Origin of the sequence: Planotetraspora sp. A-T 1434 (genome assembly GCF_025420585.1) — a bacterium.
GTDB lineage: Bacteria > Actinomycetota > Actinomycetes > Streptosporangiales > Streptosporangiaceae > JAOEGB01.
On record NZ_JAOEGB010000018.1, the window covers coordinates 110915 to 167612 of the forward strand.

At 72.5% G+C, this 56698-nt stretch carries 55 protein-coding genes (2 of these 55 cut by a window edge); 24 read left to right on the top strand and 31 right to left on the bottom strand.

Going from position 1 to position 56698, the window contains the following annotated elements; all coding sequences use genetic code 11:
- The 5 genes from N5079_RS23190 to N5079_RS23205 all read left to right on the top strand — a co-directional run.
- Nucleotides 1-7, top strand: the end of a protein-coding gene (locus tag N5079_RS23190; RefSeq protein WP_261586087.1) for an HAD domain-containing protein. Its footprint begins 524 nt before the window's first position; the window shows 7 of its 531 coding nt (coding positions 525-531); the start codon falls outside the window, past its left edge; it ends in the stop codon at nt 5-7.
- A gap of 12 nt (nt 8-19) precedes the next feature.
- A complete protein-coding gene (locus N5079_RS35610) occupies nt 20-133 on the top strand; it encodes a nucleotidyltransferase domain-containing protein (RefSeq protein WP_410007823.1) in 114 nt (37 codons plus the stop codon).
- Nucleotides 127-627, top strand: a complete 501-nt coding sequence (locus tag N5079_RS23195; protein ID WP_261586088.1) for a hypothetical protein — start codon at nt 127-129, stop codon at nt 625-627. The genes N5079_RS35610 and N5079_RS23195 overlap by 7 nt, the downstream gene beginning before the upstream one ends.
- Nucleotides 628-645: 18 nt before the next feature.
- Nucleotides 646-1362, top strand: coding sequence for a histidine phosphatase family protein (locus N5079_RS23200; RefSeq protein ID WP_261586089.1), 717 nt, complete (start codon nt 646-648; stop codon nt 1360-1362).
- Between the two features lie 142 nt (nt 1363-1504).
- Nucleotides 1505-2749, top strand: coding sequence for a cytochrome P450 (locus N5079_RS23205; protein WP_261586090.1), 1245 nt, complete (start codon nt 1505-1507; stop codon nt 2747-2749).
- 3 nt (nt 2750-2752) lie between these two features.
- Here N5079_RS23205 and N5079_RS23210 read toward each other — a convergent pair whose 3' ends face one another.
- From N5079_RS23210 to N5079_RS23220, 3 genes are read right to left on the bottom strand one after another with little or no spacing between them, the layout of a single operon-like run.
- Entirely contained in the window at nt 2753-3538 is a 786-nt protein-coding gene (locus tag N5079_RS23210) for an SDR family NAD(P)-dependent oxidoreductase (RefSeq protein WP_261586091.1), read from the bottom strand.
- Entirely contained in the window at nt 3535-5238 is a 1704-nt protein-coding gene (locus tag N5079_RS23215; protein ID WP_261586092.1) for a hydantoinase B/oxoprolinase family protein, read from the bottom strand. Before N5079_RS23215 ends, N5079_RS23210 begins: the two co-directional genes overlap by 4 nt.
- A complete protein-coding gene (locus tag N5079_RS23220) occupies nt 5235-7349 on the bottom strand; it encodes a hydantoinase/oxoprolinase family protein (RefSeq protein WP_261586093.1) in 2115 nt (704 codons plus the stop codon). Before N5079_RS23220 ends, N5079_RS23215 begins: the two co-directional genes overlap by 4 nt.
- A 122-nt stretch (nt 7350-7471) precedes the next feature.
- Between N5079_RS23220 and N5079_RS23225 the strand changes: the two genes are divergently transcribed.
- Genes N5079_RS23225 through N5079_RS23235 form a run of 3 tightly spaced genes read left to right on the top strand, consistent with a single transcriptional unit; the run spans nt 7472 to nt 10215 of the window.
- Nucleotides 7472-8395, top strand: a complete 924-nt coding sequence (locus tag N5079_RS23225) for a TIGR03621 family F420-dependent LLM class oxidoreductase (protein ID WP_261586094.1) — start codon at nt 7472-7474, stop codon at nt 8393-8395.
- A gap of 18 nt (nt 8396-8413) precedes the next feature.
- Nucleotides 8414-9220 (top strand): phytanoyl-CoA dioxygenase family protein, encoded by an 807-nt coding sequence (locus tag N5079_RS23230; RefSeq protein WP_261586095.1) that lies wholly within the window; start codon nt 8414-8416, stop codon nt 9218-9220.
- Nucleotides 9221-9228: 8 nt separating this feature from the next.
- Nucleotides 9229-10215, top strand: a complete 987-nt coding sequence (locus N5079_RS23235; protein ID WP_261586096.1) for a phosphotriesterase — start codon at nt 9229-9231, stop codon at nt 10213-10215.
- On the opposite strand, the gene N5079_RS23240 is transcribed toward N5079_RS23235, so the two are convergent.
- Complete coding sequence (locus tag N5079_RS23240; protein ID WP_261586097.1) at nt 10209-11072, bottom strand: TIGR03619 family F420-dependent LLM class oxidoreductase; 864 nt, start codon at nt 11070-11072, stop codon at nt 10209-10211. The genes N5079_RS23235 and N5079_RS23240 overlap by 7 nt on opposite strands.
- 51 nt (nt 11073-11123) lie before the next feature.
- Between N5079_RS23240 and N5079_RS23245 the strand changes: the two genes are divergently transcribed.
- The 4 genes from N5079_RS23245 (at nt 11124) to N5079_RS23260 (ending at nt 14920) form a co-directional block, all read left to right on the top strand.
- Complete coding sequence (locus N5079_RS23245) at nt 11124-11900, top strand: hypothetical protein (RefSeq protein WP_261586098.1); 777 nt, start codon at nt 11124-11126, stop codon at nt 11898-11900.
- A 117-nt stretch (nt 11901-12017) separates the two neighbouring features.
- Nucleotides 12018-13307, top strand: a complete 1290-nt coding sequence (locus N5079_RS23250; protein ID WP_261586099.1) for an MFS transporter — start codon at nt 12018-12020, stop codon at nt 13305-13307.
- 557 nt (nt 13308-13864) lie between these two features.
- On the top strand, nt 13865-14299 hold the full coding sequence (locus N5079_RS23255) for a hypothetical protein (protein ID WP_261586100.1): 435 nt from the start codon (nt 13865-13867) through the stop codon (nt 14297-14299).
- A gap of 141 nt (nt 14300-14440) precedes the next feature.
- On the top strand, nt 14441-14920 hold the full coding sequence (locus N5079_RS23260; RefSeq protein WP_261586101.1) for a hypothetical protein: 480 nt from the start codon (nt 14441-14443) through the stop codon (nt 14918-14920).
- Here N5079_RS23260 and N5079_RS23265 read toward each other — a convergent pair.
- Genes N5079_RS23265 through N5079_RS23345 form a run of 17 tightly spaced genes read right to left on the bottom strand, consistent with a single transcriptional unit; the run spans nt 14909 to nt 30497 of the window.
- A complete protein-coding gene (locus tag N5079_RS23265; protein WP_261586102.1) occupies nt 14909-15427 on the bottom strand; it encodes an NADPH-dependent FMN reductase in 519 nt (172 codons plus the stop codon). The two genes, N5079_RS23260 and N5079_RS23265, sit on opposite strands and share 12 nt — an antisense overlap.
- Nucleotides 15424-16500: an LLM class flavin-dependent oxidoreductase gene (locus N5079_RS23270; RefSeq protein WP_261586103.1), complete on the bottom strand. Its 1077-nt coding sequence runs from the start codon at nt 16498-16500 to the stop codon at nt 15424-15426. The genes N5079_RS23265 and N5079_RS23270 overlap by 4 nt, the downstream gene beginning before the upstream one ends.
- A gap of 2 nt (nt 16501-16502) precedes the next feature.
- A complete protein-coding gene (locus tag N5079_RS23275) occupies nt 16503-17747 on the bottom strand; it encodes a cytochrome P450 (RefSeq protein WP_261586104.1) in 1245 nt (414 codons plus the stop codon).
- Nucleotides 17744-19240, bottom strand: a complete 1497-nt coding sequence (locus N5079_RS23280) for an AMP-binding protein (protein ID WP_261586105.1) — start codon at nt 19238-19240, stop codon at nt 17744-17746. Before N5079_RS23280 ends, N5079_RS23275 begins: the two co-directional genes overlap by 4 nt.
- Before the next feature lie 9 nt (nt 19241-19249).
- A complete protein-coding gene (locus N5079_RS23285; protein WP_261586106.1) occupies nt 19250-19960 on the bottom strand; it encodes a class II aldolase/adducin family protein in 711 nt (236 codons plus the stop codon).
- Complete coding sequence (locus tag N5079_RS23290) at nt 19953-20615, bottom strand: 2-hydroxychromene-2-carboxylate isomerase (protein ID WP_261586107.1); 663 nt, start codon at nt 20613-20615, stop codon at nt 19953-19955. Before N5079_RS23290 ends, N5079_RS23285 begins: the two co-directional genes overlap by 8 nt.
- Nucleotides 20612-21466, bottom strand: coding sequence for an acyl-CoA thioesterase (locus tag N5079_RS23295; protein ID WP_261586108.1), 855 nt, complete (start codon nt 21464-21466; stop codon nt 20612-20614). Before N5079_RS23295 ends, N5079_RS23290 begins: the two co-directional genes overlap by 4 nt.
- Nucleotides 21463-22230 (bottom strand): alpha/beta fold hydrolase, encoded by a 768-nt coding sequence (locus N5079_RS23300; protein WP_261586109.1) that lies wholly within the window; start codon nt 22228-22230, stop codon nt 21463-21465. Before N5079_RS23300 ends, N5079_RS23295 begins: the two co-directional genes overlap by 4 nt.
- Nucleotides 22227-23057: a beta-ketoacyl synthase N-terminal-like domain-containing protein gene (locus N5079_RS23305; protein WP_261586110.1), complete on the bottom strand. Its 831-nt coding sequence runs from the start codon at nt 23055-23057 to the stop codon at nt 22227-22229. Before N5079_RS23305 ends, N5079_RS23300 begins: the two co-directional genes overlap by 4 nt.
- The gene (locus N5079_RS23310) at nt 23054-24142 is read right to left on the bottom strand and encodes a beta-ketoacyl synthase N-terminal-like domain-containing protein (protein ID WP_261586111.1); all 1089 of its coding nucleotides are present in this window, start codon (nt 24140-24142) and stop codon (nt 23054-23056) included. The genes N5079_RS23305 and N5079_RS23310 overlap by 4 nt, the downstream gene beginning before the upstream one ends.
- The gene (locus N5079_RS23315) at nt 24139-25116 is read right to left on the bottom strand and encodes a beta-ketoacyl synthase N-terminal-like domain-containing protein (RefSeq protein WP_261586113.1); all 978 of its coding nucleotides are present in this window, start codon (nt 25114-25116) and stop codon (nt 24139-24141) included. The genes N5079_RS23310 and N5079_RS23315 overlap by 4 nt, the downstream gene beginning before the upstream one ends.
- Entirely contained in the window at nt 25113-26330 is a 1218-nt protein-coding gene (locus tag N5079_RS23320) for a beta-ketoacyl-[acyl-carrier-protein] synthase family protein (RefSeq protein ID WP_261586114.1), read from the bottom strand. Before N5079_RS23320 ends, N5079_RS23315 begins: the two co-directional genes overlap by 4 nt.
- Nucleotides 26318-26572, bottom strand: a complete 255-nt coding sequence (locus N5079_RS23325; RefSeq protein ID WP_261586115.1) for an acyl carrier protein — start codon at nt 26570-26572, stop codon at nt 26318-26320. Before N5079_RS23325 ends, N5079_RS23320 begins: the two co-directional genes overlap by 13 nt.
- Nucleotides 26565-27452: a hypothetical protein gene (locus N5079_RS23330; protein ID WP_261586116.1), complete on the bottom strand. Its 888-nt coding sequence runs from the start codon at nt 27450-27452 to the stop codon at nt 26565-26567. The genes N5079_RS23325 and N5079_RS23330 overlap by 8 nt, the downstream gene beginning before the upstream one ends.
- Nucleotides 27449-28189, bottom strand: coding sequence for a 3-oxoacyl-[acyl-carrier-protein] reductase (fabG, locus tag N5079_RS23335; RefSeq protein WP_261586117.1), 741 nt, complete (start codon nt 28187-28189; stop codon nt 27449-27451). Before fabG ends, N5079_RS23330 begins: the two co-directional genes overlap by 4 nt.
- The gene (locus tag N5079_RS23340; RefSeq protein WP_261586118.1) at nt 28186-29376 is read right to left on the bottom strand and encodes a CaiB/BaiF CoA transferase family protein; all 1191 of its coding nucleotides are present in this window, start codon (nt 29374-29376) and stop codon (nt 28186-28188) included. The genes fabG and N5079_RS23340 overlap by 4 nt, the downstream gene beginning before the upstream one ends.
- Nucleotides 29373-30497: a steroid 3-ketoacyl-CoA thiolase gene (locus tag N5079_RS23345; RefSeq protein WP_261586119.1), complete on the bottom strand. Its 1125-nt coding sequence runs from the start codon at nt 30495-30497 to the stop codon at nt 29373-29375. Before N5079_RS23345 ends, N5079_RS23340 begins: the two co-directional genes overlap by 4 nt.
- A gap of 133 nt (nt 30498-30630) precedes the next feature.
- Between N5079_RS23345 and N5079_RS23350 the strand changes: the two genes are divergently transcribed.
- From N5079_RS23350 to N5079_RS23365, 4 genes are read left to right on the top strand one after another with little or no spacing between them, the layout of a single operon-like run.
- Nucleotides 30631-31842 (top strand): cytochrome P450, encoded by a 1212-nt coding sequence (locus N5079_RS23350; RefSeq protein ID WP_261586120.1) that lies wholly within the window; start codon nt 30631-30633, stop codon nt 31840-31842.
- Complete coding sequence (locus N5079_RS23355) at nt 31842-33020, top strand: cytochrome P450 (RefSeq protein WP_261586121.1); 1179 nt, start codon at nt 31842-31844, stop codon at nt 33018-33020. The genes N5079_RS23350 and N5079_RS23355 overlap by 1 nt, the downstream gene beginning before the upstream one ends.
- Nucleotides 33017-33727 carry a 4'-phosphopantetheinyl transferase gene (locus N5079_RS23360; protein WP_261586122.1) on the top strand — a complete coding sequence of 237 codons (711 nt, stop codon included), beginning with the start codon at nt 33017-33019 and terminating at the stop codon, nt 33725-33727. The genes N5079_RS23355 and N5079_RS23360 overlap by 4 nt, the downstream gene beginning before the upstream one ends.
- Nucleotides 33651-35792, top strand: a complete 2142-nt coding sequence (locus N5079_RS23365; protein WP_261586123.1) for a xanthine dehydrogenase family protein molybdopterin-binding subunit — start codon at nt 33651-33653, stop codon at nt 35790-35792. The genes N5079_RS23360 and N5079_RS23365 overlap by 77 nt, the downstream gene beginning before the upstream one ends.
- Here the strand turns inward: N5079_RS23365 and N5079_RS23370 are convergent.
- On the bottom strand, nt 35772-37349 hold the full coding sequence (locus N5079_RS23370; protein WP_261586124.1) for a (2,3-dihydroxybenzoyl)adenylate synthase: 1578 nt from the start codon (nt 37347-37349) through the stop codon (nt 35772-35774). The genes N5079_RS23365 and N5079_RS23370 overlap by 21 nt on opposite strands.
- A gap of 74 nt (nt 37350-37423) precedes the next feature.
- On the opposite strand from N5079_RS23370, the gene N5079_RS23375 reads away from it, so the two are divergent.
- From N5079_RS23375 to N5079_RS23385, 3 genes are read left to right on the top strand one after another with little or no spacing between them, the layout of a single operon-like run.
- Nucleotides 37424-38392 carry an acetylserotonin O-methyltransferase gene (locus N5079_RS23375; RefSeq protein WP_261586125.1) on the top strand — a complete coding sequence of 323 codons (969 nt, stop codon included), beginning with the start codon at nt 37424-37426 and terminating at the stop codon, nt 38390-38392.
- A complete protein-coding gene (locus N5079_RS23380; RefSeq protein WP_261586126.1) occupies nt 38389-39408 on the top strand; it encodes a methyltransferase in 1020 nt (339 codons plus the stop codon). Before N5079_RS23375 ends, N5079_RS23380 begins: the two co-directional genes overlap by 4 nt.
- Nucleotides 39399-39596: a ferredoxin gene (locus N5079_RS23385; protein ID WP_261586127.1), complete on the top strand. Its 198-nt coding sequence runs from the start codon at nt 39399-39401 to the stop codon at nt 39594-39596. The genes N5079_RS23380 and N5079_RS23385 overlap by 10 nt, the downstream gene beginning before the upstream one ends.
- Before the next feature lie 9 nt (nt 39597-39605).
- Here the strand turns inward: N5079_RS23385 and N5079_RS23390 are convergent, their stop codons facing one another.
- On the bottom strand, nt 39606-40754 hold the full coding sequence (locus N5079_RS23390; RefSeq protein WP_261586128.1) for an acyl-CoA dehydrogenase family protein: 1149 nt from the start codon (nt 40752-40754) through the stop codon (nt 39606-39608).
- A gap of 104 nt (nt 40755-40858) precedes the next feature.
- On the opposite strand from N5079_RS23390, the gene N5079_RS23395 reads away from it, so the two are divergent.
- The 3 genes from N5079_RS23395 to N5079_RS23405 are packed head-to-tail and all read left to right on the top strand — an operon-like array spanning nt 40859 to nt 43832.
- Nucleotides 40859-42481: an AMP-binding protein gene (locus tag N5079_RS23395; RefSeq protein ID WP_261586129.1), complete on the top strand. Its 1623-nt coding sequence runs from the start codon at nt 40859-40861 to the stop codon at nt 42479-42481.
- Entirely contained in the window at nt 42478-42771 is a 294-nt protein-coding gene (locus N5079_RS23400; protein ID WP_261586130.1) for an acyl carrier protein, read from the top strand. Before N5079_RS23395 ends, N5079_RS23400 begins: the two co-directional genes overlap by 4 nt.
- On the top strand, nt 42768-43832 hold the full coding sequence (locus tag N5079_RS23405) for a class I SAM-dependent methyltransferase (RefSeq protein WP_261586131.1): 1065 nt from the start codon (nt 42768-42770) through the stop codon (nt 43830-43832). The genes N5079_RS23400 and N5079_RS23405 overlap by 4 nt, the downstream gene beginning before the upstream one ends.
- Here the strand turns inward: N5079_RS23405 and N5079_RS23410 are convergent.
- Nucleotides 43817-45142 carry an LLM class flavin-dependent oxidoreductase gene (locus N5079_RS23410; protein WP_261586132.1) on the bottom strand — a complete coding sequence of 442 codons (1326 nt, stop codon included), beginning with the start codon at nt 45140-45142 and terminating at the stop codon, nt 43817-43819. The two genes, N5079_RS23405 and N5079_RS23410, sit on opposite strands and share 16 nt — an antisense overlap.
- A gap of 75 nt (nt 45143-45217) precedes the next feature.
- Here N5079_RS23410 and N5079_RS23415 point away from each other — a divergent pair, with 75 nt between their 5' ends.
- Both N5079_RS23415 and N5079_RS23420 read left to right on the top strand, forming a co-directional pair.
- A complete protein-coding gene (locus tag N5079_RS23415) occupies nt 45218-46279 on the top strand; it encodes a methyltransferase (protein WP_261586133.1) in 1062 nt (353 codons plus the stop codon).
- A complete protein-coding gene (locus N5079_RS23420) occupies nt 46276-46743 on the top strand; it encodes a VOC family protein (RefSeq protein ID WP_261586134.1) in 468 nt (155 codons plus the stop codon). The genes N5079_RS23415 and N5079_RS23420 overlap by 4 nt, the downstream gene beginning before the upstream one ends.
- Here N5079_RS23420 and N5079_RS23425 read toward each other — a convergent pair.
- The 7 genes in view from N5079_RS23425 to N5079_RS23455 are tightly spaced (at most 3 nt apart) and all read right to left on the bottom strand, a layout consistent with a single transcriptional unit that may run on beyond the window.
- Nucleotides 46732-48405: a carbamoyltransferase gene (locus N5079_RS23425; RefSeq protein ID WP_261586135.1), complete on the bottom strand. Its 1674-nt coding sequence runs from the start codon at nt 48403-48405 to the stop codon at nt 46732-46734. The genes N5079_RS23420 and N5079_RS23425 overlap by 12 nt on opposite strands.
- A 3-nt stretch (nt 48406-48408) precedes the next feature.
- Nucleotides 48409-48927, bottom strand: a complete 519-nt coding sequence (locus N5079_RS23430; RefSeq protein ID WP_261586136.1) for a (2Fe-2S)-binding protein — start codon at nt 48925-48927, stop codon at nt 48409-48411.
- On the bottom strand, nt 48924-49733 hold the full coding sequence (locus N5079_RS23435; protein ID WP_261586137.1) for an FAD binding domain-containing protein: 810 nt from the start codon (nt 49731-49733) through the stop codon (nt 48924-48926). Before N5079_RS23435 ends, N5079_RS23430 begins: the two co-directional genes overlap by 4 nt.
- Entirely contained in the window at nt 49730-50470 is a 741-nt protein-coding gene (locus N5079_RS23440) for a thioesterase II family protein (RefSeq protein WP_261586138.1), read from the bottom strand. The genes N5079_RS23435 and N5079_RS23440 overlap by 4 nt, the downstream gene beginning before the upstream one ends.
- Nucleotides 50467-51612 carry a Gfo/Idh/MocA family oxidoreductase gene (locus N5079_RS23445; RefSeq protein ID WP_261586139.1) on the bottom strand — a complete coding sequence of 382 codons (1146 nt, stop codon included), beginning with the start codon at nt 51610-51612 and terminating at the stop codon, nt 50467-50469. The genes N5079_RS23440 and N5079_RS23445 overlap by 4 nt, the downstream gene beginning before the upstream one ends.
- The gene (locus N5079_RS23450) at nt 51609-52610 is read right to left on the bottom strand and encodes an NAD-dependent dehydratase (RefSeq protein WP_261586140.1); all 1002 of its coding nucleotides are present in this window, start codon (nt 52608-52610) and stop codon (nt 51609-51611) included. Before N5079_RS23450 ends, N5079_RS23445 begins: the two co-directional genes overlap by 4 nt.
- Nucleotides 52607-56698, bottom strand: partial view of a non-ribosomal peptide synthetase gene (locus N5079_RS23455; RefSeq protein ID WP_261586141.1) — the 3' portion only. Its footprint extends 783 nt past the window's final position; only the last 4092 of its 4875 coding nucleotides appear in the window; the start codon falls outside the window, past its right edge; it ends in the stop codon at nt 52607-52609. Before N5079_RS23455 ends, N5079_RS23450 begins: the two co-directional genes overlap by 4 nt.

The window sequence follows — 56698 nt, forward strand, 5'->3', positions numbered from 1 at the left end:
CGGATGACAGGCTCGTGCCGTGTTCGAAGCAGCGGAAGTCCTGCGCGTCCTGACCCTGTTGCGTACGGCGGGCTGCGAGGTCTGGGTCGGTGGCGGCTGGGGAATCGACGCCCTGGTCGGCCGCACATGGTGATCGTGCAGCGGGTCATGGTCCGGTGGACCAAGCGGGGGCGCGGTGCGGGCGAGGCCGCGCGCCGGCGCGAGATCCCCTCGGCGTTGGAGCTGCCGCCGATGCCGGACGGGCCTCTTCTCCTCCATGACGTGCTCGCCGAGGACCGGACCGGATATGCCACCACCAGCGCAAGCAGCGCCCACGCCCTGCCGGGGCGGCTCAACGGGCTGCGGTTCGAGGAAGCGCCGCCGTCGGGGCTCCGAGTCGTCCGGTCTCCGGTGTGGGCCGCGTATCCGGCGACTCGGCACCCGGGGCAGGTGTTCCTCCTCCGTCCGGGAGAGCGGGCCCGTTACCGGGCCAACTTCCGCTTCAGCGGCGCCGGCATCGAGTGGTACTACGAAGAGTGGACCGTCAACATCGCCTGCGCGCCCTGGCGGCGCGACCTCTTCCTCACCGAGGAGTTCGACCACGAGAAGGACGAGCGGGTCTCGCTTTACGGCGGCCCCCGCCGCTGACCCCGCTGGAGGAGCATCGTGACGACCTGCCCGCACCCCGAGCGGTCCGGCCCCGCCGGCCTGCTGTACGCGGTGCGACACGGCCAGAGCACCGGCAACGCCGCCTTCGCCGCCGCCGAGATCGACGGGACGACGGTCATCCCGTCCGACGACATGGCGATCTCCCTGACCGATCTCGGTGAACGGCAGGCAGCCGCCGTGGGCCGGTGGCTGGCCGCACTCGCCGAGGACGAGGCCCCCGACATGGTGTGGTGCTCGCCGTACCTGCGGGCCGGGCAGACCTGGCAGGTCGCCGAGCGGGAGCTCGGCGCCGCGGGCCGGCCGCTGCCCTGCCATCGAGTCGACGGACGGCTCCGCGACCGCGACCGCGGACGGCTCAAGCACCTGCACCCGGCTGTCGTACGGGAGCGGTTTCCCGGCGAACCGGCCAAGGAGGCTCGCGACACCCTGCGCTATCGGCCGCCCGGCGGTGAGTCGTTCCTCGATGTCGCCGGGCGGCTCCGCGGCGTCCTGGCCGACATCGAGGCCGACCACCGGCACCGTCGTGTGCTGATCGTGGCCCACGACGCGGTCGTGCTGTTCTTCCGGCAGATCCTCGAACGGCTCACCGACGCCGACATCCTCGCCATCGCCGGGAACGGCCTGGCGGGCAACGGCTCCATCACCACCTGGCGGCGCGCCCCTGACGGTTACCGGCTCCTGGCCTACGACGACCGTTCCCATCTGCCCGGCTGAGTCATTGATCACCAAGGGCGGTTGAGCGGCGACGCCACTCCCCCGACGAGCGGCAGCGGCAGGGCCACGCATTCGATCACCTCCGTGCCGTGTAGAATCAACCAAGCGTTTGCTTGTGTCCACTGGGCCTGAGGAGGCCGGCGTGACCCTCACCGCCGCTGCGACCGCCGACGACTACGACGTCACATCCGAATGGCACGTCAGCGATCCGTATCCGTTCCTGCGCCGCCTGCGCCGCGAGCGGCCGGTGTTCTACAGCGAGAACCTCGAGGCCTGGGTGCTCACGCGCTATGGCCACGTGCGCGCCGCGCTGGCCGACGACGAGCGCTTCTCCTCCCGCGGCATCCTCACCGCGTCGACCCGGCTGACCGGCGAGGTACGCGAGTTGCTGGGCGGCCGGGGGGCCTTCCTCAGCCGGTTCGTGGCGAACGTCGACCCGCCGGCGCACACCCGGCTGCGGCGGGCGGTGTCGCGGGCCTTCACCCCCCGCGCGGTCTCCGCGCTCGCCGACCAGTACCGCGGGCTCGTCCACGAGTCGGTCGACCAGGTCGTCGCCGACGGCCGGGCCGACTTCGCCGCTCACTTCGCCACGTTCGCGCCGGCACGGCTGATGAGCGTCTTCGTCGGCATCCCGCGGGAGGACGAGCACCAGGTCAAGCAGTGGGTGGAGGACTGGTTCCAGCTCTTCCTCGCCCGGCACGATCCGGCCCGGCAGCCCGCGCTGGCCCGCAGCTTCCTCGACTACCTCGACTATGTGGACGCGCTGATCCGGAGCCGTGCCGCGGAACCGCGCGACGACTTCGCCGGCCTGATGGCCGGGTCCGTGGGCGCGCCTCCGCACGGGCTCGACCACCTCGACGTGGTCGAGCAGATCAGCGCGCTGCTGCTCGGCGGCAACGACACCGTGCCGAACGGCATCGGCAACGCGGCCTACCGGCTGCTCGGGGGCGGGCACTGGGCCGAGATGGCCCGGACGCCGGAGCTCATCCCGAACGCGGTGGAGGAGGCACTGCGCTTCGACGGCGCCGCCACCGGCATCTTCCGGCTCGCCGCGACCGACATCGAGGTGGACGGCGTGACCATACCCGCCGGTTCGTTCGTCTTCGTGAGCCAGGACTCGGCCGGGCACGACGAGACCGTGTTCCCCGATCCGGAGCGGTTCGACATCACCCGCCCCAACGCCGCCCAGCACATGGCCTTCGGCTACGGCATCCACCACTGCGTCGGGGCGGCGCTCACCCGGCTGGAGATGGTGATCGCCGTGGAGGTGCTATCCGCCAGGCTGCCGAGCCTGCGACTCGTGGCCGGCGAACCGATCCGTTACCGGCGCAGCGTCACCGGACGCGGCCTGGCCACGCTACCGGTCGAGTGGGACGAGCGATCCTGACTGTCAGGCGCCGTAGCCGCCGTCGACGTCGAGGGCCTGGCCGCTGATGAAACCGGCCCGGTCGCTGGCGAGGAAGCAGACCGCCTCGGCGACGTCCATGGTGCTGCCGAACCGGCGCAGCGGGATGTTGGCGCGCGTCACTTCGAGCGCCCGCTCGCCGAGCTCGCCTGATTCGATCAGCCGCGCCGCCATCCCGCCGGTCAGCATGCCCGGCCCCACGCAGTTCGCCCGGACCCCGAAGCGTCCCTCCTCGGCGGCGAGGCCGCGCACGAGCGCCTCGACCGCCCCCTTGGGGCCCGCCGACAGGCCGTCCCGGACCGGGAACCGGCGCGTCGCGGCCGTCGTCACGGCGACGACGCTGCCCCGGGTCGCGCGCAGACGCGGGAGCGCGGGCTGCACGAGGTTGAAGAAGGCGACCGCGTCGCCTTCGATCTGCCGGCGGAACTCGGCGGGGCTCACCCCCGAGAGGTGCCTCATCGGCACGTGCGGCCCGGCGGCGTAGACGATCGTGTGGATGCCGCCGTAGGCCGCCGCCACCTCGTGGAGGAAGGCGGCCACAGCGGCGTCGTCGGCGAGGTCGAGCCGCCAGGCCGCCGCCCTGCGTCCGCTCTCCTGGGCGTCCGCGACGACATCGGCGGCCGCGCGGGCGTTGCTCCGGTAGGTGATCGCCAGATCGCTGCCGCGCCGCGCGAGGAGCGAGGCGACCGCGCCGCCGATGCCGCCGCTGGCCCCCGCCACCACGGCGACGCCGGGCCGGTGCCGGAAGTCCTCCGCCAGGTCGCCGCTCACTCGTCGTCGCCGATCACCACGCCGAAGTCCCGCTCGGCCCCGAGCCGGGTCACCCGCCCGTCCGCGACGTCGGCCCGGACGGCTTCGATGTCCCGCTCCTCCGGCCGGCCGAGGCCGCCTCCGCCGGTCGTCTCGACGATGAACGCCTCACCTGCCCGGAAGTGCGCGTTGTTGTTCTTCGCGGGCAGCCGTTCCACGGTGCCGTCCGGCGTCCGGCGGAAGAAGCCGCCGAGGCGTCCGGGGCGGCCGCCGTCCCGGCCGGGCGGGGCGGTCCGCAACCGGTCGCCGCGGGTGGTGACGTCCGCGTCGGCGAGCAGCCGGAACGTCGTGCGGCTGCCCAGCCCGCCACGCCATCGCCCCGGTCCGCCGGAGTCCGGGATGAACTCGACCGCCTCGACCACGAGTGGGCAGCGGGTCTCGACGGGCTCGGTCTGCGGGACGGAGTTGCGGCCGATGCCGAAGTGCACCCCGGTGGCGTCGGGCCCGTCCTTCCCGGCGCGCGCACCCACACCGCCGAAGTCGTAGGCCAGATGGATCCAGTACGGCGCCTGCCGGGCGGCGATGCTGAACGGCTGGAGGATCCCAGACGCGGCGATCGCCCGGTCCGGGGCCGCCTCGGACATCGCCTGCATGATCGCCTCGATCGCCGCGTAGACCGGCAGGAACCGGCCGCCGCACGGGTACGGCGACTGCGCGTTGAGCAGCGAGCCGGCCGGGAGCCGGATGTCGAGCGGGCGGAGCCCTCCGGCGTTCATCGGCAGCGTGGGGTCGAGGAAGCAGCGGATCGCGAAGACGGCGCCCGCGAGCGACTGCGACAGGCTGGAGTTGACCGCCGCCGCGACCTGCGCGTCGGTGCCCTCGAAATCGATCACGGCCGAGCCGCCGGCGACGGTGACGGCCACCCGCACGACCAGCGGCGGCGCGCCAGGGTGGAGGCTGGGGTGGACGCCGTCGTCGTCGATGGCGTACTCGGAGCGGTAGGTGCCCGGCCGCAGCGCGGCGAGCGCGCGGCGGGTCCGCGCCTCGGTGTAGTCGAGGTAGTCCGCCACGCTCCGCCGGAACTCGGCCGGGCCGTACTCCGCGAGAAGCTCCTCGATCCGGCGCGCCGCCGTGCCGGCCCCGGCGATCAGCGCCCGCACGTCCCCCATGACCAGGTCCGGGGTGCGGCTGTTGAGCCGCAGCAGCCGTTCCATCACCGGATCGAGCCCGTCGGCCGTGGCGATCCGTACGGGGGGCAGTTGCAGGCCCTCGGCGAAGATGTCCGTGGCCAGGGCGGCCATGCCGCCCGCGGAGGCGCCGCCGAGGTCGGAGACGTGGATGAGTGTGCCGCTGAAGTACTCGACGGTGTCACCGACGAAGATCGGGCGGAAGACCAGGATGTCGTTGGTGTGGATGCCGCCCCGGTAGGCGTCGTTGAGCGCGAAGACGTCGCCGGGGCGCATGCTCTCGGCCGGGTGGTCGGCCAGCACCTCCGGCAGCGCCACCGAGAGCGCCATGCTGTTCATCAGCGTGGTGGCGACGGAGTGGGCGATCAGCCGCCCATGCCGGTCGAGAATCGCCGCGGAGGCGTCCGAGCCCTCCACGATGAAGGTCGAGTAGGCCGACCGGATGACGACGATGCCGGCCTCCTCGGCGGCGACCATGAGCGAGTGACGCAGCACCTCGGCGGTCAGCGCGTCCCTGCCCGAAGAAGTGGTCATGACGGCTCCCGGCTCAGAGTGATGGTGTCGGTCGCGTCGACGGTCAACGTCCAGCGCGGCGGCACCACCACGGTGGCCTCGGCGTCCTCGACCAGCAATGGACCGGCCAGGGGAGGGAGGCCGCGCCGGGCGGCGCGGGTGTAGACCGGGGTGTCGGCGAAGCCGCCCGCCTCGGCGAACCACGCGGGCCTGCTCCGAGCCGGGCCGCCGGTGGCGCCGGTGGCGCCGGCCGCCGGCGCGACGTGGTGGGCCTGCGCGGCGTCTCGAGCCACGAGCCGGGTGACCCGGACGCGGTAGCCGACGAACTCGACGGGGTCACGGGGCGCGATGCCGTACGCCGCGAGGTAACGCTCGTAGAACCGCTCGACGACGCCGTCCAGCACCGCCTTGGTCAGCTCCCCCGGAGGCAACGCGATGTTGAGGTCGTGCGCCTGGCCGCGATAGCGGATGTCGATGGTGCGCTCGACGACGACGCCGGGGTCCCGGCCGGTCACCCCGAGGTCCGCCAGGCCCTCCGCGGTGAGCCGCGCGTAGGTGGGCCCGATGCCGGCGTCGATGTCGGCGTCGGCGTGGGCGACCACCCGGGTGCCGACCCGGTCGGTGGCGAGGTCGGTGGCGAGCAGCCCGGCGGCCGAGCCGACTCCGCAGGCCGCCGGCACGACGATCCTGACGATGCCGAACCTCTCGGCCACCCGGGCCGCGTGCATCGGCCCGGCGCCGCCCATGGCGACGATCGGATAGGCCCGGGGATCGATGCCCCGCTGCACGGTGACGACGTGGACGGCAGCGGCCATGACGGCGTTGGCGATGTCGTGGACCGCCGCGGCGGCGGCCTCGGGCGTCACGCCGAGCGGCACGGAGAGCACGCGCTCGATCGCCTCGGCCCCGCGCTCGGGAGAGAGGGTCAGCGTGCCGCCCGCGAAGTTGCCCGGGTCCAGGTAGCCCAGCAGCAGGTTGGCGTCGGTGACGGTGGGGTTGACGCCGCCCAGGCCGTAGCAGGCGGGTCCGGGCCGCGATCCGGCCGAACGGGGGCCCACGCGCAGCGCCCCGCCCTCGTCCACCCACGCGACGCTGCCGCCGCCCGCGCCGACCTCGGCCAGGTCGATCGCCGCGATCTTGATGGGGACGCCCGTGCCCGCGCGCCGCCCGCCGAAGCTGCCCTTCCCGCCCACGTGGAACTCACGGGTGAGGTCGGGGACGCCGCCCCGGATCGCGCAGGCCTTGGCCGTGGTGCCGCCCATGTCGAAGGAGATGACGTCGGGCAGGCCGAGCCGCCGGCCCACCGCCTGGGCGGCGACCACTCCTGCCGCCGGTCCCGACTCGATGGTGGCCACCGCGCGCCGTCCGGCGAGGGCGGCGGACAGGACGCCGCCGCTCGACTCCATCACCTGCACCCGGGCGCCGATGCCGATGTCCCGCAGTCGCCGTTCGAGCAGGCCGAGGTAGCGCACCATGATGGGGCCCACGTAGGCGGACATCAGCGTGGTGGTGGCGCGCTCGTACTCGCGCGACTCCGGGAAGATCTCCGACGACACGGCGAGCGACACGCCCGCCGGCAGCGCCTCGGCGAGGATCTCCGCCACCCGCCGCTCGTGGGCCGGGTTGGCGTAGGAGTGCAGCAGGGAGATCGCGACCGCCTCGACGTCGAGGCGGCCGATCCGCCCGGCGACCCGGCGCACGTCCGCCTCGTCGAGCGGCACCAGGACGCCGCCCCGCGCGTCGAGGCGCTCGGTCACCTCGAAGCAGCGCGACAGCGGCACCGGCGGAGGCGGCGGCTCGAAGAGGATGTCGAAGCGGTCCTCCTCCACCCGGGCGTAACGGCCCAGGGCGAGCAGGCCGCGGAAGCCGCGGGTGGTGACGAAGGCCACCCGGGCGCCCGTGCGCTCCAGGATCGCGTTGGTCGCGAGCGTCGTCGCGTGGACGAACCGCCCGACCTCGGCCGGGCCGGTCCCGGAGGATTCGAGCACCGACCGGACCCCGGTCAGGATGCCCTCCGCCGGATCCTCGTGGGTGCTCAGCGTCTTGGCGACTACCGGCGTGCCGTCCGGCCGGACCAGGACGACGTCTGTGAAGGTGCCGCCCACGTCCGCCGCGATGACATGCCCAGGCATGCCCGAATGCTAGTTAGCCGAGCAAGCGCTTGTCCATATCGTTGACCGCGGGCACGCCCGATCCTAGGATGTGCCAAGCAAGCGCTCGGCCAAAACCGGGGAGAACAGCCAGAAGGAGCCGCATGCGTCCGACCCGCCGTCCCTTCAAGTTCGGCGCCGTCGTGCGGCTGGCCGGCAGCGGCCGGGAGTGGGCCGGCAAGGCGCGGATCCTGGAGGACTCCGGGTTCGACGTGCTCTTCGTCTCCGATCACTTCGTGGGCCCCCGGTTCGCGCCGATGCCGGCGTTGATGGCCGCCGCCTGCGCGACCTCCCGGCTGCGGGTGGGCACCATGGTGCTCTCCAACGACTACCGGCACCCCGTGGCGCTCGCGAAGGAGGCGGCCACCGTCGACCTCCTCTCCGGCGGCCGGCTCGAGCTCGGAATCGGCACCGGCTGGATGCGGGCGGACTACGACAAGGCCGGGCTGCCGTTCGCCCCACCGGCCGATCGGATCGAACGGCTCGCCGAGGCGCTCCAGGTGCTCAAGGGGCTGTGGCGGGGCGGGCCGTACTCCTTCGCCGGCCGCCACTACCGGATCGACGAGCTGGAGTGCGATCCCCTGCCGGCGCAGCGGCCGCACCCGCGGATCCTGCTCGGTGGCGGCGGCCCGCGGATGCTCCGGCTGGCGGCCCGCGAGGCGGACGCGATCAACCTGGCCGTGCGGATGCGGGCCGACGGCAGCGCGCCGGACGAGAGCGACACCGGCCTCGCGGCGTTCACGGAGAAGATCGAGATCATCCGCGAAGCCGCCGGAGAGCGCTGGGCCGCGCTCGACATCGGCACAAGCGTCCAGCAGGTCGGCGACGAGGACAGGCTCGAAAGCTGGAGCGCGGCCAACGTGGGACCGCAGGCGGAGACGCCGCAGGTGCTGCCCGGCGGCGTCATCGACCGGATCGACAAGCTGCGGCACTGGCGCGACGAGCACGGGCTCAACTACTTCGTCCTGCACAACGAAAAGGACCTCGGCGAGTTTCTGCCCGTCGTCGAGGCGCTGGCGGGCACCTGACGCAGTGGAAAGGACCCGATGAGCGACCCCGTCCGCCGCCTCAGCGGCCAGGAGACGGCCTTCTACACCGAGCACGGATGGCTCCACGCGCCCGCGCTGGTGGAGCCCGGCCTGATCGAGCGAATGGCCCGGAAAGCCCGCGAACTGCACTCTGTTTTACGAGACGGGGCTTCGCGAGAGGGGGCGAGTGGGACCGTGTCGGTTTCGGCGGTCGCCCAGGCGTTCGGCCAGAACCGCGGCCTCGCGGAGGCGGACGAGGATTTCGCCGCGCCGGTCTTCTCCCCCGTCATGGCGGGCAACGCCGCGCGGCTGCTGCCCGGCGAGCCGGACGTGCGGCTGCAGATCAACAACCTCCTGGTCAAGGAGCCGGTGGGCGGCGCGCACGGGCCGACCACCTTCCACCAGGACTTCCCCTGGTTTCCCATGGACCGCTCCTCGATGCTGACCGTCTGGCTCGCCCTGGTCGACATCCCCGCCGGCATGGGCTCGCTGCGGTTCTACGACCGCTCGCACCTCTATGGCTCGCTCGGCCGGTCGTTCGCCAGGGACGGCGACGACGCGATCAGCCAGCACCCGTGGATAGCCGATCTGGAGCTCTCGCCGCCATTGGACCTCAAGGCCGGTGACGCCACCGTCCACAGCGCGCTGACCATCCACGGCGCCGCCCCCAACGCGTACGGCACGCCCCGCCTGTCCTTCGCCTGGACCTACTTCGACGCGGGGACGCTCTACACCGGGTCCCCGTTCAAGCAGACCGACGATCTGGGCCTGCGCGTCAACGAGGTCTTCGACCACCCGGCCTTCCCGATCGTGCCCCGATCGTGACGGCGGTCATGGCGAACACGGTCCAGACGGTGCGGGGAGCCGTGCCCACCCGCGCCCTGGGCGTGACGCTCATGCACGAGCACGTTTTCGGTCTGTCTCCGGAGATCCTGTGGAACTGGCCCGACATCCCCGAGGGCTGGGACCAGGAGGCACGCGCGCGGGAGGCCGCCGGCAAGCTCAACGCGCTGAAGCGCGCGGGCGTCGACACGATCGTCGACCTCACGGTCATCGGCCTCGGGCGGTTCGTCCCGGCCGTGCAACGAGTGGCCGAGCTGACGGACATCACGATCATCGTCGCGACCGGCGTCTACACCTACGACGCCCTGCCGGGCTACTTCGCGCATCGCGGGCCGGGAACGATCTTCGGCGGCCCCGAGCGGATGGTCGAGTTCTTCGTGCGCGACATCACCGAGGGCATCGGCCGCACCGGTGTGCGCGCCGGGATCCTCAAGTGCGCCACCGACCACCAGGGCGTGACCCCGGGCGTGGAGCGGGTATTGCGCGCGGTGGCCCAGGCGCACCGGGAGACCGGCGCGCCGATCTCCACCCACACCGAGTCCAGCACCCGGCGAGGCCTCGACCAGCAGAAGATCTTCGCGGCCGAGGGCGTCGACCTCAGCCGGGTCGTGATCGGCCACGCCGGGGACTCGACCGACCTCGCCTACCTGGAGGAGCTGATCGCGAACGGCTCCTACCTGGGCATGGACCGGTTCGGCGTGGACAGCATCTGCCCGTTCGAGAGCCGGGTGGCGACGGTGGCCGCGCTGTGCGATCGCGGGCACGCCGATCGGATGGTCCTCTCGCACGACGCGTTCTGCTTCAGCGACCGCGTCGACGTGGCGGCGCAGCGGGCGATGTTCCCCAACTACCACATGCTGCACATCTCGCAGGACGTGCTGCCCGCGCTCCGGCGGAGCGGGGTGACCGAGGAGCAGATCCACACGATGCTGGTCGAGAACCCGCGCCGGATCTTCGACCGCCAGGGCGGCTACTGACCCGGAGCCGGAGAGACGCCGTAGCGGCCGGCGAAGGCGGCGAGTTGCTCGACCGCCTGCCGGGACCGCCGCGCGGGACGGACGATCAGCCGGTGGACGCCCAGCTCCTCGAACGCCGCGACCTGCTCCGGCGGCGCCTCGAAGGCGCTCACCGTCAGCTGGAACGGCCCGGGATCGCGACCGGCCTCGTCGAGCATGCGCCGCAGGCGCTCGATCTGCGGCCGCGCGCTCTCCAGCGTGTGCGGCATGCTGATCCACCCGTCGCAGAGCCGTACGGCACGGCGCAGCGCGGCGGCGCTCTCCCCGCCCGCGAGCAGCGGAGGGTGGGGCCGGGAGATCGGCTTCGGCTCGAACACGACCTTGTCGAAGGAGTAGAACCGGCCCCGATGGCCGACGACCGGCTCGGTCCACAGCCGCTTCGCCACCTCGATCGCCTCGTCGAGACGTGCGCCGCGGGTGGCGAAGTCGAGCTCCAGGGCGCGCCACTCCGCCGCCATCCACCCGGCGCCCACGCCCACGACGGCCCGCCCGCCGGACACCCAGTCGAGCGTGCCGAACGCCCGCGCCGCGACCAGCGGGTGCCGCAGCCCGAAGAGGTAGACATAGGTGCCCAGGAGCACGTGGCGGGTGCGCGCGGCGATGGAGGCGAGGAAGACGGGCGCGTCGAACAGCGGCGTCTCGGGCGGCACCGGCGGGCGCCCGTCCGCCGCCCCCGGGTAGCCGGAGTCGGCCATGTCCGTGGTCAGGACCAGGTGCTCGGGCAGCCACACCGACTCGTAGCCGAGCTCGTCGGCGGCGACGGCCACGTCCGTCCAGACCGCCGGGTGGAGCAGCCCCAGGTTGACTCCGAAGCGCATGAACGTGAGCATATCAAGCAAGCGCTTGGTGCGTACGGAGAGGGGTCAACGGTGCGCCGCGGCATATACCTGCTCGAAGAGGTCTACTTCCATCCAATGGAGTCACGGCGGCCGCTGGACTACCTCAGCTGGCTGACCCGCTACAAGCGGGAGGACGAGGAGCGCGACCCCGGCGCGTCCGAGCTGACCAGCGGACTGTCGGTGCGCTCCAGCGACATCGACCTCGTGGGCGCGTTCTACGCCGTGGGCATCACCGGGCACGTCCAGTTCAAGGCCGTGACGCTGTGGGACTGCGCCGGCGGCTGGGACGGCGGCTGGCGCCAGATGATGAACATCTACGACGACGTCGATCCCCGGCTGTTCCTCTCCGACATCGACGGATTGCGCCATCATGCCTACTCACGGCCGATGGGGGCGGTGGAGGGCACCCCCGACCTGCGGCGACTGCGGGCCGAGCGGTACACCGCGCCGTTCTTCCTCTACGAGGTCGCCACCGTACGGCCCGGCGCCGCGGCCGACTACCTGGCGGCGGTGCGGGAGGAGCGGGCGGCCATCCTGGCCGACTACAGGCACCGGCTCGTCGGCCTGTACGAGGTCCTGCTCTCCGACAGCGAGGTGGTGACGCTCTGGGGCACCGACCTGGACTCGCACCTGGCGGTGCAACGCGCCCACGACGCGGCGCTGGGCCTCGACGACGAGGTCCCGGCCGACGAGCGCCTCCCGGCCTGGCGGCGCACCGCGCGCCAGTTCCTCACAGGCCCATGGCAGGAAGGACTCCTCGCGCCGTTCCCCGGATCCCGTCTGTCGCCGCACCCGCCGCGAGCTTGAGAGCCTGCTCTAAACCATGACAAGTGCGTGATATATCGCACATTTACGACAAATCGGAATCTATGCCCCTTAGCACGGTGTTCGGACTCCCGAGAAGGCCTAAAGAGGGGCAAAACCGTGCCTTTACCTGCGGCGACGCTGCGATCTCTCAACCACCACAACTACCGGCTCTGGGCAGGGGCCGACCTCGTCTCGGTCACGGGCACCTGGATGCAGGTGCTCGGGGTCAACTGGCTCATCCTGTCCGCGACCGGTTCGGCGACCAGCGTGGGCCTGAGCCTGGTGCTTCAGGCGCTTCCCACGCTGCTGCTCGGGCTGTGGGGCGGCTCCCTGGCCGACAGGCTCCCGACCCGCCCGGTCGTGCTGGTCACGCAGATCGCCCAGGCGATCGTCGCCGCCACCGTCGCCTGCGTCGCGATGAGCGGTCCCACCTCGATGACGCCGATCTACGGCCTCGTCCTCGCCAGCGGCGTGGTCAGCGCGATCGGCGGCCCGGCGCTCGGCAAGTTCGGCGCGGAGGTGGTCCCTCCGGCGGACCTGCCCAACGCCATGGCGCTCGGCTCGGTCATCAACTCGGCGGGCCGCATCCTCGGCATGAGCCTGGCCGGAGTGCTCCTCCCCCTCACCGGCACTGGCGGCCTGTTCCTCATCAACGCGGCGAGCTTCTTCGCCGTGATCGCGGCGATCGCCGCCATGCGCTCCTCCGAGATGCACCGGCTCGCGCCCACCGAGGCGAGCGCGGCCGGCGTGCGCGCCGGGCTCTCCTACGTGCTCCGCACGCCGCGGCTCGCCGTACTGCTGGCCCTGGCGCTGGTCCTGGGCAGCCTGGGCCGCAACTACCAGGTGACCATGGCCGCCATGAGCGCGGGCCCGCTACACGCGGGAGCGGGCGGGTACGGCCTGCTGTCGACGATCTTCGCGATCGGCACGGTCGGCGGAGGCGTGATCGCGGCCGGCCGTCGTCACCTCACGCTGGGCCTGCTGCTCACCACGGCTCTGCTGACCGGCGTCGCGCAGACCGCTAGCGGAATCATGCCGGGTATGACGACCTTCGCCTCCCTGATGGCCCCGATCGCCGTCGGCGCCGTGATCATCGACACGACGTTCGGCGCGCGCGTCCAGCTCGACAGCCCCGACCACATGCGCGGGCGCGTCATCGCCGTCCAGGGCGTGGTGAGCGCGGGCGCCGGCGCGATCGGCGGCCCCCTGCTCGGCTGGCTCTGCGACGGCATCGGCCCCCGCCTCACCCTGGGCACCACGGGAATGGCCGTCATGGCCGCCACGCTGGTCGCCGCCGTCGTCCTGGCCCGCCTGGCGAAGGTCCGGCTCGGCAGGGCCGTCACCGTTCCGGTGCAGGGGCTCCTGTTCCGCCGCGCCCCCGCCGAGCAGGCCCCCGCCCTCCGCTGACGCGGCCATGACGTTCAAGCTCACCGAGTAACTCGCACCCGCTCGCGCGCGGAGCGCACTGAGCTTGTCGCCGATGTAACGCGAGCGTGAACAGAAGTGATCAGGCCGGAGACACGCCCTCAGTTTTCCCTGTCGCAGAGGAAGCGGTGATCGACCGCACCTGACGGCGATCGATGCCATTCACGCAGCTCTCGCGGGATCGGCACCTGGCTACGTTCGCCGAGCACCGTCTGACGCCCCTCCACTGAATGGACACCAGGCCGTCGAAAGGGATTCGCGAGCATTGACCGCCTTGTTTATCGGGTGATAGTTGTATCTAGCTGGGCAGGCCCCCGACCCAGGAGTCCGAGATGGTTATGCGGTTGTTAATTGAGACAAAACAACCCGCGAGCCTTCAGCTCAAAGTCGCACCAATTGCGAGTGCGCTTGCCGGCCTATTTTTCGTCAAGAATTCAAATAACCGGCCCGGCGTCGGCCATGACTCAGCGTCACATGTTCACGTCACCCGCTGCCGGCCCCGGCCGGCGACGGCCCGCCCGTGTCCGGCCACCTGGGCCGTGCGCACCCACACCTGGGAGACGCGCGCGCGCCTGCGCGACGTGCTGGAGGCCGACCTGCGCTATCGGATGTCGCGACTGGCGAACGGCGGGTTGCCGCTGCTGCTCTCCGATCTCAACCCGGGCATCCGCCTGGACGGCTCCACGCTCCTGGTGGACACCATGTGCGACAGCGAGCACAGCACCAGCACAAGCAACCTGATCCTGATGCCCGCCGTGCTGCGCGACCGGGTCATCGTGCTGCTCACCGAAGCACAGCCGAGGACCGCGGTGCTCTTCTATCCCGTATCTGGGATGCCCACGGCGCGGCCGTCCGCGGGACCGTACGTCTCGTCCCTTCACGACCTGGCCAGACTCGCCCCGCCCGCCGACCGGTACGTGGTCGGCCATCTGGCCTCGGCACTCGTCGGACCCCGATGTGGGTCCTGTTCGTGACCATCTGGTCTTCCTCTACCGCGTACGGTTAGAGGTGGGGCCCCCGATTGGAGTATCCTGTTAGCACTATCGCGTTTGCAGCTTCCCCACGGGGGCCTCACACTGGTCTTATGAGTCCTGTTTGAGGTTCCGGGAGAGACTGTGAAGCGCTATACGGTGACGATCGCGCCGGAGGCCGACGAAGAGGCGGCCCGCGCGACTCGGCCAGAGATGGTGGTACGCATCGAGGTGGTCCACGGGGAGCCCCACGTCGTCGAGCTGACCGTGCGGGCCACCGCGGGGGCCGACCTCACTAGTGGCGACCTTCCTTCGGTCGATCTGGAGAGCCTGGCCCGCGCGTTCGCGACCCAGTCGTCGCCCGCGGCGCCGCTGACGCCCCCCGCGCCGCCGGCCGCCCAGGCCCCCGCGCGCCCGCGCCGCACACGCCGCGCGGCGGCCACGGCGATGGCGGTTCCCGGCGCCAGGGCATACCGCAAGATGCCCGATCCGGACGAACTGCAGGCGGTTTACGCCGACACCGGCAGCATCGCCGGAGTCGCCAAGCACTACGACGTCCCCAGTCACACGGCACAGGGGTGGATCGGCCGGCTGCGCCGCCGGGGAGCCATATCAGCCGAGTGAACGCCGCAGCACCGGCACGGCCTGCTCCAGCCACGGGCCGAGTTTGCCGTCGAGCGCGTCGAACTCGGCTTCGAGCAGGCACAGCGCCTGAGTCGGCACGCTCGCGCCGACCTCCGCCAGCAGCGGGCGGAGCATGGTCTCGGCGACCTGACCATGCCGAGGGCTGGCGGCCGTCATCAGCGGCACGGCCACCACATCCCGCAGGCCGCCCTTCGGCAGCAGGTCGATGAAGAGTTTCAGCAGTCCCGTGTAGGCGGCCTTGAACGTGGGACTGGCCACGAGCAGCAACCCCCCGGGCGTCCGCACCGCGGTCAGGATCTCGTCCAGGCCACCTCGCCCGTTGCACTGCCCGAGCAGGTCGGCCATCAGCTCGGCCAGATCGATCAGCCGCGGCTCGCCGACCGTCCCGCCCAGTGACGCCCCCAGCGCGTCCGCCGAGTGCACGGCGATCTGCCGGGTCCTCGAGTGCGGTTTCGGATTGCCGACGAGCACGTGGAACGGCGTCATAGCAGCCCCCGCGCGCGCAGGATCGGCATGACGCCCTCGGCGAAGGTGTAGGCCTCCTCCAGATGCGGTTGCGCGGACAGAATCAGGTGGTCGGCACCGGCCGCGTGGAACTCGGCGATCCGGTCGGCGACCTCGGCATGGCTGCCGACCAGTGCGGCGGCCGGGCCTGGGCGGGCCAGGCCGTACCCTGTCCAGACGTTGGGGTAGATCTCCAGGCCGCCGCCGTGCAGGGCGGCCATCCGCCGCTGGCCCTCGGACTCCGACGCCGCGAACCGGCGTTGCGCGGCGGCGATGGTCTCGGCGTCAAGGCCCGCGATCAGCCGGTCGGCCTCCGCCCACGCCTCGTCGGCCGTCTCCCGGGTGATCACGTGCAGCCGGGTGCCGCACGACAGGGCGCGCCCGTGTTCCTCGGCCTCCTGCCTGGCCTGTTTGAACATCCCGGCCAGCCCTCCCGGCGACTCACCCCAGGTCAGGTACACCTCGGCGTGCTCCGCCGCGGCCTGTCGCGCCGCGCCGGACGAACCGCCGAGGAACACGGTGGGCGGCACGGCGGGCGGTCTGGTCAGCAGCGCGTCGCGCACCTGGTAGTGGACGCCGTCGAAGGTGTACGGCTTGCCGTCCCACACCCCGGACAGGATCCGCAGGAACTCGCCAGCCCGCTCGTAGCGGGCGTCGTGGTCCAGCCAGTCGCCGAAGCGGTGCTGCTCGTCGGGGTCGCCGCCGATGACCACGTTGAACTGGAGCCGGTCGCCGGAGATCCGCTGGAAGGTGGCCGCCATCTGGGCGGCCAGCAGCGGCGCGACGAGGCCGGGCCGAATGGCGATCATGAATTTGAGGCGGTCGGTCTGAGCGGCGAGCGCGGAGGCGACGACCCAGGCGTCCTCGCAGAACAGCCCGGCGGGGGTCAGCACACCCTCGAATCCGAGCTGGTCGGCGGCGCGCGCCACCTGCCCGAGGTAGCCGAGCGTGGGCTTGCGCCGCGTGATGGTCGTGGAGCGCGGCCCGCCACGGCGTTCGGCCAGGTCCCGTCCGTCGCCGTGCGAGGGGAGGAACCAGTAGAGATGTAACGACATCACTACCTCTCAGTGAACTCGACGGGCATGGACGTAATGGCGTTCATGAAGTTGGAGCGCATCCGCCGCACGGGACCGGCGAGGCGCAGTCCGGGCAGGAGGGGGCGCAGCTGGTGGAGCAGTTCGGCGGCCTCCAGCCGGGCCAGGTGAGCACCGAGGCAGAAGTGCGGGCCGATGCCGAAGGCCAGGTGCGGATTGGGGGTCCGCGCGAGATCCAGGGTGTCGGGGGCGCCGAACACCCGCTCGTCCCGGTTGGCGGAAATGTAGTACAACACGACCTTGTCCCCGGCGGAGATCCGGCGGCCGTCGAGGACGGTGTCGCGGGTCGCCGTACGGCGGAACTGCATGATGGGGGTGACCCAGCGCAGGAGTTCCTCGACGGCCGACGGAACGAGGCCGGGGTCGGCCGCGAGCCGGTCACGCTCGGCCGGGTGGTCGAGCAGGGCGAGTACGGATCCGGATATCAGATGCCGGGTCGTCTCGTTGCCCGCGATGACCAGCAGCAGCCACATCTGGGCCAGTTCGCGTCTGGTGAGCTGCTTGCCGTCGGCCTCGGCGGCCACCAGCCGGGTGAACAGGTCGTCGCCCGGGTCGCGGCGGCGCGACTCCGCCAGTTCGGCCGCGTAGGCGTAGGCGTCGGCGAACGTGCGCGCGTACACGTCGATCTGGCCGCCGCCGAATTCCGGGTCGTCGAACCCGACCAGGTTGTTGCTCCAGGTGTAGAGCAGCCCCCGGTCCTCGCGGGGCATGCCGAGCAGGTCGGTGAGAACCAGCAGCGGCAGTTCGGCGGCCAGGTCGGTGACGAGGTCGCCGCCGCCCGCCGCCGAAAGCTGTTTCACCAGGGTCGCCGCGTGGTCGCGGACGGATTCGCGCAGCCGGGCGACCGCCCGCGGCGTGAACGCCGCGCTGACCAGCCGCCGGATCCGGGTGTGCCGGGGGGCGTCCATGTTGATCAGCAGCTGCCGGTTGCGTTCCAGGTCGGCGCGGCTGCGCGGGTCGGCGAGGAACGCGCCGCGTTCGGCCGAGGAGAACAGCGCCGGGTCGCGGGACGCGGCGTGCGCGGTCGCGTGCCTGGTCACCGCCCAGTAACCGGTCCCCTGCCGGGTTCTGGCCGTGCCGTCGGCCGCGTGCGCCACCAGTTGGGGCTCGTCGACCCAGGCGACCGGATCGTCGCGGCGGCGGCGGGCGAACTCCTCGAACGGCACGCTCTCGGCGTAGGTCGCCGGATCGGCGAGCAGGGTGCTCATATGCGCCGTCCCGCGTGTTCCCAGTACGGCTCGCGCAGCGCCTGCCTGGCCACCTTGCCGGTGGGTTCACGGGGCAGGCCGGTGACGAAGTCGTACGAGCGGGGGACCTTGAACCCGGCGAGCTCGGTCCGGCAGTGCGCGTCCAATTCGGCGGCCGTGACCTCGCTGCCCGGTTCGCGTTCGACGAGGGCCTTGACCTGTTCGCCGAACTCGGCGTCCGGGACGCCGATGACGACCGCGTCCCGCACGCCGGGGTGGGCCAGCAGCGCGGCCTCGATCTCGGCCGGGTAGATGTTGACCCCGCCGGAGACGATGATCTCGACGGACCGCCCGGTGAGGAAGAGGTATCCCTCGTCGTCGAGGTAGCCGACGTCGCCGACCGTGAAAACCTCGGGCGCCACGTAGGCCTCGGCCGTCTTCTCGGGGGCCTTGAGGTAGCTGAAGGACCGCTTCGGGTTACGCCGGATGCCGACCCGCCCCTCGACGCCGCGCGGCGCCGGCTGCCCGTCGGCGTCGACGATGACCACCTCGTTGGGCGGCAGCGACCGGCCGACGCTGCCCGGCTTCTTGAGCCAGGCCGGCGAGTCGATGAGGGTGACGATGCCCGACTCGGTGGCCGCGTAGTACTCCCGGAACACGGGGCCCCACCAGTCGATCATGTCCCGTTTCACGGCGGGCGGGCAGGGCGCGCCGCCGTGCCAGATCCGGACCAGGCTCGTGCCGCCGAACGTCGTGTCGCGCAGGCGCAGCATGCGGATGAACTGGGTGGGGACGAGGTGGGAGATGGTCACGCCGTACCGGTCGATGAGGGCGAGGGTCTCGGCCGCGTCGAACTTGCGGCGCATCACCACCGAGCAGCCGCGCAGCAGCGGGTAGAGGGTGAAGAACAGCTGCGCCGAGTGGTACCAGGGGCCGACCAGCAGGCTCCGGCCACCTCGCGGGATCTCCAGCCAGTCCCCGAGGGCGGTCGCGGTCGCCGCGACCCGATCGATCGGCGCGCCCACCTTGAGCAGGGTGGTGACGACGCCCTTCGGGCGTCCGCTCGTCCCCGAGGTGTAGAGCAGGGTCGCCCCCGCCACGGGCTCGCCGTCCGCCGACGGCAGGTCCGCGAGGTCGGCTTCGCAGTCCAGTACGGTGACGCCCCCTGAGGCCTGGGCGACGTTCGCGGCATACGCGGGCTCGGTGACGACGAGGGCGGCCTCGGAGTCGGCCAGGATGTAGGCGATCTCCGGGGGGGTCAGCCGCCAGTTGATCGGCACCACGACCAGTCCCGCGTGCAGGCAGCCGAACAGCACCTCGTAGGTCTCCCGCCGGTTACCCAGCACCACGGCCACCCGGTCACCCGTACGGAGCCCGGCGCCGCGCAGAACCCCCGACCACAGATCGGCACGGGCCGCGAACTCACCCCAGGTCGACGACCCGGTGTCGTCGACAAGGGCGACTTCCTCACGGGGAAATCCGTCCAGCAGTACGGCCATATTGACTCCGTTCATTCAAAAATGTCAAGAAATGTCAGGAAATATCGTCAGAATGTGCTCGCGTAAAGGGCGGAAATTGAGCCGGGCCGTGCCGGGAGTGCCGATCTGCCCGCGGGTGAGGCGGGCCGTTTCCGGGTCGATGAGGTGCGGTTTCCCGGCCGCTTCCGCGATGAGCTGGATCTGGCAGCAGCGGTCCATCGCCAGGAACCACCAGGCGGCCTCCTCGACCGTGCCGCCGACCGTCAGCAGACCGTGGTTCCGCATGATCACGGCCTTGGCGTCGCCCAGGGACGCGGCGACCTGCTTGCCCTCCAGGACCACGCCGCCGAACTCCTGGTGGACCGCGTGGTCCTCGAAGAACGCGCACGCGTCCTGGGTGATCGGATCAAGGAGGCGCCCGAGGGTGGCGAAGGCCCGGCCGTACACGGAGTGGCTGTGCGCGGCGGCGTGCACGTCGGGGCGGGCCGCGTGGATGGCCGAGTGGATGGCGTACCCGGCCGGGTTGACCTTGCCCTGTCCCTCGACGACCGTGCCCGTGTGGTCGACCAGGAGCAGGTCGGCGACGGCGACGTGGGCGAAGCTGCGGCCGAACGGGTTGATCCAGAAGCGGTCGGGCCGCTCCGGGTCGCGGGCCGTGATGTGCCCGCCCGCGCCCTCGTCGAACCCGTTCACCGCGAACAGCCGGAGGGCCAGCACGAGTTGCCGTTTGACGTGCTCTGTCGTCGGGCTATCCACAGCCGCCTGCCGTGTCCGTGTCGAAGCGCCGGTCGCCGAGCGTGCGCAGCAGGTCGGCCAGGAACCAGTCGAACCGGTCGAGACCCCAGTAGCGCTCGCGTCCGACGCGGAAGTAGGGGATGCCGAAGATGTCGTCCTCATACGCCCGGAACAGGCAGTCCACGCCCCGCTCACGCAGCTCGGAGTCGTCCGGGGTGCGGGCGAGGCCGGCGCCGTCGAGGCCGCAGCGGTGTTCGATGGCGGTGATGACGGCCGGGTCGCAGATGTTCTCGCCGCGGGTCCAGCGGGCCTCGGTGACCTCGGTGTAGAAGGCGGCCTCCGCGCCCAGGTCGCGGGCCCTGAGGAAGGCCAGGTGCGGGATCTCCCACCACGGGTCGATGTCGACGGGCCAGCGCATGTCCAGCTTGAGCCGCGCGGCCATCCGTTTCGTGTCGTGCAGGATGTACAGGTGCTTGGCCTTGCTCATCTGCTGGTAGTGGAACTCCCCGCCGCGCGCGGCCAGGCGGCGCTCGGTCTCGGGGTCCGGGTCCCAGAACGGGATGAACTCCACGACATCGTGCGCGTCGGGAATCTCGCGGCGGAGCCGCTCGATGGCCATCCAGCTGAACGGGCTGCGGAGGGAGAAGTGCACCCGCGGCCCGCGCCCCGGCCTCACTGGAGCGCCTTCAGCACGTCGTCGTCGAGCGTGGCGAGGGTGCCGGCGTCCGGTCCGCGGCTGATCGCGTACCCGTGCAGGATCGTGGCGGTCGCCACGTGCCGGGGTGGGTCGTCGCCACGCTGGGCGTAGCAGTCCATTCGCCCGTCGAAGGTGACGCCCCCGATGATGTCGCCGGCCGAGAAGGTGACGGTCATGGTGTCGTCCAGGTGCGCGTCGGCGAGCATCGTGATCCGCGAGCGGGACACGACGGGGATCCAGCCGCGCTCGGCGAGCAGGCGTCCGACGCCGATGCCGCGGTCGTAGAGGAAGCGGTCCACGGTGTCCTCCAGGGTCCGCGCGTACGCCGAGTGGGCGACGCGGTCGGAGAAGTGGCAGTGGAAGTACGGGACCCGGTAGGACCAGGAGAACCCGGCGGCGGGCCGGGCTTCGGCCCCTGGGGTGGATTCGGTGACCAGGTTCACGAGGTCGGCGGGCGCCGGGCCGGCCGCCGGTGGGTCGGTTTCGCGGACGAGGGCGACCGTCGCCTTGGCCCGGCAGACGGTCACGGTGGCGCCGTCGCGGGTGGTGGTCAGGCGTACGGCGAATCGCCCGGGTTTCGTCTGGGAGACCTCGGCCGAGACGACGTCGTCCACGTCGAGCACGGCCGGGAGCAGCATCGAGCAGTCGACGAGCTCCAGGCCGAGACCGTGATCGTGGTAGAGCCGGGCCGGGCCGAGCCCGCGGTCGCGGAACCAGTGCAGGACGGCTTCCTCGACCAGGTAGTCGAAGTGCTTGAATCCAACCCAGGTCCGGATATTCGCACCTTCGTACCCTGGGCGGCCGAGCCCCGGGATGAGCATGGCGGTCATGAGGTCACCTCTTTCAGAAAGGCGCGGAGATGGGCGGCGGCCACCTCGGCATGCCGTACGTGCAGGAAATGGCCGAAGCCGGGCTCCACGACGAACTCCGCGTGCGGCAGCTCCCGGCGCAGCGCGGCGGCGCGGGCCGGCCCCATCGCGTGGTCGCGATCCCCCGCGAGCACGAGTGCCGGCCCGGTCACGGCTCCCAGGTCGAGCCGTGCCGTGTGCAGGAACGCCTCGAACATCGCCATGAAGCCGATCGGCCCGATCCGGTCGCGGACCTTCGCCAGCATGGCCTCGCCCACGTCCGGCTCGACCCGGCTGAGCCGCCGGGAGAGCCGCAGTTCGAGGCTCTGGTCGATGATGCGCAAGAAGTCGGCCCGCGCCCGGTCGAAGACCGGCCAGGTGACGGCCATCTCGGGCGGGCAGTAGAACGGCGCGATCAGCATGGCCGGGGTGGTGACCTCGGTGAGCAGTTCGAGCACCGCGCTGGAACCCAGGGAGTGTCCTACGAGCAGGTCGACGTGCGGGAACGCCCGCCGGGCCTCGGCGGTCCCGAGCAGCTCGCCGAGCACGGCCCCCGGACTTCCGTGGCGACGCCACTCGTGGTCCGACCCGGCGTTCCACGGCAGTTCGAGCGCGTGCACCCGCCACGCCGGATCGAGGTGCCGGGCGAGCGGCAGCCACGACCGCCAGTTGTCCTCCATCCCGTGGACGAGGATGACGGTCCGGCCGCCGGGCGAGCCGGGCGTGAGCTGGTGCGTCGTCGTCATGACCCGCCCACGCGGAGCGTGCGGAATCCGTCGGCGGCGTCCCCGCAGGACAGGTGCCTGGGCGGCCCGCCCGCCCTGACGTCGGCCACCGCCGCGCACACCGCGAAGACGCCCGCCGCGCCGTAACGCGCGCTGTCCGCCGGCGTGTCCGGGTGAGCGTCCGCGGCAGCGTTCACGGCAGCGTTCACGGCAGCGTTCACGGCAGGGGACGCCGGGGGCGGCCCGTAGTCCCGCAACGTGACGGTGGCGGTCGCCGCGGATGTGCCTGTGCTCGCCGAGAGGATCAGGCATGCCGCGCCGCCGGTCAGCTTCTCGGCGGGTCCGGCGTGGCGCAGGCTGTGCAACGCCAGGGCGTCCTCGTCGTCGGGCTCGACGCCGACGACGACGGCCCGCCGGGCCCGGCCCCGCTGAAGCAGGGCGCCCGCGAGCCAGATCGCGTCGAACCCGGCGCCGGCGCCTGAGCACACCGTGAGGTTGGGGCCGCCGAAGCGGAACCAGATGGCGATGGCCCCCGCGATGACGTTGCTCGATGCGCCCGGCGCCAGCATCGGGCTGACCGATCGGACGCCGTCGGCGCGCAGGCCGCGGGCGATTTCGCTGACGACCCCCACGTTTCCGAGATTCGAGCTGACGACGACCGCGACACCGGGGTCGGGTTCGGCCGGCGAGCGGGGGGTCTTCGGCGGCAGGTCCAGCGCCTCGTGGACGGCGCAGAGCGCCAACAGGGTGGCGCGGTCCTTGCCGAACAGGCCCTTGCGGCCGAGCACCGCCGCCGGATCGACATCCGCGGAGCCGGCGACGGCGGCGTGCACGTCCAGTTCGATCACGTCGCCTCCAGGAGGGTGACGGCGTTGACCCCGCCGAAGCCGAAACCGTCGATCTGGACCAGGCGCGGCCGCGCGGCGACGGGCCGGTCGCGGACCAGGTTGAGGGCCGCCGCCTCCGGCAGCGGGTCGCGCAGGCCGACGATGTGCGGCACGACGCCAGATTCCATGCAGTACGTCGCCATGACGAGGCTGAGCAGCGCCGATCCGCCGGAGGTGTGCCCGACCGCGCCCTTGATCGCCGTGACGAGCGGCGCGTGTCCGGCCATCAGCTCGGTCAGTGCCAGCGCCTCGACCGGGTCGTTCAGCTCGGTGCCGGTGCCGTGCGCGACGACCAGGTCCACTTCGCCGGGAGCGCGTCCGGCGCGGGCGAAGGCGTCCCGCATGGCCCGCAGGATTCCGGCCCGGTCCGGAGCGGTCTCGTGTCCCGCGTCGCACGACAGCCCCGTCGCCAGCACGCGCGGGCCCGGGCCCCCGGTGGTGTGGTCGTCCGGCAGCAGCACGACGGCCGCCGCGCCCTCTCCGAGCAGCACACCCGTGCGGTCCCGGTCGAAGGGGCGGACCCGGGTCGTCGGTTCCGCCGCGACCCGGCCGATCATGGCCAGCATGGACGCCGTCATGGCGTCGGCGCCCGCCGCCACGACGGCGTCCGCCTCCCCCAGTTCGAGCAGATCCTGCGCGAGCGCCAAGGCGTGCCCGCCCGCGCTGCACGCCCCCGCCAGCGTCAGGGCCGGACCGAAGTGCAGCCGCTCCGCCGGGAAGCCCTCCGCCCCGGCGCCGCCGGTCGCGAGCGCCTCGACGGCGGACAACTCTCGCAGCCCCGTCCCGGCCAGGACGACCACCCGCTGCTGAGATCGGTCGACCCCGGCCTCGGCGAGCGCCTCGTCGACGCACGTGGTCAGCCACCGGCTCGCCCGGAACAGCCGTGGCCCGCCCTCGATCTCGTAGCCATGGGTGACACGGGTCTCCGCCGGGTCGTACAGCCGCAACGGGGCAGCCCCGCACGCGCCCCGCGACAGGGCCGCGAACGTGCTCGGCCCGTCCCCGAAGCAGGTCCGTACGGCAGTGGCCGCGACACGCACACTCATTCCGGCACCGTCCGGATCACGGCCGCCGCGACCGCGCCGTCGCGGGCTCGGCCGGTCACGACGGCGACGGCGTCCGCGGGGGCGTCGGCACGCCGGTCGAGGACAGCGGCCAGGGCCAGGCCGCCGGCCGCCGCGCCGCAGTCCCCGTAACGGGCGCGCGGGCTGAGGTCGAGGGGGCGGCGGCCAAGCGCCGCCTCGACCGCGCCGGCTTCACCGTCGTCGAGGTGATCGCCGGTGGCCATGGCCCAGACCTGCTCCGGCGAGGCCCCCGCCTGCGCCAGGGCTCGCCGTACGCAGCCGGGGAGGGCGCCGGGGCCGTCCGCGGGGGTGAAACCCGCGGCGGTGGCGAGGACCTCGGCCATGCCGGTGACCGCGCGGCGGAGGACGAACACGGTGGCGGCCTCCCCCGCAGCCACTGTCCCACTCAGCGCCGACGACCAGGCGGTGTGCGGGGTGAATTCCTCGACCGCGCCGACGAGGACCGTGTCGGCCTGGGACTTCTCGATGGCTCGTACGGCGTACCTCATCGCCTGGAGGAAGGCGATCGGGCCGCCGGCGACGGTGGCGTTGACGCCGCGGAGGCCGTACCAGATGGCGGACTGGCCGGCGGCGCAGTTCATCACGGTGTTCGGGAACTGCATGGGGTTGACCAGGTACGGTTTGTCCTGGACCAGGGTTTCCCTGGAGAAGTCCATGGTCGAGGCGAGGCTGCCGACCGTGGTCCCGAGGACCAGGCCGACTCGGGCGGGGTCGACGGTGGTGAGGTCGACGCCGGCGTCGCGCAGGGCCTCGCCGCAGGCGACCACGGCGAGCGCGGTGGCCCGGTCGAACGTGCTGGTCCCCTTGCGGCCGAGCCGCTCGCGCACGCTGAAGCCGGCGAGCACGGGGGCGCTGTGGGCGGGCAGATCGTCGTAAAGGGGGGTCGCGTCGGCATCGCCGGCGGGGGCCAGCACGGCACGACCGGTGATCATCATCGGGCGGCTCCGAAGACGGTGATGGCGTTGTTCCCACCGAAGGCGAAACCGTCGTTCTGGGCGATGCGCACGGTGGCGGGCCGGGCCACGTTGGGCACCGGGTCGATCCAGGGCAGTTCATCGTCCTGGGTGGTCCAGTTGATCGTGGGCGGCAGGAATCCGTCGGCGATGGCCAGCGTGGTCGCGATCGCGCCGAAGCCGCTGGCGGCGCCCATGGTGTGGCCGAGCATCGACTTGATCGAGCTGACGGGCGGAATCCGCTCGCCGAACACCTGCCGTACGGCACGGGCCTCGACCAGGTCGTTGGCCGGGGTGCCGGTCCCGTGCGCGCAGATGTAGTCGATCTCGTCGGGTTTCACGTCGGCGTCCTGGTGCGCCAGGCGCATGCAGGCGGCGATGCTGTCCTCGTCGGGGGCGACCATGTGCCGGGCGTCGCAGTTGACGCCGTAGCCGAGGACCTCGGCGTAGACGCGGGCGCCGCGGGCGCGGGCGTGGTCGGCGTTCTCCAGCAGCAGCACGGCACCGCCCTCGCCGGTGATGATCCCGGCCCGCCCCTTGTCGAACGGGCGGCAGGCGCTTTCGGTGAGCGCGCCGAGGCGGTGGAATCCGGCCTGTGCCCATCGGCACACCGAGTCGGCGCCCCCCGCGAACATCAGGTCGGCGTCCCCGCGCGCCACGCAGTCGAAGGCGTACCCGACGGCGTAGTTGCTGGCCGAGCAGGCCGTGGCGAGCGTGAGCACCTCGCCGGCGAGGCCGAGCTCCGTGGCGACTCCGGCGGCCAGCCGTTCGGCGGGGAACTGCCGCAGGGTGCCCGGGTCCATCGCCGCGAAGCCGCCCGCGACCTGCTGCGCCACGAGCGATTCGACGACCTGCGACTCTCCGCTCGTCGTCCCGATGACGACTCCCGCGTCCGCGCACGCGTCGTCCGGCAGCCCCGCGTCGGCCGCGGCCAGCCTGGCGGCCGCCGCGGCGAGCTGTGCCGACCTCCCCCAGGCCGCGGGGCTGAGGCGGGTGAGGTAGGTCTCCGGACGGAAGTCCTTGACTTCGCCCGCGTCGCGGTAGGGGAACCCCTCGGCGTCGAAACTCTCGATCGGCGAGATCCCGGACCGGCCCTCCCTGAGGGCGGCGCGGAAGGCCGTGACCCCGATGCCGATGCTGGACACCGGCCCGAGGCCCGTCACCACCACACGGGCGCGCAAGGTCAGTCCCGCCATCCGGCGTAACGGGCCACCACGGTGTAGACGGCCTTGAGTGACCGCATGTCGTTCAGCTCGGACTGCGGAATGTCCACTTTGTACTTCTTCTCGATCCGGGCGAGGATCTCGATCGCGCGCAGCGAGTCTGCGTCGTACTCGTCGACGAAGTCGCCGGCGTCGGCGACCTCCTCGGGCTCGAGTTCCAGCACCTCGGCGACGATCTCGCGCAGCTCTTCCAGGTGTTCGGTGTGGTCACTCATGATGGTTCCTTCCGTTGCCGTTGGTTAGGGTCAGCGCCGGGCGGACGACCGCCATCATCGAGGTGACGACGGCGACGCGGTCCGCACCGACGAAGCTCTCCCCGCTCGCGAAGGCCGCACCGTCCACCACCTGATCGAGCCGGACCAGATGACGCACGACGTCGCCCGGCAGGACCGGCCGTTCGAACACGACGTCCCTGGCGGCGGTGAACATGGGCAGCCCGGACTCCGTGGCTCCCAGGAGCCACAGCACGGCCGCGGCCTGCCCGAACGACTCGAGGAGCAGGCTGGCGGGGTACTCGCTGCCGGGCTGGTCGCCCTGGTAACAGGGCTCGCAGCCGCTGACCGCCTTGACGGCCTCCAGACGCTCCCCGGGCGCCGCGTGCTCGATCCGGTCCAGCAGGATCATCGGGTGCCGGTGCGGGAGAACCGCCCGGATCGCATCGTGATCGAGACGGAGCTCCCCGGACCGAGGCCGGTGACGGTCGAGCCGGGCCCCTACATCCGTCGCGGCCCTGGAGCCCTGCTCGTAGCGGGCGCTGACCTTGGCGGTGGTCCGCCCTGTCCCGTCGGCGCAGCGCGCCCTCACCTCGAGCCCGTCGTCCGCACGCTCGATCGCCGCCTCGACGACCAGGCTGTCGCCCGCCAGCAGCGGCGCCAGGAACCGGGCCGAGCGCAGTCTGGCCAGCCGTACGGGACCGACGGCCTCGGCCACGGCCTGCTGGACGCTTTCCAGCGTGAACACGCCCGGATAGACGGTGAGCTCGGGGAAGTGGCCCGGCATGTAGGGGTCGTCGGCCGCGACCTTCTTCACGGCGCGGACCGTGCCCTCGCTCACCTCGGCGCTGTCGATCGCGCGCAGCGGCGTCGCCGTGCTCACAAGACCATCCCGCCGTCGACCTGCACGACCTGGCCGGTGATGTACGCGGCGCGGCCGGACAGCAGGAACGCGACCAGATCGGCGACGTCGGCGGGGTCGCCGAACCGGCCGAGCGGGATCCGGCCGAGGGCCTGGGCGCGCTGTTTCTCGCCGAGTTCGGCGGTCATGTCGGTGTCGATGAACCCGGGGGCGACCACGTTGACCCGGATCCCGTAGCGGGCGACCTCCTTGGCCAGCGACCTGCTGAGGCCGACGATCCCGGCCTTGGTCGCGGCGTAGTTCGTCTGGCCCGCGTTGCCGTACACACCGGCGATGGACGACAGGTTGACGATCGAACCGGTCTTGCGCTTCAGCATGCGATAGGCGACGACGTGGCAGGTGTTCCAGGTTCCGGTGAGGTTGGTGTCGACGACGTCGCCCCACTCCTGCGGCGACATGAGCACGGCCGGCCGGTCGCGGGTGATGCCCGCGTTGTTGACCAGGGCGGTCACCGGGCCGAGTGCGGTCTCGGCCGCTTTGACGAACTCCTCGACCTGGGTCACGTCACGCACGTCGCAGGGCGCGAACCAGGCGGGCACGCCCATGGACTCGACCTCGGCCCGGGTCTTGCGGGCGGCCTCGCCGTCGCTGGTCGAGCAGCCGGCGATGGCGTAGCCTTCGGCGGCCAGGCGCAGCGCCACGGCGCGGCCGATGCCGCGGGACGCTCCGGTCACCAGTGCCATCCGGTCGTCGGTCATGGCGTCCTCCTTCGCTCACTCCAGGGATCGGCGAGGATCTCGCCGGTGTGCGCGCCGGGTTCGGGGGCGCCCGACCTGATCCGGGCGGGGGTGCGGGAGAACTTGATCGCGGGCCCGGTGAGGGGGGCCACCGTGCCGTTGGACAGCGTCGTGTCGCACAACATGCCGCGTTCGAGCACGTGCGGGTCTTTGGCCGCCTCCGCCAGATCCCGTACGCGCTGGGCGGTCAGGCCCCGCGCGTCCAGCAGAGCCTGGACCTCGTCGGCGGTCCTGGTCGCGCACCACGCGCCGATGACGGCGTTGACGGCTTCGCGGTTGGCCACGCGTTCGGCGTTGGTGGCGTAGCCGGGGGCGCGGGCCAGCTCAGGCCGGTCGATGACCTGGGCGAACAGCCGCCAGTGCTTGTCGAGAGCGGCGGCCAGGTAGACGTACGCGTCGTCGGCGCAGCGGAACACCCCTGCCGGGACGACCATGTCGGTCTGGTCGCCCTGCCGTCCGGGCTGAGCTCCCGCGGCGGCCAGGGTGAGGTAACCGTCGCTGGTGGCGAGCAGCGCGTCGAGGAGCGCCACGTCCACATGCTGGCCCTCTCCGGTCGCGTCCCGGTGGCGCAGCGCGGACAGGGCGCCGATCACCGCGTAGAGGGCGGCCAGGTCGTCGGCGATGAACGTCGGAGAGCGCAGCGGCCGGCCGCCCGGTTCGCCGTTGAGCGCCATCCAGCCGGAGGCCGCCTGGATGATCGGGTCGTAGCCGGGGCGACGCGACTGCGGGCCGTACTGACCGAATCCGGAGATCGACACGTACACCAGGCCGGGGTTGACCTCGCGGCAGCGCGCGTAGCCGAGGCCGAGTCTCGCGAGAGTGCCGGGCAGGTAGTTCTCGACCAGCACATCGACGTCCGCGACCAGCCCGAGCAGCGTGTCGGCGGCGCCTTCGGCGCGCAGGTCCAGGGCGAGGCTGCGTTTGCCGCGCTGCGTGGTCTGGCGGAACCAGGCCAGGCCGGTGCCGGGGATCTCGGGCGGGAACAGCCCTTCCCGGTTGCCCGGCATCTCGACCCGGATCACGTCCGCGCCGAGATCGGCGAGCAGCGCGGTGGCCATCGGCCCGGCCCACACCTTGGTGACGTCGAGCACCCGCAGTCCCGTCAGCGGCCCGTCCGGCAGCGCGTCCTGGTCGAAGGCGGCCATCATGTCCTCGCCAGGATGGAGGCGGTGCCGAGCGAGCCGCCGCAGCACATGGTGACCAGGGCCATGGACAGGTCGGCGCGTTCGAGCTCGTGCAGCGCGGTGACGAGCAGGCGGGTGCCGGAGCAGCCGAGCGGATGGCCGAGGGAGATCGCGCCGCCGTTGACGTTGACCCGGTCCAGGTCGACCTTGTGCGCGTCCGCCCAGGACAGGACGACCGACGCGAACGCCTCGTTGACCTCGAACAGGTCCAGCTCCGCGATCGACATCTCCGCTTTCTCAAGGATCTTCCGGGTGGCGGCGGTGGGGCCGTCGAGCAGGTAATAGGGGTCGGCGCCGGCCACGACCTGGTGGAGGAGCCGAGCGCGCGGGCGCAGGCCGCGCGCTCGCGCGTACTCCTGCGACATCCAGAGGATCGCCGCCGCGCCGTCGGACACCTGCGAGGTCGTGCCCGCCGTGTGCAGGCCGTTCTCGACGTTGGGGGTGAGCCCGGCCAGCCCGTCCCGGGTGGTCTCGCGCAGCCCCTCGTCGCGGGTGACCCCGGCGATGGGGGTCACTTCGCGGTCGAACCTGCCCTCCGCCCAGGCGGCCGCCGCGCGGCGCTGCGAGATTACCCCGTAGTCGTCGAGGTCCGCGCGGGTGAGGCCCTGCCGGGCGGCGATCCGCTCCGCCCCGCCGAACTGCGCCTTGGGCGGGTCGTCCCAGGGGTAGTCCGCGGTCTTGTAGTGTCCGGGGCCTTGGTAGAGGTTGACCCCGACGGGGACCCGGCTCATCGACTCGACGCCGCACGCGATGCCGACGTCGATCGCGTCGGCCGCGATGAGCGCGGCGATGAGGTGGTTGGCCTGCTGTGCCGAGCCGCACGAGGTGTCCACGGTGGTGCAGCCCACGCCGTAGTCGAGGCCGGTGCTCAGCCACGCGTTACGGGTGACGTTCAGGCTCTGCTCGCCCGCCTGGGTGACACAGCCGCCGATGATCTGCTCGACCTCGCCGGGGTCGATCCCGGCCCGGTTGATCACCTCGATCTGGACGTGCCGGAGGAGTTCGACCGCCTTCAGGCCGGACAGGGCGCCACCGCGCTTACCGATCGGAGTCCGGACCGCTTCGACGATGACAGGAGACCCCAACGGTCCCCTCCCCCCTATCTTGAATCTTGCATCTGGCCACGAGCCTAGCGACGCGAGTCGGAGATGAGTAGTACTTGTTTCTTGTATTTCTTCCCCATTGCTCAGGAAAAGCGGAACGCTGATACTGGCAACCATGCCTTCGCTCGCAGCGGGCCTGCCACCGAAGTTCGACGCCCGTGAACCGGCCGTGCTCGCCGACCCGTACCCCACGTACCGAGACCTGCGGGCAGCCGGGCCGCTGTGCCGGATGGGCCCGGCCAGCTACGGCGTCACCCGGTACGACGACGTCGCGGCGCTGCTGCGCGATCCCCGGCTAGGCAGCGAGTTTCCCGAGCAGTACCACCGGATGTCGGCGGGGGACGGTCCAGCCGGACGGTTCTTCAGCCGGATCATCCTCTACCGGGACCCACCGGCGCACACCCGGCTGCGCCGCCTGATCGGCAAGGCGTTCAGCCCGTCCCTGGTCCGGCGGACCAGGCCGCGCATCGAGCGCATGGTGGACGCGCTGCTCGACCCGGCGGCCGAGCGCGGCGCGTTCGACGCCGTCACCGATCTCGCGTTCCCGCTGCCGGTGATGGTGGTGTGCGCGCTGATGGGCATCCCCGAGTCGGACGACGCGCTGATCAGGCCGCTCGCCCTCGACCTGAGCCGGGCTTTCGCCGCGATCGTGGCCGAACCCGACCGGGCGGCCGCCGACGTCGCCGTCGAGGAACTCCGCGCGTACCTCGGGGACATGCTGGCGCGGCGGCGCGCCGACCCCGGCGACGACCTGCTGTCGCTGCTGCTCGCGGCCGAGGAGGACGGCGCCCGCCTGAGCCACGACGAGATCGTGGACAACGCCGTCTTCGCGTTCTTCGCGGGTTTCGAGACCACCACGAACCTGATCTCGACCGGCTGCGCGGCCCTGCTCGACCATCCTGATCAGCAGAAGCTCCTTCGCGACGATCCTGATCTCACCCCCGGGGCCGTGGAGGAGTTCCTGCGCTACGACTCCCCCATCCAGGGCGTGGCCCGGCTCGTGCGCGAGGACGTCGAGGTGGGAGGCCGCGCGATCCGCGCGGGCCGGGTGCTGGTCCTGCTGATCGGGAGCGCCAACCGCGACCCCGCCCGGTTCGGCGATCCCGACGGCCTGCGTGTCGACCGGTCGCCCAACCCGCATCTGGCCTTCGGCGGCGGCACCCATCTCTGCCTGGGCGCCAACCTGGCGCGGGTGGAGGCCGACGTCGCGTTCCGCGCGCTGCTCCGCCGGTTCGGCCCGCTGTCGCCCGGTGCCCCGCCCGTGCGGGAGACCGGGGGCACGCTGCGGTCGTACGCGTCGGTCCCGGTGACGGCGGACCCACGCTGATGCCTCTTCCGCCCCGATTCGACGTCCTCGACCCGGCCGTGATCGCCGACCCGTACCCGGTGTACCGCGAATTGCGGGCGGGCGGGCGGCTGTGCCGGGTCAGCCCCGCGAGCTGGGGGGTCACCCGGCACGCCGACGTGGCCGCGCTGCTGCGCGACCGGCGGCTGGGCAACGAGTTCCCGCGCGAGGATCCGCAGTTCCAGATGGACGCCAACCTGGCCGGCGAGGTGTTCGGCCGGATCATCCCGACCATGTCCGTGGCCGACCACAGCCGCGTGCACACGGTCGTGGTGCGCGCCTTCAGCCCGGGGACGGCCCGGCGGATGCGCGAGCGGATCGGCCTCCTCGCCGACGAGTTGCTGGAACCCGGCCTCGACACCGGCGAACTCGACGCGGTCGCCGGGCTGGCGTTCCCGCTGGCGCTGAGCGTGGTGTGCGAGCTGATCGGCATCCCCGGCGGCGCGCGGGCCGAGATCTGGCCCAGGTCGGCCGCTCTCGGCAAGGCGTTCACTCCGTTCCTGCCCGAGGGCGACCGGGCAGAGGCGGACACCGCGCTCGCGTGGCTGCGCGCGTATGTGGAGGACCTGCTCGACACGCGCCGCCCCGACCCCGGCGGCGACCTGCTCGCGCGGCTGCTGCACGCCGGCGGCGAACGCGAGGAGATCGTCGACAACGTGGTGTTCCTGTGTTTCACCGGCTACGAGACCACGATGAACATGGTCAGCACCGGCTGCGCCGCCCTGGCCCGGCAGCCGGAGGAGTGGCGCCGGCTGCGCGACCAGCCCGGGCTGGCCACGACGGCCGCCGAGGAGTTCGTCCGGTTCGACGCGCCGATCCAGTACACGGCCCGGCTGGCACTCGAACCGATCGAGATCGGCGACCGCGTGATCCGGCCCGGCCGGACCGTGCTGCTGCTGCTCGGCTGCGCCAATCACGACGAGGCGGTGTTCGGCCGTCCCGAACGCGTCGACATCGGCCGCACCCCCAACCCGCACGTGGGTTTCGGCGGCGGCGTCCGCGGCTGCCTGGGGGCCGCGCTCGCCCGGGTCGAGGGCGGCGAGGTCTTCCGGCGGCTCGCCGCGCGATTCTCGCGCCTGGAACCGGCCGGCGAGCCGGTCCGGCTCCCGAGTGCCCTGTTCCGCGCGTACGCGACGATCCCGCTCGCGGTCAAGCCGTGATCGGCGCCCTGCTGCCGGACAAGGTCGCGACCGCGTGGCTCGACGACTTCACTCTCGCCGGCCTCCCGCTGCCGGAGGAGAGCGCGGCCCCGCCGGACCGGCGCCCACCGGGGTCGTCGCGTTCTCTGGAGTTCCGGGCCGGGCGGCACTGCGCGCGGACGGCGCTGACCCGGCTCGGGGTCGGCCCCGTCCCGGTGCCACGCGGTCCCGACCGGGCCCCGCGCTGGCCGGAGGGCGTGGTGGGCTCGATCACGCACTGCCGCGGCTACTGCGCGGCGGCCGTGGCCCGCTCCTCCGCGTTCACCGCGATCGGCATCGACGCGGAGCCCAACGAGCCCCTGCCCAGCGTGGTCCTGCGCCGGATCGCGCTCCCCGCCGAGCTCCGCGCCCTTCCCACGGGGGGCGCCTGGGGCCGCCTGCTGTTCTCCGCGAAGGAGAGCGTCTACAAGGTGTGGGCGCCCGCAACCGGCAGGTGGCTCGGCTTCGACGAGGCCGAGGTCTGGTTCGACCCGCCCGCCGGACGGTTCGAGGCCGCTGTGCTCGTGCCGCCGTTTCCCACTTATTCGGGGCGGTTCCTGGTGTCGCCAGGGCTGGCGTTGACCGCGATAGCCGTACAGGAGGTTGAGAAGGATGAGCCTGATCGGGCAGCCGGTGCGGCGGGTGGAGGATCGGCGGTTACTGACCTCGGGGGGAACGTATACGGCTGATCTCGCGGTGCCCGGGTGCCTGCACCTGGTGCTGGTGCGGTCGGCGCGGGCGCACGCCCGGGTGAGCGTCGGCACGGCCCGCGCGGCGGCGCTCGACGGGGTGGTCACGGTGCTGACCGGCGACGACGTGGACGTGCCGCCGGTGCCGCCCGAGGTCGGGACGATCAACCAGGCCATGCCGCAGCCGCTGCTGGCCGGGCAGGTCGTCCGCTACGTGGGGGAGCCGGTCGCGGCCGTGGTCGCCACCACCGCGGCGGTCGCGGCGGACGCCGCGGCGCTGGTCGAGGTCGGCTACGAGGACCTGCCGGTCGTGGTCGACCCGGCCGAGTCGGCCGGCGGCGGAGTCCTCCTGCACCCGGACGCGGGGACGAACGTCGCGCTCAAGCTGACCTTCGCGCGGCCGCCCGGGCGGGCCGACATCTTCGCCGGCTGCGAGGTCGTGGTCAGCCTGCGCATGGTCAACCAGCGGCTGTCGGCCGCGCCGCTCGAAACGCGGGGCGGGGTGGCGCGCTGGGACGACGGACGCCTGACCTACCGGGCGGGGGGCCAGGCGGCGCATCTGTGGCGGGAGAAGCTGGCCGCCACGCTGGGTGTCGCCGAGGAGTCGGTACGCGTCGTGACCCCGGACGTCGGCGGCGCCTTCGGGGCGAAGGCGTTCCCGGGCCTTGAGGACATCCTCACCGCCTGGACCGCCCGGCGGCTCGGCCGGCCCGTGCGGTGGGCCGAGACCAGAAGCGAGAACCTGGTGGCGGGCGGGCACGGCCGGGCCCAGGTGCAGGAGGCCACGCTCGGGGGGACGCGGGACGGGCGGTTGCTGGCCTACGAGTTGAACGTGCTGCAGGACGTCGGCGCGTACCCGAGGATCGCGGCGGTCCTGCCGTTCTGGACGCGCACCATGCTGACCGGTCCCTACCGGATCGCCAAGGCCAGGTTCACCGCGCAGTGCGTGGTGACCAACACCGCGCCGGTCGGGTCCTACCGTGGGGCGGGCCAGCCGGAGGCGGTCGCGGCGCTGGAGCGGATGGTCGACAGGTTCGCCGCCGAGATCGGCTGCGACCCGGCCGAGCTGCGGCGGCGCAACCTGATCGACGAGTTCCCGCACACGGCGCTGACCAGGGCCGCCTACGACAGCGGCGACTACCACGCGCTGCTCGACCGGCTGCTGGCCGCCTCCGGATACGCCGGGCTGCGCGCCGAGCAGGCCAGGCGCCGGGAGAGTGGCCACCCCCTGCAACTCGGCGTGGGCCTGTCGGTCTTCGCCGAGATGACCGGCGCGGACGCCCGTCCCGAGCACGCCACCGCCGCCTGGGACGGCACGCGTTTCGAGGTGTGGGCCGGCACCGGCTGCACCGGGCAGGGCCACGAGACCGCCTGGGCCATGCTCGCCGCCGACGTCCTCGGCGTCCCGGTCGACATGGTGGACGTACGGCAGGGCGACACGGACGCGCTCGCGGCCGGAGGCGGCACCGGCGGCTCCCGTTCGCTGCAGACCGGCGGCCTGGCCGTCCGCGAGGCCGCGCTCGCCCTCCTGGACCGCGCCCGCGAGCATCTGCCGTGGGCGGATGTGCCTCCTATGCGGGCGGAAGCCACCTACACCCCCTCCGGAGGGACCTGCTCCTCGGGAGCTCATCTCGCGGTGGTCGAGGTGGACACCGAAACCGGACGGGTGCACGTCCGCAGGATCGTCGCCGTGGATGACGCGGGCACGATTCTCAACCCACTGCTCGCGGAGGGGCAGATCCACGGCGGGCTGGCGCAGGGGGTCGGGCAGGCCCTCACCGAGGAGGTCTCCTACGCCGGCGACGGGCGGCCGCTCCACCCCACACTTGCCCACTACGGCTTCATCACCGCCGCCGAGCTGCCGTCCTTCGAAACCGTCACCCTGGAGACCCCGGCCCCGGGCAACCCGCTGGGGGTGAAGGGGCTCGGCGAGTCGGGCGCGGTGGGCGTGCCACCCGCCGTGCAGAACGCCGTGGTGGACGCCCTGGCCCACCTCGGCGTACGGCACCTGGACATGCCCGCGACCCCGGAGAAGGTCTGGCGCTCACTCGAAGCGGGCACGTAACGCGGGTTTGTCCACCTTCCCCACTCCGGTGTACGGCAGCGCGTCCACGAACCTGACGTTGTCGGGACGTTTGTAGCCGGCGAGGCCGCGCTCGGTCAGAAAGTCCCGGAGTTCGGCCGGCGTGGGCTGTTCACCCGGCGCGGCGACGACCACGGCGCAGGTCTTCTCGCCCAGCGTCGGGTCGGGGACCGCGATCACGGCGACGTCCTTCACGGCGGGGTGGGCCAGCAGGTGCTCCTCGACCTCGGCCGCGGGAACCTTCTCACCGCCCCGGTTGACCACGTCCTTGATCCGGCCCTCGACCACGAGTTCCCCTCCGGGCGTGCGCCTGACCAGGTCGCCGGTGCGCAGGAACCCGTCGGGCGTGAACGCTCGCGCGTTGTGGTCCGGCGCGCGGTAGTAGCCGCGCAGCGTGCACGGGCCCTGGACGATCAGCTCGCCGACCGCTCCATCGGGGACGTCCCGGTCGTCGTCGTCGACGATCCTCAGCTCGTCGTCGGGGCACAGCGGGGTGCCCTGCGTCCGCACGGGCAGCTCGGGCGGGTCGCCGGGCCGGGTGAAGCAGAGCACGCCCTCGGCCATGCCGAACCAGTGGGTGAGGGTCGCTCCCAGCTCGGGGCGCACGCGTTCGGCGACGTGGGGAGGGAGTTGCGCGCCACCGACCTCGATGGTCAGGCCGGACAGGTCGGTCTCGTACAGCTCGGCCAGCTCCATCCACAGCGGCAGGAACGCGGGCATCAGCGTGGTCAGCGTCACCCCCTCACGGGCGATCAGCGGGAACACCTCGTCGGGACTCGGGCTCGACGCCAGCACGGCGGTGCCGCCCGCGCGCAGCGCGCCCAGCACGCCGGGGCAGCCGAGGGCGGCGTTGTGCGCGGCGGGCAGCGCGGCCAGGTAGACCCCGTCCGCGCCGAACCCCATGGCCTCGGCCGTGGCGCGGAGCTGGAACGCGTAGTCGTCGTGGGTCCTGGGGATCAGCTTCGGCAGGCCGGTCGTGCCCCCGGACAGCAGGAAGAACGCGGCGTCGCCGGGGTCGGGTGCGGGCAGGTCCCGCGGCTCGCCGGTGACCTCCTCAAACGGCGTGTACGGCCCGGCGTCTCCGATGACGAGCACCTGCTTCAGGTGCGGCGTGCCGACCTCGGCCGCCAGTTCCCGGAAGTCGAAGCCGCCGATCGCGTCGGGGCAGATGTAGGCGACGGCCTCGGTGTGCTCGCACAGATAGCCGATCTCGCTGCGCCGGTGCGCGGGCAGCGCGAGCACGGGCGGCGCGCCGAGCCGGAACAGGGACAGGCACGTCACCACGAACTCGATCGAATTCGGCAGCTGCACGACGACCCGGTCCCCGGCCCGCACGCCGAGATCGGCGAGCCCGGCGGCGAGCCGGTCGGCCCAGGCGTCGAGCTGCCCGTAGGTGTACCGGCCGCCGGCGGTCACGACCGCGGTCCTGGCGGGGTCGGCGCCACGGGTGAGGTCGCCGAGCACCTCGCCTCGCCAGTACCCCTTCGCGCGGTAGCGCTGCGCCAGATTCTCGGGCCAGGGGACACATCCGGGCAGCATCAGGCCTCCAAAAGAGAAGAGATACAAGCTAGTGTCTCTCCTGAATTCAAACACAAGATACGAGTAAGGGTCAGATGCCTCCCCGTATCGACATCCAGGCGATCACCGAACTGACCGAACTGGCCGACTACATCGTCCCCTTCACGTTGCGGGTCGTCTGCGACCTCGGCGTGGCCGACCACTTGGCCACGGGTCCCCGTACGGCCGGCGAACTCGCGGCGGCGGTCGGCGCGCACCCGGGTGCGCTCACCCGCGCGCTGCGCGCCCTCAGCTCGCGCGGGATCTTCGCGGAGACCGATCCCGGGGTCTTCACGCTGACCCCGCTGGCCGAGCCGCTGCGCACCGGCCACCCGCTGTCGTTGCGCGCCGCCTATCCCCTGCTGCCCGCCGACATCCACGCCCTCGGACAGCTCACCACCGCGCTGCGCACCGGCCGTCCCGCCTACGGCGCGGCCTACTGGGACCATCTCGCAGCCGACCCGGCACAGAGCCTCGCCGTGGACCGGTGGATGGCCGGCCTCAACGGCATCCACCTGCGCACGGTCATGCCCGCCTACGACTGGTCGGCGGTCACGACGGTGGTCGACGTGGGCGGCGGCAACGGCGCGTTCCTCGCCGGGCTGCTGGCCCGCTTCCCCGGCCTGCGCGGCGTGCTGTTCGACCTTCCCCATGTGGTGCGGCACGCGGTGGACGGCGGCGACCGCCTCCAGGTGGTCGCCGGCAGCTTCTTCGACACCGTGCCGCCCGGCGGCGACCTGTACGTCCTGAAGACCGTCCTGCCCGGCTGGGACGACGAGCATGCGGAGAGGATCCTCCGCAACGTCAGGACGGCCGGCGCGCGGGTGCTCCTGCTTGAGGCCGTCATCGCCCAGGGTGACGGCTCCGACGTGGCGAAACTCGTCGACGTGCACACCCTCGCCGTGACCGGCGGACGGCACCGCGACAGCGCGGAACTCGCGGACCTGCTGGACCGCGCCGGATTCAGACTGACGCGGATCACCCCTACGGCCACGCTCACGCTCGTGGAAGGAGAACCAGTATGACGGGACGTCCCCGGGTGGACATCGAGTCGGTGTTCCGGCTGACGGAACTGGCTGACTACATCATCCCCTTCACCATCCGCGCCGTCTGCGACCTCGGAGTCGCCGACCACCTGACCGAGGGGCCCCGCACGGTGGAGGACCTGGCGGCCGCCACCGGGTCACACGCGCCCTCGCTGCATCGGGCGCTGCGAGCCCTGGCGTCCAAGGGGATCTTCACGGAGACCGCTCCCGGCCTGTTCGACCTGACGCCGCGCGCCCAGCCGCTGCGCTCCGACCATCCGGTCTCGCTGCGAGACGCCTACCCGTTGCTCATCCCCGACGTGGAGGCGTGGGCCAGGTTCGACCACAGCATCCGCACCGGCGAGGCGGCCTTCGACCAGGTCTACGGCGAGGACTACTGGTCGTACATGGCCGCGAACCCGGAGGACAGCGCCGCGTTCGACGCCTCCCAGCAGGCGGCGACCCGGCTGGAGCTGCGCACGAGCCTGCCCGCCTACGACTGGAAGGCGTTCAAGACGCTGGTCGACGTGGGAGGCGGCAACGGCGCGTTCCTCGGCGGCATCCTGGCCCGGTTCCCCAGTCTGCACGGGACGATCTTCGACCTGCCGCACGTGGTCACCGGGGCGCCCAAGCGGCTGGCCGAGTACGGCGTGACCGAGCGCTGCGCGTGTGTCGGCGGCAGCTTCCTGACCGACCCGGTGCCCGCCGGCGCCGACGCCTACCTGCTGAAGCGGATCCTCTACGGGTGGGACGACGAGCGGGCCGTGGTGCTGCTGCGCGCGGTCGCCACCGCCATGCGCCCTGACAGCCGCCTGCTCATCCTGGAGCCGGTGGTACGGCCCGGCAACCACTTCGACGTGGGCAAACTCTACGACCTGCTGCTGCTGTGCATGGTCGGGGGCGGCGCGCGGACCGAAGAGCACATCTGCGAGTTGCTGGAGCGGGCCGGGCTCCGGCTTGAGCGGACCGTGCCCACGATGATGTTCCCGATCCTGGAGGTCGTGCGATGCGCGTGAGCCTGGACAGGAAGGTGTGCGAGGGCCACTCCGTCTGCGTCGGCCTGGTCCCCGAGTTGTTCGACGTGTCGGACGACGACGACCGGGTCATGCTGGTGGCGGGCGACGAGGTGCCCGCCGGGCTGGAGACCCGCGTGCTGTCGGCCGTCGCCCGCTGCCCGAAACAGGTCCTGTCCGTCGCCGATTAGAGGCGCCGGCTAGAAGGTGTTCGGGTCCACCTGTTCGCCCGCGAGCAGCGCCCCGACCGTGGCGTAGAAGTCCCTGCCGTTGACGAAATGCTGGGTCGCGGTGTGGATGTCACGGAGGCGGCGCTGCAGCGGGGAGGACTCGTAGGCCGAGGCGCCGCCCGCGAGGGCGTGGGCGGTGTCCACGGCGGCGGTCGCGAACCCGGTGACCCGGGCGGCGGCGGCGCGCAGGCAGGCCCGGTCGAGCGGTTCCGCGGCCCGCCCGGCGGAGACGATCGCCCAGGCAGTCGCGGCTTCCTGGTGGAGCAGCGCGCGGGCGGCGCGCAGCGTCACGTACGCGTCGCCGAGGCGGTCCTGGAAGACCTGCGACGCGCCGAGCGGGGTGCGGCTGAACGCGCGCCTGCGTCCGTCCGCGGCGAGCTGGGCGATCTCGTCGAGCGCGCCCTGGGCGATGCCAAGCCCCACGGCGGCGATCAGCAGCCCGGCCTGGGCGATGGAGAAGATGGCCCGCCGGTCGCCGGGTTCGTCGCCACGCAGGCTGAAGCTGCGCCAGCCGGGGCAGTCGAGCGCGCCGGCACGCACGTCGTGGCTGGCCGTGCCCCGCAGGCCCAGCACGTGCCAGGTGTCCTGGATGGTCAGGTCGGCGGCCGGGACCAGGACGATCCTGGTCTGCGGCGTGCCGTCCGGCAGCACGCGCGGGGTGCGCCCGTCGAGGACCACGCAGTTGAGATAGACCCAGCTCGCCTGCGGGCAGCCGGTCACGTACGGCCACTGGCCGGTGACCTTCCAGCCGTCGCCGGTGGCCGACGCGCGGCCCTTCGGGGCGACCGCTCCCGCGCCGAGCACGTCGGGCCCGCCGGCGTAGACCTCCTGCTGGGCGCGTTCGGGGAAGCAGGCGAAGACGAGCTGCGCGAGCGTGATCTGCCCGACCAGCCAGCCGGTGGACCCGTCGGCCCGGGCGAGTTCCTCAAGGACCCGGAGGGCGTCGGGCAGCGGGAGGCCGTCGCCGCCGTGCCGTACGGGGACCATCATGCGCAGGCATCCCGCGGCGGCGAGCTGGTCGATCAGGGCGGCGGGGACCTGGCGGGCGCGTTCGGTCTCGTCCGCGGTCTTGGCGATCACAGCGGCCAGCGCGGTCGTCCGGGACAGTGTCTCGTTCACCGCTCCGGATGATACCGGTCAGCGACATCCGCCGTAAGTTCTTGTATCTAGTAAGTTGATCCGATAGACGTTGTATATCGCATTTGGCATCCGTTGGGGGGGACATGCAGGCTCAGGACGCCCTGCTGGGCTGGATCTCGGACCCCGACCCCTCGCACGGCATCCGGTTCGCCGACCCCGGAGGCGGCTGGGATCTGTGGCCCTATCCCCGGCTGGCCGCGCTGGCCCGGTCGGTGGCCGCGGCGCTGCGGGAGCGGTCGGTCGGGCCGGGCGACGTCGTGTCGATCGTCCAGCACTCCGGGCCGCACTTCGTCGGCACGCTGTTCGGCGCGATGCTCGCCGGCGCCACGCCCTCGCCGATCGCCCCACCTCAGGCGTTCGGCGACCGCGCCGCATACCAGGCGCATCTGACGGGTCTGCTGGCCACCGCCAAACCGGCCCTGCTCGTCACCGACCTGGCCGTGGCAGAATCCCTGGCCGGCCAGGCCGGCACGATCCCGCTGCTGCCGGTGGAGAAGATGACGGCCTCCTCGCCCGGCGAGCCGTCATTCGAACCGGCCATGGGCGAGCTCGCGCTGCTGCAGTTCACCTCCGGGTCGAGCGGTCCCGCCGGGGCCGTCGAGATCCCGTACTCCGCGCTCGCCGCGAACGTGGCCTCGATCCGCGCCTGGCTGCGGATGACCCCGGACGACGCGACCGCCTCCTGGCTGCCCGTCCACCACGACATGGGACTGATCGGGTGCCTGATCACGCCCATCGTCAACGGGAGCGACCTGTGGCTGATGCGCCCTGAGGACTTCGTCCGCGACCCGGCGCGCTATCTGCGCTGTTTCGGCGAATCCGGCGCCGTGCTGACGTCGATGCCCAACTTCGGGCTCGGGTACGTCGCCCGCCGGGTCACGCCGGAGAAGCTGCGCGGCATGGACTTCTCCGCGCTCCGCACGGTGATCGTCGGGGCGGAACGCGTCGACGACGCCGCGCTGGAGCGCTTCTGCGCCCTGCTCGGCCCGTACGGTCTGGACCGGCGCGCCCTGCAGCCCGCGTACGGCCTGGCCGAGGCGACGCTCGCGGTCACCGGGCTCGACCCGGACGAGGAGTGGACGACCCTGCGCGTACGCCCCCGGTCGCTGCGCGTCGGCGGCCGGATCGAGCGCGACGGAACCGAGCTCGAAGGAGCCGACCTCCAGCCGATCACCGGCTGCGGTCGTCCGCTCCCGGGCGTCCAGGTGACCATCGAGGACGACGACGGGCGCGCGCTGGGCGAGGACGAGGTCGGGGAGATCGTCGTCCGGGGCCCCAACGTGGCCAGGGGCCACGAGGACGGGCTGCGCACGGCCGACGCCGGGTTCGTCCATGACGGGCAGCTCTACGTGATAGGGCGGCTCGGCGACAGCCTGAAGCTGCGCGGGCGCGCGCTGTTCGCCGAGGACCTGGAGCTGGCGCTGAGCCAGGCCGGGGTGCCGCCGCTGCGGATGGCGGCCCTTCTCGGTCACCGCTCGGGAGTGCCCACCGTGGCCGTCGTCTTCGAGCAGGCGCGGGCCGAGTGGCTGGCGGCCGCCGGACCGCTGCTGCGCCGCCGCGCCGAAGGAGCCGAGGTGGTGTTCTTCGACGCGCCACGCGGCTCGATCGCCCGCACCTCAAGCGGCAAACCCAAGCGCCGACGCCTGTGGCGCGACTTCGCCGAGGACCGCCTTCCCGGAACCGTTATAGCTGAGGAGATCTCATGACCGAGTCCACGACCGTCCGATCAGAGCAGGAGATCCGCGACTACGTCGCCGAGATCGTCGGCGAGCTCGCCCCCAACCCCGACGGCGTCGCCGTCGACGGCGCGTCGCGGCTCGTCGAGGACCTCGGCTACCACTCGCTGGCGCTGCTGGAGCTGGCGTTCACGCTGGAGGACGAGTTCGACCTGCCCCCGATCGACGAGGCCACGGCGCGTCTGATCACCACGGTGGAGTCGGTGGCGGGACACGTCGTCAACGTGCTCGGCGAACGCGGAGACGTGGCGGCCGCGTGACGGCGTCCTCCCGGGCGCTGAGCGTCCGGCTGTTCACGGCCATGCTGCACACGCAGGAGTTGCTGGCCTGCTATCTCGGGGTGCGGCTCGGGCTGTACGAGGCCCTGGCGAAGGCGCCCGCGACCCCGGACGAACTCGCCGCGCGGGCCGGGATCGCCCCCCGGTACGCCAGAGAATGGCTGGAGCAGCAGGCCGTCGCCGGGTTCCTCAACGTGGAGGACGCCCTCGCCGGTGACCGGTCACGCTGCTACGCGTTGCCACCCGAGCACGCCGTCGTTCTCCTGTCGTCCGGCAGCCCGCTGTCGATGGTGTCGCTGACGACCCTTCCGCTGGGCGGGGTCGCGGCGGCCCTGCCGAGCCTGCTGGAGGCGTACCGGACCGGTGAGGGCGTCCCGGACGACATCTACGGCGACGACTGGCGGGCGGGGCACTCGGGGGCCAACCGGGCGCTGTTCACCCATTTCCTGCCCGGCTGGCTCACCTCGGTGCTGCCGTCGCTGCACGCCCGGCTGAGTTCCGCGCCCGCGCTGATCGCGGACGTCGGGTGCGGGGCGGGGTGGGCGGCCATCGCGCTGGCGTCCGCGTATCCGCTGGCGACCGTACACGGATTCGATCTGGACGAGCCGATCCTGGCCGACGCGGAGCGCAACGCGGCGGAGGCGGGGGTGTCGTCCCGCGTCACGTTCGAGGCGGCGGACGCCGCGACCGTCTCAGGCTCCTACGATCTGGTCTGCGTGTTCGACACGCTGCACGAGATGAGCCGTCCCGTGCCGGTCCTTTCGGCCTGCCGCGCGCTGCGCGCCGAGGACGGGGTGGCGCTCGTGCTGGACGCCCGCGTCGCGCCGCGGTTCACGGCCCCGGGCGACGAGATCGAGCGGTTCCAGTACGGCACGAGCGTGCTGCACTGCCTGCCGGCATGCCTGGCCGGGGAGGACTCGGCGGGCACGGGGACCGTGATGCGGCCGGACACGGTCCGCCGCTACGCGCGGGCCGCCGGCTTCGCCGACGCCCGCGAGCTGCCGATCGGCGACCGCTTCCACCGCCTCTACGAGCTGGTGTAACGCTGCCGCAGGGTGACCTGCGCGGGGTCGTAGGCGGTGCGGAACAGGCCGCGCCGCTGCAGCTCGGGGATCAGCAGGTCGCAGATGTCGTCGATGCCCTGCGTGGTCGGGCACGGGATCAGGTTGAACCCGTCCACGCCGGCGACGCTCTGCCACTCCTCCATCCGGTCGGCCACCTCCTCGACCGTGCCGAACAGCGTCACGGGGCTGTTGCGCCGGGGCCGCCGGGCCGTGGACACGAGGTAGCGCACGTCGTCCACCGTCCACTCGCGCTCGGGGCCGAGGCGCTTGAGGAAGCCGACGAAGCTGTGGCTCCCCTTCGAGGCGATCTCCGACACGGGCGTCTCGCCGGGGAACGCGGCCAGGTCGAAGTCCATCCAGCCGCACCACTTGGCGAGCTGGCCCTCGCCGTCCCACAGCTTCACGTACTCCTCGGCGCGGCGGCGCGCCTCCTGCCGGGTCTCGCCGACCATCACCATCGACCCCTGCAGGATCTTTATCGATCGCGGGTCGCGGCCCAGCTCGGCCGCCCGCCGGCGCAGCGCGGCGACCTGCGGCGCGCCCCCGGCCGGGTCGGGCAGGGTCAGGAAGACGACCTCGGCGTGCTGGGCCGCGAAGGTCAGCCCGCGCGCCGACGCGCCCGCCTGGTACAGCACGGGGGTGCGCTGCGGCGACGGCTCGCACTGGTGCGGCCCGCGCACCTCGAACCAGCGCCCCTTGTGCCCGATCTCCCGCACCCGGTCCGGGTCGGTAAAGGTGCCGCTGTCCGGGTCGCGCACCACCGCGTCGTCGTCCCAGCTGTCCTCCCACAGTGCCCGCACGACCTGGAGGTATTCATCGGCGCGGTCGTAGCGGTCGTCGTGGTCGAGATACTCGCCGAGCCCGTTGAGCGTGGCCGAGCTGAGATAGGACGTGACGATGTTCCACGCGATCCGGCCACCGGTCAGGTGGTCCAGGGAGCTGAACAGCCGCGCGCACTCGTACGGCGGGTGGTAGGTGGTCGAATACGTCACCGCGAACCCGAGATGCTCGGTTACCGCCGCGGCGGCCGGGATGACCAGCACCGGATCGATCGACGGGATCTGCACCGCGTGCCGCACGGCCGGGGCCCACGAGCCCTCGTAGACGTCGTAGACGCCGTGCACGTCGGCGAAGAACAGCGCGTCCACGCAGGCCAGCTCCAGCTTCCTGGCAAGGCTCACCCAGTAGGTCAGCGACCGGTAGCCGGTGGCCGTCCGATCGGCCTGGTGCCGCCAAAAACCCTTGAACTGAGGGGACGGGGAGCACTGCGTGAACACGTTGATGTGCATGCTCTCGACGCTATCCCAAAACCGTCGTTTCTCGTATCTTGTAACCAGTATTTTTCGCTGTGAACGGGAGGGTTCATGCCGGTACGGCCCCGCGTCGACATCCAGGCGGTCACCGAGCTGACGGAGTTGGCCGACTACATCGTCCCGTTCGCCATCCGGGTCATGTGCGACATGAGCGTGGCCGACCAGCTCGTGGACGGCCCGCGCCCCGTCGAGGAGATCGCCGCGGCCACCGGAGCGCACGCGCCAACCCTGCTCCGCGCCATGCGGGCCCTCGCGGGCCGGGGCGTCTTCACCGAACTCGACCCCGGCACGTTCGCGCTCACTCCGCTGGCCGAGCCGCTCCGCTCGGACCACCCGTTCTCGGTCCGCGAGTGCTTCCCGCTGATGCCTCCGGACGTCACGTCGTGGGCGCGGCTCACCGGCGCCATCCGCACCGGCCGCACGGCCTTCGACGACCTGTACGGCATGGGCTACTACGACTGGTGCGCGGACCATCCGTATGAGTGCGACCGGTTCGAGCGGTCGGCGGAGAGCGTTAACCCGCTGGTCCTCCGGACCGTGGTCCCGGCCGTGGACTGGTCGGGCATCACGACATTGGTGGACGTGGGCGGCGGGCACGGTACGTTCGTGGCGGGAGTGCTCCGGCGCAACCCGGCGATGTCGGCGATCCTGTTCGACCTGCCGCACGTGGCCGAGCGCGCCCCGGCCGTCCTGGCGGAGGCGGGCGTCGCCGACCGGTGCGAGGTGCGCGGCGGCGACTTCTTCTCCGGCGCCATACCTCCGGGCGCCGACGCGTACCTGATGAAGACGATCCTGCACGACTGGCCGGACGAGCGGGCGTCCGCGATCCTGCGCGCCGTACGGGCCGCGATGCGGGAAGACAGCCGCCTGCTGGTGATCGAGTCGGTACGGACGCCGGGCGACGGCTGGGACGTCGGCAAGGTCATGGACGTCAAGGCGCTGGCGCTGTTCGGCGGGCACACGCGCACCGAGGAGGAGTTCGCCGGGCTGTTCGCCGGGGCGGGTCTGCGGCTGGCGTCGGTCACCCTTACGCCGACCATGTCCGTCATCGAAGGGGCCGCCATCGAGGGGTCCGTCATCGAGGGGTCCGTCATCGAGGGTGCTGCGCTGTGACGCTCCGCCTCGACGGCCGCACCCACCTGAACCTCACGGTCACCGACATCGAGCGCAGCACCGAGTGGTACTGCAAGGTGTTCCAGATGATCCAGGTCAACGACGTGATCCCGCCCGAGTCCGGATTCCGGTTCGTGACCCTCGTCCACCCGGGGTCGTTCGCGTCGGTGGTGCTGGGCCGTCCGTTGGCCGGCATCGACGGCGACGTCTTCGACGAGTCACGGGTCGGGCTGCACCACTTCGCCTACCACGTCCCCGATCGGGACGACCTGGACCTGTGGGCCGCCCACCTCACGGAGGCCGGGGTCGAGCACAGCGGCGTGACCACGTCGGCGCACGAGGCCGGGTCGCAGATCTGGCTCCGCGACCCGGACCGCATCTGGCTGGAGATCTACTGGGTCAACCGGGACTTCTTCATCCGCCGCCTGCGCGACCGCTGGCGGACCGGGGAGCTACGCCGGTAGCTCCTCGTCGCTCCGCGCGACCAGGAGGTCGCCCAGGACCAGCAGGTCGAGTTCCTTGCCGCGGACGAAGGTGGCCACCGCGTCCGCGGCGCTGTTCACAATGGGCTCGTCGGACAGGTTGAACGACGTGTTGATCACCGCCGGGACGCCGGTGAGCCGCCGGAACTCCTCGATGAGCGCCCAGTAGGCCGGGTTGGTGTCACGATGGACGGACTGCGGCCGGGCCGAGCCGTCCACGTGGGTGACGGCCGGGACGCGCAGCCGCACGTCGGGCCGCACCCGGGAGGCGGCCAGCATGAACCTGGCCGGATCGCCGACCTGTCCCTCGATGAGTTCGCCCAGGTGCTCGGCGAGGATGCTGGGCGCGACCGGCCGCCACATCTCCCGCCCCTTGACCACGTTCAGCCGTTCGAGGCTGCGCCGGTCCCTCGGATCCGCGAGGATGCTGCGCGCCCCGAGGGCCCGCTGCCCGATCTCCCCGCGACCGCGCGCCCACGCCACCAGCTTCCCCTCGGCGATCCGCGCGGCGGCGAAGGCGATCAGCCCGTCCTCCCCCGGTTCCCGGTACGGGAGGCCGGCGGCGGACGCCGCCACCCGCGCCTCCTCGGTGGTCAGGTCGCCGGACCAGTACGCGTGGTCGACGGCGGTCGGAGTGAACGGGTCCTGCTCCTGCGCGACGACCAGAGCCGCGCCCAGCGACACCCCGGCGTCGGTCGGCACCGGCGGCACGTACACGCGCTCGAACATCCCGCTGTCGACCAGCTTGCCGATCATCGTGCAGTTCATCGCGACGCCGCCGGCCAGCACCAGCACCGGCAGCCCCGTCTCGGCGCGCGCGTGCTCGGCCATCGAGAGCACCGCCTCCTCCAGGGCCTCCTGGACGCTGGCCGCGAAGTCCGCGTAGGCGACGGGCTCCTCACCGGTCCGCTCGGCGTACGGGAAGAACTGGGCGAACGCCGGTTTCACGGCGGCCGACACGACCGGGTAGTACGCGGTGAGCGGTCCCGTGATGCCGACCTTGACCGGCCCGGCCGGGGGCTCACCGGTCAGCTCGTAGCCGCCGTCGGCCGCGCGCAGCGGCATGCCCGGCCATGGCCGGCCGTAGGCGGCGAGCCCCATGAGTTTGCCGGTGCCCCAGTAGCCGAGACCGGCCCATTCGGCGGCGGCGTTGTAGAAGAAGCCGAGTGACTGGTCGACCGCCCATTCGCGAGTGAGCGTGATCCGGCCGTCCCGGGCGACTCCGAGCGAGCTGGCCTGGGTCTCCCCCGCACCGTCGACGACGATGACGGCCGCCTCGTCGACGCCCGCGCTGAAGTAGGCGCTGGCCGCGTGCGCGACGTGGTGCGCGATCCACCGGACCGGGGGGAGGGTCAGGTCGTCGTGGCCGGGGAAGAGCATGGCGCGCAGGCCCTCGGGGGTGAACCGCTTGTTCCGGCCGAGCGGCAGATCGCGGAAGTCCCAGCCGATGGCGATCGCGTCGAGGTCGTGCGGGGTGATGCCCTCGATGGCGAGGCAGGCGGCGATGGCCTCGACGGGCGGCTGCCCGACCGCGTGCTTGCGCCGGCTCAGCCGTTCCTGCTCGAACAGCGCGCGCAGCGCGCCGTCGCGCAGCAGCGCGGCCGACGAATCGTGGAACCCGATGTTGATCCCCAGGACGTACATCCGTCACTCATCTCCGTTCGATACGGCCGGAACGGCCTGGGTGTTCGCCACGGCCAGGACGGCCTGGATGATGTTGTGGTAGCCGGTGCAGCGGCACAGGTTGCCTTTGAGCGCGAGCCGTACGTCCTGTTCGGTGAGCGGGCCGGGCGCGGAGCCGAGGAGCGACACGGCGGCCAGCACCATGCCGGGTGTGCAGAAGCCGCACTGCACCGCGTGGTGCTCGTGGAAGGCCCGCTGGACCGGGTGGAGCCGGTCGCCGTCCGCCAGCCCCTCGATCGTGACGACGGACCGCCCGTGGGCCTGCGCGCCGACCACGGTGCAGGACTTGACGGCCCGTCCGTCGAGCAGGACCGTGCACGCGCCGCAGGAGGTGGTGTCGCACCCGATGTTCGTTCCGGTCAGCCCGAGCTCGTCCCGCAGCAGCCCGGCGAGGGTGGTGCGCGGCTCGACGGCGGCGGCGACCGGCCGCCCGTTCACGGAGAGCTTGATCTCGACGTCTTCTCGGCTGCCGGATTCGGTCACGGGGCGACTCCGATCTCGATGAGCGCGCGGCGGGTCAGGACGCGGGCCAGGTGGCGGCGGTAGTCGGCGCCGGCCGTGCGGTCGGTCGGGGGGTCGGTGCCCGCGTCGGCGAGCGCGGCGGCCTCGGCCGCTCCCGCGCCTCGCTTGAGGGCCGCCTCCACGCCGGGCGCGCGCACGGGGACCGGCGCCAGGCCGCTGATCGCGACGCGCCCGGAGGAGACGGCGACCGCGACGACCGCCCATTCGAGCGCGTCGCGGTGGAACTTCCGGTGACTCCACGGCCCGGTGTCCGGTGCGACCCGCACCTCGGTGATCAGCTCGCCCGGTTCGATCGCGGTACGGCCCGCCCCGAGGACGAAGTCGCGCAGGGCGATGACCCGGACGCCGTCCCGGCGGGCCAGCACGACGCTCGCGTCCAGCGCGATTCCGGCCAGGATGAGGTCGGCGGCCGGATCCGCGTGCGCGAGCGACCCGCCGATCGTCCCCATGTGCCGGATCTGCGGATCGGCGATCAGCGCCGCGGCTCCGGCCAGCGACGGTAGCCGTTCCCGCAATAGGTCGCTGGCCGCCAGGTCGCAGTGCCTGGTGGTCGCGCCGATGGCGAGGTGCGAGCCGTTGTCGGTGATGTGGGACAGCTCCGTGAGGTGCCCGATGTCGAGCAGGGTCTCGGCGCGGGCGGTGCGCGCCTTCAGGGCGGGCAGCAGCGACTGGCCTCCCGCCAGCACGGTCACCCCGCCCTGACCAAGCCTGATGAGGGCGTCGGCGAGGTCGCCGGCGCGCCGGTAGCCGAACGCGGCGGGGATCACGGGCCGTCGCCTCCCCATGGCGCGCATGTCCGGACGAGCGCGGCGACCACGTCCCGTTCGCGGGGGACCAGGTAGAAGTGCCCGCCGGGGAACACGGCCAGCCGGAACCCGCCCCGCGTGTATTCGGACCAGGACCGCGCCTCGTCCTCGCTCACCTCGACGTCGCGATCCCCGATGAACGCCATGATCGGCGCGGGGAGCCGCTCCCGGGCGGGCGGCTGGTAGGTCTCGGCCACCTCGTAGTCGGCGCGCAGGATCGGCAGAGTCAGCTCGCGGAGCACCGGATGGTCGAGCGCCTCCTGCTCGGTGCCGCCGAGCCGTCCCATCTCGGCCCACAGTGTGTCGTCATCGGCCAGGTGGACGGCGGTGTCGCGCAGCCGGTCGGGCGCGGGCCGCCCCGACACGACCAGCGCGGCCGGGCGCACGGCGAGCCGTCGCGCCACCTCGTGCGCGACCGACGCGCCGAGGCTGTGCCCGAACAGGACGACAGGCCCGCGCCGGGCCAGCGGCGCGATCGCCTTCGCGGCTCGGTCGGCCATCTCGTCCATCCGCCGGATTAGCGGCTCGGAGACCCGGTCATGGCGGCCCGGGTACTGCACGGCGTGGAGTTCCACGTGTTCCGGCAGGTGGGCGTGCCAGGAGTGGTAGAAGCTCGCGTTGCCGCCGGCGTGCGGGAAGCACACGAGGCGGACGCGCGGCGCGTGACGGGGCGCGTAGGCCCGGAGCCAGTCGTTCACGCGCCCCCCTCCCCCGCGGCCTTGGCGAGGGCGGCGACGTCGTCGGGTGCGAGGGGGGTGGCGGTCTCGCCGTGGAGGAGCTCGGGTGGGCCGAGTTTGCTGGTCATGTCCTGCCATATCCGGCAAAGGGTGAGGTGGTACTGACCACGGCGGGCGGGCGGTTCCCCCGCGCGGGCCGCGTCGCGCAGCTCGGTCAGCGCGTGCTCGACGCCTTGCGGCCACACGGTGTCGAAGATCCGCCGATGGCTCGCCGCGACCGGATCGCCGAGCGGCAACACGCTCGGCACGTCGAGATGGTCGGCGACGGCGTCGTCCGGTTCGGCGAAGTGGACGGTTCCCGTGCTGGAGTCCTGGACCTGCTGCGGGAAGTCCGGGCGGGGACTCCACGTGACCGGCCCGTGGGTGCCCACGAGCGTGAGGTGCCCCCCTTCGGTGCCCAGCGTGATCCGATGCAGCAGGTGCGCGAGGTTGTCGGGGTCGGCCGGGTCGAGCTGGTTCTGCACCCGGAACGTCACGGGCACCCCCGCGATCACCCCGTCCAGCGCCCGGAACGGCGCCCCCGTGCGGGCGAGCCTCGCCAGCTCAGGCGACGGCGGCGCGGGCTCGGCCAGCCCCCACGGGCGGACCCCGCCGAGGGTCTGGCCGATGATGTCGAGCATCGCGTACGCCACCTGGAACCCGCACGCGGCGTCCACGTACCGCGGCCGCTGCCGGCTGAGCAGTTCGGCCGCGGCCGCCATGAAGCGCCGGACCGGCGGGGTGTGCACGTAGAACGAGTTCAGATGGTAGACGACGCCTTCCCGCGCCGCCGTGCGCAGGCACTCGGCCAGTTCGTCGTGGTGCAGCGGGTGCTCCTGCAACACGTGGATCCCGCGCTCCATCAACGCCCGGGCGACCTCGGCGCCCGCCCCGCCGAGCAGTCCGCCCCTGATCACCACGCACGCGAGCCGGACGTCCGGCGGGACGTCGTCGACGTGGGTGAACAGCGGCACGCCGTAGTGCTCGGCGCAGGCCCTCGACCGCGCGCTGCCCTGCGCGAGGATTCCCCCCAGCTCGAACGGGAACCCCGGCCGCCGGAACGACTGCAGGTACACCTGCCCGAACTTGGTCCCCGCCACGACGACCCTCGGCCGACCACTCACAGCACGCCCTCCTCGACACCGGCGTCGACATGCAGGTCACAGGCCACGACGGCGGCGCAGCCTGCCAGACGGTCCAGGATCTGGGATGGACCGTGCGGAATCTCCGCGAGATGCCACACCCCGGGCGGCACGTCACCCTGTTCCACGGCCCAGGTCGCGAGGGCCGCCGCCGTCCCTGTGAGTGCGCTCGCACCGGTCCCGCGCAGGACGAGCGACCTGGACTCGTCGTCACTGCTCGCGGTGAGGACCAGCAGCTGGTAGCGCTCATGCCCGAAGGCGTCCAGCTCCGCCGCCGCACGCAACTCGTCCGCCGACGCCCGCCCGTAGAGCGCGGCGAGCACGCGGTTCCCCGCGTACGCCGAGTACCACTCGACCTCCCGCAGCCCATGCCGCCTGGCCACGCGTTCCGTCTCGGTGCTGAGGTACGGCACAGCGGTGATCGGCTCCGGATAGAACGGCACCTGAACGGCCTGTCGCGTGCGCAACGCTCCCGGCACCCGCCGGTCGCCCCGCCACGCCGCCATGGCCTCGCCGTACGCGTCGGCGCCGAGGTAGTCGACCGCCGCGACCTCCGTGATCGTGTCGCGCCCTCCGACGTGGGCCGTCAAGGTTTCGGCCTCGGGAAAGCCCGAGAGCAGAACGTGCGGCAGCAGCCCGCTCAGCCCCGGCATCATCCCGGCCGAAACGACCGCCGTCCACGGCCCGGCGAGCCGGCTCAGCTCCGCGTGCAGGGCGTCGTCTCCCGACGCGTCCACGTAGCGGGCTCCGGCCGCGTGCGCCGCCCGGGCGACGCGGGAGCCGATCACGGCGGCGGGCCCCGCGCAGTTGAGCACGGTCGTCGCGCCGGCGCAGAAGGCCGCCAGGCCGGCGGGGTCGAGTGCGTCCACACGGTCCGGCGCGGTGCGGCCGCCGACGCGTAGGGGTCCCGCCCCCCAGGTGCGGAGCTGGGCGACGGCGTGGGCGCCGACCTGGCCGTGGCCGCCGATGACGGCGATCATCGCAGGGCCTCCCACAGGTCGTCGGCGCCGTGGATCCGCAGTTCGCCGAGGCACACATCGCTCCACCAGGCCAGCGGGGCTCCCACGAGCGTGACGTCTCCGGCGTACAGGTCCGGCTTGGCCGCTCCCATCTCGGGCTCGACCAGGGTCAGCCCGGCCACGTCGTGTCCGGCCTCGGACAGGTGCCTGGCCAGTTCGAGCGCCAGCGGCGCGCCCGCCCCGCAGCCCACCACCCTCACAGGGGCGTCTCCGGGGGTCGCGGCCACGGCGTCGGCGAGCAGGCGGTCGGCGTCGCCTTCGGTCGTGACGCGCCAGGCCGTGCCCAGGTCGCGCAGGACCTCCAGGACCTCGTCCGTGGCGCCGACGACGAGGTAGCGCCCCGGGCCGGTGCCGCCGAGCGGGGTGAGGACCGCGTTCTCCTCGGCGGCGCCCGCGGTGGAGGTCGTGGTGGAGGTCGTGGCGTGGCTGGTCAGGTGGGTGGCGAGGGCGGCGACCGTCGGGTGCTCCAGGATGTGGCGAAGGAGTTCGTCGAAGTACGCCCGGGCGGCCTCGGGGATCTCCTCGATCACCCGGCCGATCAGTCGCGCGGCCAGCAGGGAGTCGCCGCCGAGGGTGAAGAAGTCCTGGTCGCGGGCCACGCCGGGGGCGCCGAGGACCTCGGACCAGATGGCGGCGACGCGGCGTTCGAGGTCGGTGCGGGGCTCCTCACCTCCGGCGGCGGCCGCCTGCTCCACCGCGGGCGTGAGCCACGCCTGCAGCGCGGCCCGGTCGATCTTGCCGGTGCTGCCGTACGGGAGCGAATCAACGATCTGCAGGCGCGGCAGCATGTATTCGGGGAGCCGCTCGGCGAGATGGTCGTGCAGGTGGACCGGGTCGAGCCTGGCCCTGTCGGCCTTGAACCTGGCGGCGAAGACGCGGATGCCGATCTCCGCCAGCGGGCCATCCCCCGTGGGCAGGCACGCGGCCGGCTCGCCGCCCGCGCCGGACACCATGGACGCCCATTCCGCCGCGCTGAGGAACGTCCGATCAGTTCCGCGACGCTGGTCGAGGAAGTCGCCGGTCTCCTCGTCGAGGCGGACGAGCACTTCGAGCGAGGCCATGATCTGGTGGTGGTCACGGGTCATCTCGACGAACACCAGCCAGCCGCCGGGCGCGAGCAGCTCGCGCAGCCGGCCGAGGGTGGCCGCGACGTCCCGGGTCGCGTGCAGCACGTCCCCGGCGACGATCACGTCGGCGCAGCCGGGGGTCAGTCCCTGCGTGCGGATGTCCTCGTCCAGGTCGAACGCCGCGTACCGGATGTCGTCTCGTCCGGCGAACCGGCGGCGCGCCTCGCCGAGGAAGAACGGCGACAGGTCGGTGTAGAGGTAGTCGGCGAACGCGGGCGTGCCTTCCGAGATGTCGTCCAGTGCGGCCAGCACCTCGGCCGTCAGGCCGCCCGCGCCCGCGCCTACCTCCAGGACGCGGACCGGTTCCGGCTGCCCGGCGGCGAGCTGCGCCACGATCTGCCCGGCGGTGCGACCGGCCCACTGGTTGAACAGCGTTCCGGCGTACAGAGTGTCGGTGATCTCGAGGCGGCCCTCGGGGAACAGCAGCGCCGCCGGATTTTCGGCGCCGCGCAGCAGCGCGGGCAGGTGTTCGCCCGCCGTGCGGAAGTAGTCGAGCAGTGCCCGATCGCCTTCGATATCGGGCCATGACCGGTCGGGCGCTTTGACCAGTTCGTACGCGCCGTCCAGCTCGGTCAGCACGCCCTCCTCGACCAGCGCGTTCAGGAAGCGGCGGACCAGCCGCCGGTGCCTGGGCAGCACCCCGGTCGCGGCGTAGATCTCGTCCATCCCGTGGCGCCCGCCCTCGAACAGCCCGGCCGCGCGGAACGCGTCGAGCATCACGCCGAGCGCCACCTGGTCGAGGACGCGCAGATAGTCGAGGTAATCCGGCTGTTCGACGGCCGCGCGCAGCTCGGCGGCGTCCGCGCTGATCGCGGGCAGCGGCGGCGGCCGGCGGCGCGCGGGCTCGGCGAAAGCGGTCAGCCTGCGGTCGAGGGGCGGCGTGCCGTCGACGACCACCGCGCATCCGGCCACATCGGGATGGGCGGCCAGGGCCGCTTCGATTTCGCCCAGCTCGATCCGGTGGCCGCGGATCTTCACCTGGAAGTCCTCGCGGCCGAGGAACTCGATGACCCCGTCGGGCAGGTAACGGCCGAGATCACCGGTCCGGTAGAGCCGCTCGCCCGCCTGGGTCACGAAGCGCGCGGCGGTCCGCTCGGGATCGTTCAGGTAGCCCTCGGCCACGCCGGCCCCACCGATGTAGAGCTCACCGGGCACCCAGTCGGGGCACGGCCGCATCCGCCGGTCCAGCACGTGGAAGGTCTGGTTGGTGAGTGGCACACCGTAGGGGATGGACCGCCACGAGGGATCGACCTCGTCGATCGGATAGATGATCGACCAGATGGCGGCCTCCGTCGCGCCGCCGAGGCTGACCACGGCCAGCCCGGGAACCCGCCGCCTGATCTGGTCGGGCAGCGGCACGGGGATCCAGTCGCCGCTCAGCAGCGCCACGCGCAGGGTCGGCAGGGTGACGGACGGGGTGGCCCGGAGGTAGTCGTGCAGCATCTGCAGTTGCGCGGGGACCGAGTTCCACAACGTCACGCCGTGCTCGGCGATCAGCTCGGCCCAGTGCGCCGGGTCGCCGCGCCGGTCGGGAGAGGGCAGGACCAGGCAGCCTCCGGCCGCCAGCGGCCCGAACAGGTCGTAGACCGACAGGTCGAACCCGAGGCCGGCCAGCCCGAGCACCCGGTCGCCTGGCCCCACCGCGAACCGGGCGTCGATGTCGCGGACCGTGTTGAGCGCGGCCCGATGGGTGATCATCACGCCCTTGGGGATGCCGGTGGATCCGGACGTGTGGATCACGTAGGCGAGCGCGTCAGGCGTCACCTCGGCCGCGGGAGCCTCCCCGGACGTCAGGTCGTCGACGGCGACGGGCGTGCAGGGCCACTCGTCGTACGCGAGGTCGCGTTGCGTGAGTGCGACCCGGATTCCGGCGGCGGTGATGATGCCGTCCCGGCGCGCCCGCGGCTGGGAGGTGTCCACGGGGACGTAGGAGCAGCCCGCCATCAGGGCTCCGAAGACCGCCACCACCTGCTGCCAGCCCTTGTCGGCCACCACCGCGACCAGGTCGCCCGGCCGGCAGGCGTGCTCGTCGCGCAGGGTGGCGGCGACGGCCGCGGCGCGGGCGGTCAGCTCGGCGAAGGTCAGGGTCCGGCCGTCGGCGATGACGGCGGGAGCGCCGGGGGTGCGGAGGGCCTGAGCGAGCACGCCGTCGTGCAACAGGCCTTCGGGCAGGGGCCCGCCCGTGGCGTTGACGGCCGCGCGGCGACGCAGTTGCTCCTGTGGGAGCCGGGCGGGCGCGGCCTCGAGCCAGCGGTCGTCGCCGGTGGCCAGGGCGCGTAACAGTTCCTCGTACGCGGCGAACATGGCTTCGGCGACGCCTTCGGGCAGCACGCCCTCGCGGACGTCCCAGTTGCTGACGAGGGTCGCGCCGCGTTCGATGTTCTGGCAGTCGATCCAGACCTGGGGGGTCTGGCTGATGCCGTACCCGGGATCGGGGAAGGCCCGCTGGGTGCTCTCGCCACGCAGGCCGATGGCACTGGTGAAGACGACGGGCATGAGCGCCGCCGCGCCGCCGCGGCGGCGGGTCAGCTCCCGCAGGACCTCGACGCCGGAGTAGAGCCGGTGGTCCAGGTCGGCCCAGAGCGTGGCCTGCAGTTCCTTGGCCCGGTCGTGGAAGGGCGCGTCCGCGTCCTGGTCGACCGCGAGCAGGCTGACCGAGGTGAAGTCGCCGACCAGCAGGTCCGCCTGCGGGTGGACGGGCGCCCGGTTGAGCAGCGTGATGTCGACCGTGAACCGCGGCTTGGCGCTCCACAGCCCGATGATCTCCGTGTACGCGGCGAGCACCGCGCCCGACGGGGTGATCCCGTGCCGGGCGGCGCGTTCGCGCAGGCCGGACCACTCGTCCGCGGACAGCGTGAGCTCGTGCCTGGCGAACCTCGCCGCTCCCGGCGCGGGGGGCAGGATCGGCAGTTCCGGGGCCGG

Coding starts and splice junctions, on each gene's coding strand:
- N5079_RS23195 (WP_261586088.1), top strand. CDS start 127: ATGGTGATCGTGCAGCGGGTCATGGTCCGGTGGACCAAGCGGGGGCGC.
- N5079_RS23215 (WP_261586092.1), bottom strand. CDS start 5,238: ATGACCACTTCTTCGGGCAGGGACGCGCTGACCGCCGAGGTGCTGCGT.
- N5079_RS23220 (WP_261586093.1), bottom strand. CDS start 7,349: ATGCCTGGGCATGTCATCGCGGCGGACGTGGGCGGCACCTTCACAGAC.
- N5079_RS23225 (WP_261586094.1), top strand. CDS start 7,472: ATGCGTCCGACCCGCCGTCCCTTCAAGTTCGGCGCCGTCGTGCGGCTG.
- N5079_RS23230 (WP_261586095.1), top strand. CDS start 8,414: ATGAGCGACCCCGTCCGCCGCCTCAGCGGCCAGGAGACGGCCTTCTAC.
- N5079_RS23235 (WP_261586096.1), top strand. CDS start 9,229: ATGGCGAACACGGTCCAGACGGTGCGGGGAGCCGTGCCCACCCGCGCC.
- N5079_RS23240 (WP_261586097.1), bottom strand. CDS start 11,072: ATGCGCTTCGGAGTCAACCTGGGGCTGCTCCACCCGGCGGTCTGGACG.
- N5079_RS23265 (WP_261586102.1), bottom strand. CDS start 15,427: ATGACGCCGTTCCACGTGCTCGTCGGCAATCCGAAACCGCACTCGAGG.
- N5079_RS23270 (WP_261586103.1), bottom strand. CDS start 16,500: ATGTCGTTACATCTCTACTGGTTCCTCCCCTCGCACGGCGACGGACGG.
- N5079_RS23275 (WP_261586104.1), bottom strand. CDS start 17,747: ATGAGCACCCTGCTCGCCGATCCGGCGACCTACGCCGAGAGCGTGCCG.
- N5079_RS23280 (WP_261586105.1), bottom strand. CDS start 19,240: ATGAACGGAGTCAATATGGCCGTACTGCTGGACGGATTTCCCCGTGAG.
- N5079_RS23295 (WP_261586108.1), bottom strand. CDS start 21,466: ATGACCGCCATGCTCATCCCGGGGCTCGGCCGCCCAGGGTACGAAGGT.
- N5079_RS23300 (WP_261586109.1), bottom strand. CDS start 22,230: ATGACGACGACGCACCAGCTCACGCCCGGCTCGCCCGGCGGCCGGACC.
- N5079_RS23310 (WP_261586111.1), bottom strand. CDS start 24,142: ATGAGTGTGCGTGTCGCGGCCACTGCCGTACGGACCTGCTTCGGGGAC.
- N5079_RS23315 (WP_261586113.1), bottom strand. CDS start 25,116: ATGATGATCACCGGTCGTGCCGTGCTGGCCCCCGCCGGCGATGCCGAC.
- N5079_RS23320 (WP_261586114.1), bottom strand. CDS start 26,330: ATGGCGGGACTGACCTTGCGCGCCCGTGTGGTGGTGACGGGCCTCGGG.
- N5079_RS23325 (WP_261586115.1), bottom strand. CDS start 26,572: ATGAGTGACCACACCGAACACCTGGAAGAGCTGCGCGAGATCGTCGCC.
- fabG (WP_261586117.1), bottom strand. CDS start 28,189: ATGACCGACGACCGGATGGCACTGGTGACCGGAGCGTCCCGCGGCATC.
- N5079_RS23340 (WP_261586118.1), bottom strand. CDS start 29,376: ATGATGGCCGCCTTCGACCAGGACGCGCTGCCGGACGGGCCGCTGACG.
- N5079_RS23350 (WP_261586120.1), top strand. CDS start 30,631: ATGCCTTCGCTCGCAGCGGGCCTGCCACCGAAGTTCGACGCCCGTGAA.
- N5079_RS23355 (WP_261586121.1), top strand. CDS start 31,842: ATGCCTCTTCCGCCCCGATTCGACGTCCTCGACCCGGCCGTGATCGCC.
- N5079_RS23365 (WP_261586123.1), top strand. CDS start 33,651: ATGAGCCTGATCGGGCAGCCGGTGCGGCGGGTGGAGGATCGGCGGTTA.
- N5079_RS23370 (WP_261586124.1), bottom strand. CDS start 37,349: ATGCTGCCCGGATGTGTCCCCTGGCCCGAGAATCTGGCGCAGCGCTAC.
- N5079_RS23375 (WP_261586125.1), top strand. CDS start 37,424: ATGCCTCCCCGTATCGACATCCAGGCGATCACCGAACTGACCGAACTG.
- N5079_RS23380 (WP_261586126.1), top strand. CDS start 38,389: ATGACGGGACGTCCCCGGGTGGACATCGAGTCGGTGTTCCGGCTGACG.
- N5079_RS23385 (WP_261586127.1), top strand. CDS start 39,399: ATGCGCGTGAGCCTGGACAGGAAGGTGTGCGAGGGCCACTCCGTCTGC.
- N5079_RS23395 (WP_261586129.1), top strand. CDS start 40,859: ATGCAGGCTCAGGACGCCCTGCTGGGCTGGATCTCGGACCCCGACCCC.
- N5079_RS23400 (WP_261586130.1), top strand. CDS start 42,478: ATGACCGAGTCCACGACCGTCCGATCAGAGCAGGAGATCCGCGACTAC.
- N5079_RS23410 (WP_261586132.1), bottom strand. CDS start 45,142: ATGCACATCAACGTGTTCACGCAGTGCTCCCCGTCCCCTCAGTTCAAG.
- N5079_RS23415 (WP_261586133.1), top strand. CDS start 45,218: ATGCCGGTACGGCCCCGCGTCGACATCCAGGCGGTCACCGAGCTGACG.
- N5079_RS23425 (WP_261586135.1), bottom strand. CDS start 48,405: ATGTACGTCCTGGGGATCAACATCGGGTTCCACGATTCGTCGGCCGCG.
- N5079_RS23450 (WP_261586140.1), bottom strand. CDS start 52,610: ATGATCGCCGTCATCGGCGGCCACGGCCAGGTCGGCGCCCACGCCGTC.